Raw genomic sequence first — 57,671 nt, forward strand, 5'->3', positions numbered from 1 at the left:
GCGCCTTCACCCGAGCCTTGTTCTCGGGCTGGATGGCGAAGTAATCCTCCAGCACCGCGGTCTGGCCGTCGAGTACGTAGAACTTGTAGTCAGGGTCGGATTCAAGCCGCGCCAGGATCTCCGCCATGTTGTTGACCAGCAGAATGCGGGACTCCTCGGTGGTGAAGTACCACTCCCGATCCCAGTGCATGTGCGGGGTGATGTGAACTCGTGAAACTGTCATGACAATGATCCTTTGCTGACGCACGGCGGCCTTTGCCTGCCGTGCGGAAAAATAGTCTGTTGAAAAACCGTTTGTGAGGAGGAGCCTTACTCTGCGGCGACCACCTGATAGGTGCCGCGCTGCATGGCGTGACGGCGCCAGCCGATCAGCACCACAGTGGAGATAAGGGTGCCCACCAGTGCCGCACCGAGCCAGACGGCGGCAGCCATCAGGGCGCCATGGCCGCCATCGTGGAGCAGGAAGAGGGAGAAGATGCCGGCTCCCGGGGTGGAGAGACCAATTCCCATGGCACCCACCATGGCGCCGGTGACCACCGATCCTGCGAGGAAGGAGCCGATCACCCGGATCGGATCTTCGATGGCCATCGGAATGGCGCCCTCGGTGATCCCCGCCAGCCCCAGCAGCCAGGTCGATTTGCCGGTCTCGATCTCGAAGGTCTGGAACAGGCGTGGCGCCAGCAGGGTGGAGAAGGTGACGGTAAAGGCCGAGACCATCTTGACCGCGCCGAAGATGGCGTAAGGGCCGTAGACCCCGTTGGCCATGGCGCCGAGGCAGAAGGCGTAGGCCGCCTTGTTGACCGGGCCACCCAGGTCAAACGAGCACATAAAGCCGAGCAGGGCGCCCAGCACCAGCGCATTGGTGCCGGAGAGGCCGTTGAGCCACTCGGTGAGGCTGTTGTTGAGCCAGGCCACCGGCTGACCGATGACAAACAGCATCAGGCTGCCCGCCACCAGGGTGCCGATCACCGGATAGAGGTAAAAGGTGAGAAAGCCGTTGAAGTTGGGGCTAAGGCGCACATGCTGCTTGACCCAGCGCATCAGGTAACCGGCGATAAGGCCACCGACCACGCCGCCGAGGAAGCCGGAGCCAATCATGTTGGCGGCCAGTCCCGCCGCAAAGCCCGGGCCCAGCGCCGGTTTGTCTGCCAGAGAGTAGGCAGTATAGGCCGCCAGCACCGGCACCATCAGGGTGCCCAGCATGCCGCCGCCCAGCTTGCGGTACATCCAGAGCCAGGAGTTCTCGGTATCAAAAAGATGTTGCAGGCCGAAGATCTGGGCCAACAGCACAGAGACGGCGAGCACGGTACCGCCTGCCACGATCAGCGGCACGGCGAAGGAGATACCGCTCAGCAGCGCCTGCTTGAGCTCGGTCTTGAGGCTCACCTTCTTGCCGGTCTGCGCGTCGCTCTGGCTGGGGTTGGGCGTCGGGGCGGTGCGCCCGGCCTTGGCCGCTTCCAGCGCATCATTGAGTATCCGCTCGGCATGGCGGATGGGCTCGGCCACCGGCGTCTCGATACGGGGGATGCCGGCAAAACGCTCCTGCTCCTTGATGGCTACCTCGGCGGCGAAGATGCAGGCTACCGCAGCATCGAGCGCTGCTTGCGGCAGGCGATCCTCGATGCCGTTGGCACCCTGCTTTTCGACCAGTACCCGAATGCCAAGTTTGCGCCCCGCCTTCTCCAGATACTCGGCAGCCATATAGGTGTGGGCGATCCCCGCCGGGCAGGCAGTGACACAGACCACAGTGGGTTTATTTGTATTTAAGTTGTCTTCTTTTTCTGGTTGCTTGTCGCCATCTCCTTCACCATCCCCTTCACCATCAAGCAGCGCCATCAGCTGCTCGGCACTCTGGGCCGCCAGCACCGCCTCGCGGGTATCGTCATCCACCAGGGCAGTGGTGAGGGTGGTGAGTAGCTGCATATGGGTGGAGCCCGCCTGATCGGTCGGGATCGCCAGCATGAAGATCAGGTTGACCGGCTCGGGGCCGTCGATCCCCTCCCAACCCAGCTCCTCGCTCAGGGTAGCGACGGCAAAGGCCGCTTCACGCACCGCATCGCACTTGCCGTGGGGCACTGCCAGCCCTTCGCCAAGGGCGGTGGGGCCCTGCGCCTCGCGGGCCATGACCGCAGCCAGAAAAGCGGCCTTGTCGTGCAGCTTGCCGGCCTGATCGAGCCGATCAGCCAGGGCATGAATGGCCGCATCCCGATCGGCAAACCGGGTTTGCAACGTGATGAGATGGGGGCCGGTAAGACTGGTCAGATTCATGATGATCCTCTGTCAGGTTGGCTTGCCAGCAAGCCGTCATGGTGAAAGTGACAGCGATGCTAACAAACCGGCCGACTGATTTTTGTGAGTGGTATCATACAATTCATTATTTGTATTGTTTTTGTATTGTTGGTTCAAGATGATTTGTTAGGTCAAATGGGGCCGAGCCGTTTTGTCTGCCGGGCAACTGGGGTAGAATGACACCTCTTCCATTTATCATGGCGCAGAGCCGACGAGGTGGCCTTTCGTGTCGAAAAAACCCATGTATCGCCAGATAGCCGACACCATCCAGCAGTGGATTGCGCAAGGGGAGCTGGCCCCCGGCGATGCCCTGCCCACCGAAGCCGAGCTGCGCGAGCAGTTCGGGGTGAGCCGGGTGACGGTGCGCCAGGCCCTCAAGCAGCTGACCGAACTCAATGTCATCGAGAGCATTCAGGGCAGCGGCAGCTACGTGCGGCAGGAGAAGGTGAACTACGACATCTATCAGCTCACCAGCCTCTATGAGAAGGTGACCGATCCGGCGGCCGAGACCCACAGCGACATTCTCGCCTTCGAGGTGATCAAGGCGAGCAGCGAGCTGGCCGAGCGACTCAATCTGCTGGAAGGGGCGCTGGTCTACTACGTCAAGCGGGTGCGTTTTATTCGCCAGATCGCGGTAACACTGGAGGAGACCTGGATGCCGCTCGCCCTCTTCCCCGATCTCAGCTATGCGGTGATGCAGGGCTCCAAGTACCACTACATCGAAGAGGTGAAGCAGCTGGTGATTGACCGCAGCGAGCAGGAGATCATTCCGGTGCTCCCCTCGGCGCAGGTGGTGGAGGCGCTCGGTATCGACCCCGCCAAACCCATTATCGAGAAGGTCTCCCGCGGCTTCTTGCAAGATGGCACAGTGTTCGAGTTCAGTCGCAACTTCTTCAAGAGTGATGATTACAAGTTCACTCTGGTCGCCCGCCGCACCAAGGGGTGAGCAGGCGACAGCACCCGAGATAAAAAAGGCCACCACCGTGTTTGCGGTGGTGGCCTTTGTTTTTGGCTGATTGCCCGGCTGAATGGCAGATTGGCTGGTGGTTTGATGTAGCCGCTCTACTGCGCAGAGTCCTTGACGATCCCCTCGACCCGCACCTGCAGGCTCCCTTGCGCCAGAGTGGTGATGAGCTGATCGCCATTGTTGACCTGATCGGCGCGGCTAATGACCTCACCACGCGCAGTGCGGGTGATGGAGTAGCCGCGCCCCAGAGTGGCAAGCGGGCTTACCCCGTCGAGGCGGGCGGTGAGCATGGCGAGGCGGTGACTAGCAAGGTCTTGCCGCTTGGCAATCAGGGCATGGAGCCGCTCCTCGGCCAGCTGGTGGCGGCGCTTGCCAGCTGCCAAGAGGCGCTCCGGACTCTTGCTCTGCAGGCGCAGCTCAAGGTTGGTGAGGCGCCGCTCTCCCTGATGCAGCCGCTGGCGCAATAGCTGTTGCAAACGGGTGGAGAGTTCGTCGAGTCGCTGGGACTGCTGCTCCAGTCGCCGCTTCGGGTCCTGATGGTCGAGCCGCTTTTGCAGCAGGATGAATTCGTGGCGGGCGGCGGTCTGCTGGCGGTTCATCGCCTGCAGCAGTCGCTGTTTAAGGTGGGCGAGGCGCTGGATGCGGGCCTGATTGTCTGGCGCCACCAGCTCGGCGGCGGCCGACGGGGTTGGGGCGCGCAAGTCGGCGGCAAAGTCGCTGATGGTGACATCCACCTCGTGACCCACTGCGCTCACCACAGGTATGGCTGAGTGGGCAATGGCGCGCGCCACCGCCTCTTCGTTAAAGCACCAGAGATCTTCAAGCGACCCGCCGCCACGGCCAACGATCAGCACATCCACCTCGGCGCGCTGGTTCGCTTTGGCGATTGCTGCGACGATCTGGCTGATGGCGGCGCTGCCTTGTACCTGGGTCGGGTAGATAAAGACCGGCAGATCCGGGGCGCGCCGTTTAAGCACCGTCAGCATATCGTGCAGGGCGGCACCTGTGGCTGAGGTGATAAGGCCCACCGCCCGTGGTTCACGGGGCAGCGGCCGCTTGCGGCTCTCGTCAAACAGCCCCTCGGCACCGAGGCGGCGCTTGAGCTCTTCAAAACGCAGGGCCAATACGCCGTCACCCGCCAGCTCCATCGACTCGATGATCAGCTGGTAGTCGCCGCGCGGCTCATAGAGGGAGACCCGCGCCTGCACCAGTACCTGCATGCCATCCTGCGGGCGGAAGGCCACCCGCCGGTTGTTGCCCTTGAACATGGCGCAGCGCACCTGCGCCGACATGTCCTTGAGGGAGAAGTACCAGTGGCCGGAGCTTGGCATCGCCAGATTGGAGAGCTCGCCGGTCAGCCACACCAGCCCCAGATCCTGCTCCAGGATCATGCGCACGGCGCTGTTGAGGCGGGTGACGGTAAAGACCTGCTGTTGCCTGTTTTGGCCGGATTCGTTGCGATAGTTCAAGGCGGTTCCTGCGCACGGTTCCTCGCCAGCGAAGGCGGAGGAGAGAAACAATGTCGCCATCTTACCCCACTTTACCTCGTCCGCCGAGTCAATGGATCAGGTTGGTCACTCCTCCCTGCAAATCGGTGTTGCATGGAAATGAAAGCGCTATCAATCACATACAGCCAATAGCGAAGTCGATGGTGGTCACATTTTGCGCGCATTCGCCATGAATTGGTTATGGGGAACTCTAGACTGATCGGGCTCATCCGAAGGCGGGACTGTAGCGGATGGGGGAATGCCGGGGCACACCGGCATCACACACAAAACAATGAAAATAAAGGACTATCAATGGCTAGATGGATACTCGCGGCCGGATTGTTGGGAACCCTGATCACGGCGCCGACGTCGGCGGCGGAGTGGTTCTTCCGGGGCACCGCGAATGGATGGGCGGCGACCGCCATGACGTCGACGGACGGCGTCAATTTTGATACCTGCCAGCGCTTCGTGAGCGGGGATGCCAGCGGCGGACCGCGCTTCAAGATAGACAGGTACGGCAACTGGCAGCAGAGCTACCCGGCGGCCGACTACGGGGTCAATGCCAACACGGCGTACCAGATCCGCATCAACGCCAGCACCCAGGCGGTGAGCGCGACGGCGGTGGCCAGTTGCGAGGCCTCGGGGTTTGCCAGCACCTTGCCGCAACTCAACGTACGCGGCACCTTCAACGGCTGGGCCAGCCTACCCATGACTCTGGTAGGGGATCACCTATGGCAGGTGGAAGCCTACATGGATGGCAAGGCGAGCCAGCGCCTCAAGTTTGATCAGGCTGGCGACTGGGCCGTCAACTTTGGCGACAGCAACGGCGACGGCGTGCTGGAGAAAAGTGGCGGCGACATCTTCTGGAGCGCCGTGGGTACGGTGCGCATCCAGGTCAACGACCAGACCCTGGTCTACAGCATCACCCCCCTTGGGGATGACAACCAGCCGCCGCTCGCGGTCATCACCCCGGGGGGCACGGTGAATGTGACCCAGGGGGCGTCACTGACCTTGAGCGGCAGCGACTCTACGGATCCCGACGGCCAGATCACGAGCTATCTGTGGAGCAGCGGCGAGACCACGGAGAGCATCGTCGTCAGTACCACCCAGACCGGCACCTTCACCTATGGCCTCACGGTCACCGACGATCAGGGCGCCAAGGGCAGCAGCAGTGTGAGCGTGGTGGTCGGGGCAGGACAGAGCAGCGACAGCTGGTACTTCCGGGGCACGACCAACAACTGGGGGCTCACCCCAATGACCAGCGAGGATGGTACCACCTTCTGCACCGAGCAGGCCTTTGGCAGCAACAACCCCCGCTTCAAGATTGACCACAAGGGGGACTGGACCGAGGCGTATCCGGCCCAGGATTACCTGGTCAGCGCCAACACCCGCTATCGCATCTGCTTTGACAGCCTGCGCAAGGCCATCGAGGTGGAGACGCTGGCTGGGGCCGATCTGCAGGCCCCCACGGTGACGGTCACCCCGGCCCCGGGGAGTTATCTGGACAACCAGTCCATCACCCTGGGGGTGAGCGACGATCAGGACAGCGCCCCCGCCGTGCATTTCACCACGGACGGCAGCCAGCCCACCACGGCGTCGGCCCGCTATGCAGGCCAGCCCCTGGTGGCGAGCGACAAGGGGAGCGGCACCGATCTGGTGATCCGCACCCTTGCCATTGACGCCAGCGGCAATCAGCGCGAGCAGCGCTTCGAGTACCGTATCGGCGAGCAGGGGGTGGCGAGCGGCGATTTTCGTGCCGAGAGCATCTACTTCCTGCTGACCGCCCGCTTCTATGATGGCGATGCCAGCAACAACTACCATAACCGGGATCGCTACAAGGCGGGGGATCCCCATTGGCGCGGCGACTTCAAGGGCTTGATCGCCAAGATCGACTACATCAAGGATCTCGGCTTCACCGCCATCTGGGTGACGCCACCGGTGGAGAACCGCTCCGGCCTCGACTACCACGGCTACCACGCCTACGACTTCTACCGGGTCGATCCCCGTCTGGAGTCGCCGGGGGCGGGTTACCGGGAGTTCATCCAGGCGGCCCACGCCAAGGGGCTCAAGGTGATCCAGGATGTGGTGCTCAACCACTCGAGCCAGTACGGCCTGCGCGGCAAGACCTGGATCGATCGCCTGCCCGTCAAATACTACGTACCGGCGGGGTCGAGCCAGGGGCTCATCAACAACGGCCCCTATCAGGGCAACCTCGGGGACTACGCCAGCGCCAACCGCTGTGACGACGACAACCCGGTGGCTCCCGACTGGTACAAGGCCCGCTGCCAGTCCGATCCGGCGGGCACCCAGCCTCTGGTGGACCCCAAGACAGGCGCCACCGTGCCGAGTGCTGGCTACAACCCCAACCGCTTCTTCGGCATCGACGCCCAGACCCTGGATCCCGCCTGGTATCACCTAGACGGTTTCATGTCAGGCGGTGACTGGGAGAGCCCGCTCGCCCTGCAGCGCAAACACATGGCGGGGGATTGCATCGATCTCGCCACCGGCAACCAGAACGTCAAGGACTACCTCAACGGCGCCATCCGCCAGTACCTAGACATGGGGGTTGACGCCATTCGCATCGATACCTTGAAGCACATCGAGCGGGACGAGCTGCTGACCTATGTCCACGACTGGCAGGCCCACAAGCCGGGGTTGTTCGTCTTTGGCGAGAACCTGGTCAAGGGCACCGGCTGGGGCTCTGAGCTGGCCAACGACAATGCCTCGGCGGTGATCCGTCCCTGGTGGTATACCCGCACCACGCCGAACCCGGCGGATCCCCGGGCAGGGGGCGATTCCGGCCTCTCTGTGCTGGACTTCTCCCTCTTCTCCACCTTCCGTGACAACGTCACCCGGGGGAGCTTTGGCGGGGTGGGCGGGATCTTTGCCATGGACTGGGTCTATGGGGATGCCACCAAGCTCATCACCTTCTTCCAGAACCATGACGTGGGGCCGGACAACGACTTCAAGTACCGCTACGGCGGGCAAGAGGGCAATGCGGCCATGACCTACAACCTGCTCTGGACGGCGCGGGGTATCCCGACCCTCTACTACGGGGAAGAGGTGATGTTCCAGGCGGGCAAGCCCCAGGATATCGACGGGGCCACCATGACGGTGGATCAGACTGGTCGTGCCTACTACGGGGAGGTGCTGGACAACCCGGCCACCCCGAGCCACCCGCTCTACCAGCACATCAAGCGCCTGAACCAGATCCGCAAGGCGGTGCCCGCCCTGCAGAAGGCGCCCATGAGCCAGGTGAACGAGTGGGGCAGCGGCATCAGCTTCGTGCGTGACCTGAGCGCTCAAGGCAGCTACGCTGCCGTGGGCCTCGCGGCCAATTCGGCCCAGCAAATAAACCTGAGTGGCCTGAAGAACGGCACCTATATGGATGCGGTGACCGGCGCGAGTCAGAACGTCAGCAACGGCAGTCTGAGCTTTGCGGTGCCCGCCTATTCGGCACGGGTCTGGGTACTGAACGGCCCGGGCAAGGTGGGCGTTGACGGTAAATATCTCAAATAAGGAAAGCCTGTCACAGTGTGCAGCGAGTCGGCCTTGGGGCCGACTTTTTTATGCCGCATATCAAGGGATCGAGGGAGAGGGACCAGACGGGGAAGGCAATAAGCAGTAGCGTCGACATCGCTTGGGAGCAAGCGGCATCCGAGGGTGGCTTGCTCTGTTATGGTGCTTTCGCCCCAAAGTGGTGCGCATCATCGACATTGGCAGCAGGAACCCACCTTGGAGAAATATGCCGTATCCACCCTATTCCCCTCCTGTGACGAGCATGATTCATGCTGCCATGTGGCACTATATCAACATGATCCACTTAATAACGGGCTTTAAAAGGGGAGATGGCGAGCTGCCTTCAGTGTGGCTGGTCAAACATGCTGATGCAGCCTGATGTTTGTCCCATGAATGGGTGTGTTGCTCCTGTCATAGGCAGAATGTCGGAATTTAAATTTGATTTTTCAGCCTATCCTGGATGCTTGTGTTGATTGGCGCTTTTTTTGCTGAGTCTTGTGATGTCGGCAGGGGGACCGGCAGGGGAAATGGCCAGGGCGCCCGAGTATGCCCACCCCTTCGGCCCAGTGACTGGTGCCCTGATGTCACAGCAAACATGGAAAGGAGTCATATGGAAGGTGAAATGACCATGTCGCCCGTGCCGGCGACCAAAGCCCTGGCCCACACCCTCAAGGACGATGTTTACGGCATGGTGCTCGGGGTCATGTTTATCGCGGTCGGTCTCAACCTGCTCAAGTGTTCCGGCATGATCACCGGTGGCATCGCGGGCATCGCCCTGCTGCTCGCCCATGTCAGCAGTTTGCCCATCGGGGTTCTGTTCTTCATGGTCAACATGCCCTTCATGGTGTTTTGTTACTTCACCATGGGGCGCGCCTTCACCATCAAGACGCTGATCGTCAACGTTACCCTCTCGGCGGCCACCCAGGCGGTACCGCTGCTGCTGACGGTGAGCTATGTCCACCCACTGTTTGCCGCCCTGGTGGGGGGGACCTTTCTCGGCATGGGGGTGTTGTCTCTGGCGCGCCACAATGCCTCCGTGGGTGGCACCGGGGTGGTGACGCTCTGGCTGCAACGGCGCGTTGGCATCAACGCGGGAAAGAGCCAGATGGTGCTTGATGTGCTGGTGTTTGCACTCTCCCTGCTCACCTTGCCACTGCCCTTGCTGCTCTGGTCCACCCTGAGTGCGCTGGCGATGAACGCCATGCTGATGAATTGGCACAAGCCAGGTCGCTATCAGGGAAACTGAACACCCGGCTGCACATAATTGGATCATTGAAAATGCTGTTCCGGGAGGTTGGAGGGAGAAAGGGGCTCAACGACAAAAAAGATCATCTTGTCGTGAAAAAAGGCATGATTACAGCTGAATTTATTAGTTTTTTGCGCCGTTGGCCGCCTAAAAGAGGGCTATGCCATAAAAAATTCAAAAAACTTCTTTACCAGTGACCAATGGGTGAGTAAACTTCGTCGGCAATATTTTACACCCCCACTTCCTCAACGGTGAGATATTGCCATGCTCAGGATTGCCAAAGAAGCGTTAACCTTCGACGATGTACTGTTGGTTCCCGCCCACTCCGAAGTTCTTCCCAATACTGCCGATCTGCGTACCAAGCTGACCTCCGCTATCAGCTTGAACATCCCGATGATCTCCGCTGCCATGGACACAGTGACCGAAGCCCGTCTGGCTATCGCACTGGCCCAGGAAGGCGGTATCGGCTTTATCCACAAGAACATGTCCATCGAGCAGCAGGCTGCCGAAGTGCGCAAGGTCAAGAAGTACGAGAGCGGCGTGGTCACTGACCCCGTCACCGTGCGCCCTGACATGACCATCGCCCAAATCAAGGAGCTGAGCCACAAGAATGGCTTCGCCGGTTACCCCGTGGTGACTGACGGCAATCAGCTGGTCGGTATCATCACCGGCCGTGACGTGCGCTTCGTGATTGACCTCTCCCAGACCGTTGAACAGATCATGACCCAGAAAGATCGTCTGGTCACCGTGCGTGAAGGGGCCCCTCGTGAAGAGGTGGTTGCCCTGATGCAAAAGCACCGTATCGAAAAAGTGCTGGTGGTGAACGGCGACTTCAAACTCAAGGGCATGATCACCGTTAAAGATTTCCAGAAAGCCGAGCGCAAGCCCCATGCCTGTAAAGATGACAAGGGTCGTCTGCGGGTCGGTGCTGCGGTCGGTGCCGGTGCCGGCAACGAAGAGCGCGTCGCCGCGCTGGTGGAAGCTGGTGTTGACGTGCTGCTGATCGACTCCTCCCACGGCCACTCTCAGGGTGTGCTGGATCGCATCAAAGCTACCCGCGACGCCTATCCTGATCTGCAGATCATCGGTGGCAACGTCGCGACCGCCGCGGGCGCCAAGGCGCTGGTTGCTGCCGGCGTCAACGCCGTCAAGGTCGGTATCGGCCCGGGCTCCATCTGTACTACCCGCATCGTAACCGGCGTGGGCGTGCCCCAGATCACCGCCATCTCCGACGCCGTTGACGCGCTGGAAGGCACCGGTATTCCGGTGATTGCCGACGGCGGTATCCGCTTCTCCGGCGACATCGCCAAGGCCATTGCCGCGGGCGCCAGCTGCGTCATGGTGGGCTCCATGTTCGCCGGTACTGAAGAAGCGCCGGGCGAGATCGAGCTCTATCAGGGTCGCTCCTTCAAATCCTACCGTGGTATGGGCTCTCTGGGCGCCATGTCCAAAGGTTCTAGCGACCGTTACTTCCAGACTGACAACGCCGCCGACAAGCTGGTACCGGAAGGCATCGAAGGTCGCGTGCCGTATAAAGGTCGCCTCAAAGAGATCATCCACCAGCAGATGGGCGGCCTGCGCTCCTCCATGGGCCTGACCGGCAGCGCCACCATCGACGACATGCGCACCAAAGCTGAATTCGTGCGCATCTCCGGCGCCGGGATGAAAGAGTCCCACGTCCACGATGTGACCATTACCAAAGAAGCCCCCAACTATCGGATGGGCTGATAAAACGGGGCCCTGCGCCCCGTTTTTCCACCCTTTTTTTATCCCGTGCCCTTTGTGACAACATCAGCCTGATGCAGGAATAAAATGACTAAAGACATTCACCAGCACCGTATCCTTATCCTCGACTTCGGTTCCCAGTACACCCAGCTGATCGCCCGCCGGGTGCGCGAAATCGGCGTTTACTGCGAACTGTGGGCCTGGGACGTAACCGAAGAGCAGATCCGCGAATTCAATCCGAGCGGCATCATCCTCTCCGGCGGCCCCGAGTCCGTGACCGAAGCGGGTAGCCCGCGCGCCCCCGAGTATGTGTTCAACGCCGGTGTCCCTGTGTTCGGCATCTGCTACGGCATGCAGACCATGGCCGAGCAGCTGGGTGGCAAGGTGCAATCCTCCACCGAGCGTGAATTCGGCTACGCCAAGGTGGAAGTGCTGGGCGAAGCTGGCAAGAGCAGCGCCCTCTTGCGCAACATCGAAGATGCCATCGCCGACAACGGCAATGCCCTGCTGGATGTCTGGATGAGCCACGGTGACAAGGTCACCACCATTCCGGCCGACTTCACCACCATCGCCCAGACCCCGACCTGCCCGCACGCGGCCATGGCGTGTGAGGCCAAGCGCTTCTACGGCGTGCAGTTCCACCCGGAAGTGACCCACACCCGTCAGGGTGCCCGCATGCTGGAGCACTTCGTCAAAGACATCTGCGGCTGCGAATGCCTCTGGACCCCGGCCACCATCATTGACGACGCCGTTGCCCGCATCCGCGAGCAGGTGGGTGACGATGAAGTGATCCTCGGCCTCTCCGGCGGTGTTGACTCCTCCGTGGTTGCCATGCTGGTGCACCGCGCCATCGGCGATCGCCTGACCTGCGTCTTCGTGGACAACGGTCTGCTGCGTCTGAACGAAGGCACCCAGGTGATGGAGATGTTTGGCGATCACTTTGGCCTCAACATCGTCAAGGTCGATGCCGAAGAGCGCTTCCTCTCTGCCCTGGCCGGTGTTGACGAGCCGGAAGCCAAGCGCAAGATCATCGGCCGCGTCTTCGTTGAAGTGTTTGATGATGAAGCGAAAAAGCTGAAAAACGCCAAGTGGCTGGCACAAGGCACCATCTATCCGGACGTTATTGAATCCGCTGCCAGCAAGACCGGCAAGGCCCACGTCATCAAGTCTCACCACAACGTCGGCGGCCTGCCGGAAGAGATGAAGATGGGTCTTGTCGAGCCGCTGCGCGAGCTGTTCAAAGACGAAGTGCGCCGCGTTGGCCTCGAGCTGGGTCTGCCCTACGACATGCTCTACCGTCACCCGTTCCCGGGCCCGGGTCTGGGCGTGCGCGTCCTTGGCGAAGTGAAGAAAGAGTACTGCGATATCTTGCGCCGCGCCGATGCGGTCTTTATCGAAGAGCTGCGCAAAGCCGACCTCTACAACCAGGTCAGCCAGGCGTTCGCCGTGTTCCTGCCGGTGCGCTCCGTTGGCGTGATGGGCGATGGTCGCAAATATGACTGGGTCATTGCGCTTCGCGCTGTCGAAACCATCGATTTTATGACCGCCCACTGGGCTCACCTGCCGTACGACTTCCTCGGTCACGTATCGAACCGCATCATCAACGAGATCAACGGTATCTCCCGCGTGGTGTACGACGTTTCCGGCAAGCCGCCCGCAACTATCGAATGGGAATAAGCGGCTCGCGCCCTTCTACCCTTCGAGCATAAAAATGCAAAAAGACGCCCTTGCGGCGTCTTTTCTTTTCTCAATCGTTTGCGCCACACATCTTCTTTTTTCGAGCAGCTTTTTCTCCACCTTGCCCCTGTCATATGTGACAGGGGCATTTTTGCCATCTCGCACTAGGCTCTCTCATGCCAATTGAGCCCGCAGTCAACAGCGGCTCGTGGCTGGGGGGAGGGCTGATCCAGTTACAGATAGCTGCACAAACAGGCCCATCGTTATCGCGCCAACCGGCAGTGATGACACCCCGGTGGAGACCAGAAACCACTTGAATCAACGGGGCGCAGCCCGAACGGCCAAACGACTCGGGATCATAGAGCACGGAGAGTTTGATATGTCAGAACAAGCAGTGTTGGTGGGTGGATGGACCGCATATCACAAGCTGACCGCTGAGGATCAGGCGGTATTTGATCAGGCGCTGAAAGGATTTGTCGGGGTGCAGTACGTACCCTTTGAAGTCTCCACTCAGGTGGTGGCTGGCACCAACTACCGCTTCAAGTGCAAGAGCACAGTGCCGCTTGCCAAACCGATCCATGGCGAAGCCGTGGTGCAGATCTTCAAATCACTGGACGGGGATGCCCATATCACCTCCATTACACCAATCTGATTGGGTGGTAGGGCAAGGTGGGGAGGGGGAATAACCTCCAATCTGTTTGCTCCTAATCCTGAAAATAAGAAAGACGCCTTAGGGCGTCTTTTCTTTATCTACGATCTGGCACCTAAGATATATGCCCAGCATTGGTGCTTCTTATTTAATTTGTTGATATTTATTAGGAAAATTCCATCTTCCTCTTTTTCTTATCTGCCTTGCTCGCTAGGATAGTTGTTTGGAAATAACCCATTTGGGGTCGCCCATGAGTCAGGCCAGAGAAATGCCATAGGTAACAAGCTGCAGGCTGTTATTCAGGGGTGGTAGCATCGGCAATGGCACGAGTACACCGAGATCCAGTGGAGCCACAGTTGATGTAGGGGATCACAGTCATAGATTGGGTTTGCTGGCATTTTCCATTGCTGATTAGTACCGATTTCTATTTAGGGAGAACAATTTATGTCCGCAGACGAGGAGTTACCACTGCTGGATGCTTTACGAGGCTTGGCAATGCTTCAGCAAGAGTTCTTGCGCCTTGCACTTTTCGTTGCATCCCAAGGCTCCACCACATATGAAGGAGAAATTCTGACTTGTAGCCTCCCGGACGCACAACGACGCACAAGCACATTATTAGCAATGGGAGCAGGACAATCTGTCGAGTCCCTTTTACACATAGCCAAACAGCGCGGAATTCCTGTCCGCGATGCCTATCCAATCGCACGATCAGCTGTTGAGTCTTTCGTAAATGCAAGCTACCTCCTCGTGGAGTCAAATGCAGTTGCAGACCGAGCTGTTAGGTACATCGAATTTGCCGCCTGGCGGCAACACAATCGAAAATTCGGCAGTGGCGAATACTCGATTGAAGTCCACACAGACCCTGACCCAGTATCAACACTTGCATCTAAATTTCCTGAGTTTACGGGCAAAGGAAACGGAGGCTGGACCAACCTAGATATGCCAAGTCGTATTAGGCGGGTCGGTGAACTTGCAGGGCGCAAAGCTGGATCGCGGCTACTCGCGGCATATGGGCTGATCTACTCACTCTCGTCAGAGGTCATTCATGGTTCACCCTTTGGTGCCAGCTTCTTTTATTCCGCTCACCTTAAAGGAGAAGACACTACAGAGGCCTTCATCGCTGGAACGATTCGGCAGTTAGAGGAAATCCTTATTGCAGTTCTTCACGCCGGATGTGGTTACTTAGCTGCATTCTTTGAAAAGCAGAAAATGCAAGTAGGGCTTGATGCCGAAGAAAAGCTATTCAAGCGGCTTATGGAGCTGAGTTCCAAACCGACATCAGTGGCATAGGGTGCAATGAAATTGCACCTCTACTTTTGTTCCTCATACCTTGCACAAAAGCCACTCTGCAAATGGTGCAATGCGCTGCGCTTATTGCACCCTACGTCTCTTCGTCAATTCGCTGGGGTGGTGTTGCTAAGCGCCATGTCTTGCCAAGGCAACAAAAGGGGCGATCTGCGCCCCGAATCTTTTTATGTCCCCGTTTTATATCGCCGCACGTTTGTCTGGCGCTGCCTGATTGTCTGCTGACTCATTACCAAGATTTCTGTTTTCCTCATCAGGCCGTGCAAAAAAAGGCCCCCTTCACTCATACCTCGCCGCTTCCCAAGCGTGTATCGCCTGTTTGCGGGTCTCGCCCCAGTGATAGCCACCGAGTTTGCCGTTTTGTTGGATGACCCGGTGACAGGGGATCATCAAGGCGACGGGGTTGGCGCCCACCGCCAGCCCCACGGCGCGGGCGGCCTTGGGATTGCCGACGGCGCTCGCCACCTGGGTGTAGCTCACCACCTTGGCGGGCGGGATCTGCAGCAGCGCCCGCCAGACGCTGATCTGAAAGTTGGTGCCGCTCACGTGCAAGGAGATGGGGCGATCCGGCGCCTTGCTGCCATCGAACATGGTGTTGATGACGTTCTGGGTGCGTGATGGTGCCTCCCGCAACTCCGCCTTGGGCCAGCTGTGGGCGAGGGCGGCCAGCGGCGTCTCTGGGGTCTGGTCATCGAGAAACGAGAAGTTGCACACCCCCCGCGGGGTCAGGGCGACGAATGCCTGGCCGAAGGGGGTGTCGTGCACCCCGTGATCGATAACCAGCCCGGCCCCGCGCTGCTTGTACTCGCCCGGTGTTACCGCTTCGAGTTGCACAAAGTGATCGTAGAGCCGCGAGCCGCTGCTAAGGCCCAGGGTATCGGCCACCTCAAGCAGCGGGCGCGACTCCTGCAACAGCGCCTTGGCCCGCTCCAGGGTCAGCACCTGCAGATAGCGTTTGGGCGTCACTCCGGCCCAGCGGCTGAACAGCCGCTGGAAGTGAAAGGGACTTAAGTGTACGTGCGCCGCTATCTCGTCCAGAGTGGGCTGGCGCTCCACCTGACTTGCGATAAAACGGATGGCATCGGCGATGCGGGCGTAATCAGACATAAGGCGCTCTCACGATAAGGTTTCGGTCGCAGGATCTTGGGGGCGACAACGTCATGTACGACAAATTGATACCCCACCATCGGCCAGCAGGGCAATGCCGGTGGTAAAGCTGGATGCATCGGACGCGAGATAAAGGGCCGAGCGGGCGATCTCCTCCGGCTGGGCCAGCCGTTTGAGGGCATGCATATTCTGCACAAAGGCGAGGCTCTCTGGCGTATTGGCAAAAGCCCGCCCCATGGGAGTGTCGGTCCCCCCCGGCAGCAGGGCGTTGACCCGAATCCCTTGTGCCCCATACTCGGCAGCCAGCACACGGGTCAGGCCAATGAGGCCTGCCTTGCTCGCCGCATAGGCCGCCATGCCGGGCAGCCCCAGGGTATGGCCGACAAAGGTGGAGGTAAAGATAAGCGAGCCGCCGCCGCGAGCCTGCATGGCGGGGATCTGGTACTTGGCTCCCACAAAGGCGCTGGTGAGGTTGGTATCCAGAATTTCCTGCCACTGCGCCAGTTCAAGGTCCTTTACGCTGCCCGGCGTGCCAGTGGTACCTGCGTTGTTGAAGGCGATATCGAGCCCCCCGAAACGGGTTAGCGCGAGATCAACAAGAGCGCGGGCGTAAGTCTCGCTTTTCACATCCCCCGCCAGACTCACCGCCTGGCCCCCCTCGTGGCGGATCTCCTCCACCAGCAGATCCAGCTCGGGCTGGCGGCGGGCGCCGACGACGACGCTGGCCCCTTCGCGGGCAAACAGGATGGCGCTGGCGCGACCGATACCGGAGCTGGCGCCGGTGATGATGGCGACCTTGTTGGACAGTAATGACATGGCAGTTCCCTCGCTGAGTGTATTGTGCGCCAGCTAAGTGGTACACAGGGTTGACTGTGGGTTGGAACCTCAAGGGGTCGGCCCCACTCGGGTTTGGCCCCCACTATGGCAACCACTCCTTGCCGGAACGACCCGAATCTTGCTCTCTTTGTTCCCAAGTCGTTTTGCGACATGTCGATACAGGCCTTCGTGGCAACAAAAGGGGCGAACTGCGCCCCGAATTCTTTATCATGCCCCCTTTAAAATCGCCGGACCCGGGTTCGGCGCGCCCTGTGTGCTGCAGTGAGGGGCGAGAGCCCCGGCGCCATGGTGGCTGCGTGCATCATCAAGCCTGCCTGGCAGGGCATTGACGGCGATTGCAATCAACAGACACGCTCCTGGATCAATAGCCCGTCATCTCCAGATAGCCGACCCCCTTGGCATCCCCCGAGACAGAGACCGCGCCCTCCCAGTAGTCAAAGCGACCTGTCATGGCCTGATTGGGCTGACGGGCTTTGATGGTGAGGCTCATTCCGGCGGCGTTTAGCTGCCACTCGACGGGGTAATCCTGCCCCTTGGGGCCGCGCCAGGTGTTGCCCGGCGTAAGGCGAATCGCGTCGGGGGCGAGCACCCGGCTGCTGCCATCCCGCTCAATGAGAATGCCGTAGCGGTTTTCTGGCTGGTTTTCGGGATTAGCGCGGCCCGGTTTGGTGCGCAGGCGAAACAGCATCAGCTCGCGGCCATCGTTCAACTGGAGCGAAAACCAGTCCCAGCCCGATTGCCACTCCGCCAATACCGAGCTGCTCCACTCGTGATCAAACCACCCTTGTCCTTTGACGGTGCGGGTCTCGCCATCGCGGGTCAGGGTGCCGTGAAGAGTGAGGCGCGGGTAGGAGTAGTAAAAGGAGGCGTTGCCCGGGCTCTTCTCGCTGTAACCGGCCTTGCCTTGCAGCACCAGCGGCTTGGCGGCAGTGACGGTGAGGTTCAGCTCGCCAATCTTGCTCTGCACCTTGAGGGTGGCGGGGAAGAGCGCTGCCCCTTGGGAGGCAAGTCGCCACTCCCTGAGCCAATATTGGCCGCCGCTGGCCCCCGCCAGTCCCGGCCCCTGCCGACTGGCCCGTTCATCTTGCCGGTGGCTGCCACGGTCGAGATCCGTGATGGCAAACTGGGCCAGCCAGAGCTGGGGGGTGAGCCAGGGGTTGCTGGTGCGAAGATCTTGCTCGATACCCTGCCGAAACAGGGTCCACTGCATGCCATATTCGCGCCCCTGTTCATCCTTGAGGTTGCCGGTGAGATACCACCACTCGGAGCGGTAATCGGGGTGGGCGGCGTGATCCTCCGGCAGTGTGATGGTTTGCCCCGGCAGCACCTTTTTAAAGCTGTCGTTGCCACCGCCGAGCAGGGCGCCCAGATCGCTGGCAGCGATAGCCCCGCTATAGAGCGTCCAGAGCATACCCAGCGCCAGCGGCCACCCTTTGATCTGTTTCATACCACTCTCCTTGCCGCATACCAGGAGGCCAATGCGCCACAGTATCAGGTGTGAGAGCCAGCATGCTGGCGTATCTCGCGGTTGTTGGCTCATACCACTCTCCTTGCTGCATACCAGGAGGCCAATGCGCCACAGACCGGCGCCAGCAACAGGGCGGTGACCGCATGAAGGGGGGCGGCCTCGAAAGCGAGGCGCCAGCCAAAGGCGCGGGGGTTAACCACCTCGATCAGCACCCAGGCGAGGCCATACCCCACCGGCAGTGCCAGCAGGGCGGTGAGCAGCCCCAATCCCGCCCCTTGCCACACCAGCAGCTGGCGGCAGTGGCGGGGGCTCAAGCCCAGACTCTGCAAGGTCTGCAGCTCATCACGGCGTGCCAGCCCCAGCACCATAAAGGCCGAGCCGATCCCGATAAAGGCGATGCCCAAGATCAGCAGTTTCAATAGCTCGGTCACCACAAAGGTCTGGTCAAACACCTTGAGCGCCGCGCTGTGAATAGCAGGGGCGGAGAGCAGATTGAGCTGCTCGCCATAGCGCTCGCGCAGGCGGTCGGCCAGCTGTTCAGGGTCGTTGCTAAAGAGGGCGAGGGATTGCACCGCCCCGGCCTCGAAGGCGTGCAGGATCTGCCCCTTGTCGCTGCCGTAGTCCTGATAGACGCCGGTGACGGTGAACTGCCTTGGCCCCTGCTCGCCGCTCACCTCAAGGGTCTGGCCCACCTTGACCCCGAGGCGCACCGTCAACGGTTCGCTCGCCAGCACCTCGTCAGGGCGGGTTGGCCAGCGTCCGGCCAGCAGCGGATAGGCCGCTTTAAGCTGGGGGATAAAGTCCATCTGCGCCCACTCGATGGGCTGCCCCCGCCAGCGGGCAGGGTGCACCGAGCGGCGCGAGGCGGCGCTTACCAGCGGGTTGGCGAGCAGGGTCTCGAGGGTGGCGTCGCTCAAAGTGCCCTTGTTGCCCGCCACCCCCTTGGGGGCGGTGACATAGAGATCGGCGGCCAGACGCTGGCCGAGCCAGATCTCCACGCTTGAGCGAAAGCTCGACACCATGACTCCGATGCCGATGGCCGCCGCGATGGCCAGCTGCAACGCCATCACCGCGATAGCGGTGCGATCGAGATGATAGAGGGTCTCAGCCACCCCGAGCCGGGCGGTGAGGGGGCCGCCCGCGCGCCGTCGCAACCAGCCAAGCAGGCCGCGCAGGGCATCGGGCAGCCAGAGCGCCATGGCCAGCAGCCAGCCGCCGGCGATAAAGAGGGCGCCACTCAGACCCGTTTTCGGCAGCCACAGGCACAGAGCGCACAGCAGCAAGATGGCGATGGCCAGCCCGCGCCGTCGCCACGGGTGAGCGGGGGGACGGCTGCTCCCGGCTCGCAGTTCGAGGGGGGATTGGCGCAGCAGTTGCCACCAGCCGGGCAGGTTGGCGGCCAGCGTGCCGAGCAGCCCGATCAACAGCGCCTTGAGCAGGCTCACGGGGGAGAGGCGCAACAGGTCGATGGGGTTTGGCCCATAGAGATCGGCCAGCGCCTGGGTGAGCTGCCCCATCAGCGCCAGCGCCAGCAGGCTCCCCAGCAGCACCCCGAGCAGGGTGCCGATGGTGGCGAGAATAAGTAGCTCCAGGATGAGCCAGCGTAGCACCCGACTCGGCCCCATCCCCAGAATGATCAACTGGGCCAGCTGGGGGCGGCGCACGCTCTGGACAAATCGCTGGGCGTTGAACACCAGAAACAATCCCACCGCCATGGCGAGCAATGAGAGCGCCGTCAGATTGAGGGCCAGCGCATCGCCAAGCTGGCTGGCATCGAGCGCCGGGCTGATGGGCTCAAGCCACAAGGGCTGGTTCGGATAATCGGTTTGCAGGGTGGCCTGCAGGGTGCGAGCTTCTGATTCGCTTAGCTTGAAGACGATGCGATCGAGCCGACCCGCTTTATCCAGCAGCGGCTGGGCGAGGCCGATGTCGGTTATCAGCAGCCGCTCCATGGGCACGGCGCCCGGTTCGAACGTGCCCGCCAGTGTCAGGGTCAGGGGGCGGGCGCTGGCGCCATCGCTGCCGCCCAATACAAAGCGTCGGCTCTGGCCCGCTTGCCAGCCAAGGCGATCTGCTTCGGGGGCCGCCAGCCAGATGCTGTCGGCGCGGTTGAGGGAAAAGTCGGGCTCGCTCGCGGGTTGGGCGCCAAACAGCTGGCGCAGGGGGCCGGGGTTGAAGAGATCCATCCCCAACAGCTGAAAGCTGCGCCCCTGCTCATCCTTGAGCCAGCCATGGAGCTGGGGCATGGCATCGAGGGCGGGCTGGCTGGTCACCAGATTCACGTAAAGCTGCTCATCCATCCCGCCAGCAGGGGCCAGCCGGTAGTTAGCTTCCCCTGCCAGCTGGCTGCGGGCGGCGACAAAATTGGTGCGGGCACTGTGATTGAGCAGCTCGATGGCCACCACCAGCGACACTCCCAATACCAGCCCGGCCAGACTCATCAGCAGCAACCAGGGGTGACTGCGATAGAGGCGCAGCAGCGCTTTGAGTGGCAGCATCAGCGTGTCTCCGGCTGGCGCAGTCGTCGTTTAGTCATGAAGGGGCCCCTTGAGCTCGATAAGTTGCCCCCCTTCGAGGCGCAGCACCCTGTCGGCCAGCGCAGCATAGGCGGGGTTGTGGCTCACCAGCAGCAAGCCTGCGCCTGTGTCCCGCACCGCTGCCACCATCAGCGCCATCACCTGTTCGGCATTGTGCTCATCGAGGCTGCCAGTGGGTTCGTCGGCGAGCAGCCAACTGGGTTGATGGATAAGGGCGCGGGCCAGCGCCACCCGCTGTCGCTGGCCGCCGGAGAGCTGCTCCGGCCAGGCATGGCGCTTGTGGCTCATATCGAGCCGGTGCAGCAACTGGTCAATCTTTGTCTCATCCGGTGGCAGAGCGTTGATGGCGAGCGGCAGTGCCAGATTCTCGGCCACGTTGAGGGTCGGCAGTAGGTTGAAATCCTGATAGACGATACCGAAATGGCGACCCCGCAGGCGTGCCCGCTCGTCGGGGGAGCGGGTGTCGATCCGGGTCTCCCCCAGCCAGATCTCCCCTTCATCCGGTGCAATCAGCCCGGCGATGAGATTGAGCAGGGTCGACTTGCCGCAGCCGCTTTGGCCCAGCAGCAGGGTGATCTCGCCAGCGGGGAGGGCGAGATCGAGATGGTGGAACAGCGGCAGTCGTTCACTGCCGTTATCGAAGCTCTTGCAGAGGTTGCGCAGGGTCAGCATGGGATAACCGTTTGATGGTCAATGGCTTTCATCATGCTTGGTACGCTAGCACGGCCAGCATTGATCAACACCCCTTACGGTTGATCAAGAGTGCCAGTTAGTGATCAAGGCGGCAAAAGAGCAGTGGATCCTCGCTGGATCCCGCTTGCCCGAGGTGGTTAGAATAGGGGCTTCCATGGGTCACAGGATGAGCAAGGATGTTACACAAGCAAGTCAGTTTTATCATCGATAGCAAGGGCAACAAGCAGGCTGCCGTCGTCCCCATCGAGATCTACAACGAGCTGATGACCCTGCAAAAGGCACTCTCCGACAACCGGCCGGGGGAGCGCGAGCTCTACCACTTCAACGGCAAGGGGGCCGAGGCCCACGGTTATCCGGTGGGCAAGCGGCAAAATCCCGGCTTTATGGTGCTGGCCGGTTCCACTGCCAATGGCGAGGATGCCGCCTCTTTGCGTGAAGCGGTGATCGAGCTGCGTCACGAACTGCTGGAGAAGGGGGTCATAGTGCCCCGCAGTCAGGGCGGCTTTGTCTTTACCGCCGATCAGCTGTTCAACAGCCCGAGTCTGGCCGCCAGTCTGGTGGCGGGCAATAACCGCAGCGGTCTGGATGCCTGGCAAAACAGCGCAGGCTATACCCTCAAGCAGTCGGGTTTCGGCAAGAAATAATCCCGCGTTTCGACAGCAAACCAATTAAGCGTTAATTGACCTGGATGAATTTTTCTTTTCATCCAGGTGCTAGCATCATTGCCAGATGGTTCTAAAAGGAAGAGACCATGTCTGCGCTCACCCCTGTTATTTTGCTGCTGTCCCTGTTTATCCCTCCCGCCCATGCCAGTAGTGGCCCTGTTCTGTTGACATCCTCCTCAATCGGACTTTTTTGTGTCGGATTATTTGTGTTGGCCTACGCCCTGGTGATGGCCGAAGAGTATCTGCAACTACGCAAGTCCAAACCCGTGCTGGTGGCCGCCGGGGTGATCTGGATCCTGATCGGTATCGCCTATGCACAGCAGGGGATGAGCCATGTCGCCGAGCAGGCCTTCCGCCATACCCTGCTGGAATATGCCGAGTTGATGTTGTTCCTGCTGGTGGCGATGACCTATATCAACGCCATGGAGGATCGGCGGTTGTTCGATGCCCTGCGCGCCTGGCTGGTGCGATCCGGCTTTCACTTGCGCACCCTGTTCTGGTTGACCGGCGGGCTTGCTTTTTGTATTTCGCCGGTGGCAGATAACCTGACCACAGCGCTCTTGATGTGCGCCGTAGTATTGAAGGTGGCCAACGGTGATCGGCGTTTTGTCAATCTTGCCTGCATCAACATAGTGATCGCCGCCAACGCCGGAGGGGCGTTCAGTCCCTTTGGTGATATCACCACCCTGATGGTGTGGCAGGCGGGCAAGGTGCAATTTGGCCAGTTCTTCACCCTGCTGATCCCATCTCTGCTCAATTTTCTGGTCCCGGCCATCCTGATGAGCCTGATGGTGCCGCGTCATGTGCCGGAGGCTGATAACGAGGTGGTCGATCTCAAGCGGGGGGCCCGCCGCATCGTCGCGCTGTTCTTGCTGACCATCATCACGGCGGTGCTATGCCACAGTTTCCTCCATCTGCCACCCGTACTGGGCATGATGCTGGGGCTCGGTTATCTGCAGTTTTTCGGCTTCTATTTGCGCAAGTCGCTGCCGCGATCCCTTGCCCGCAAGCGTGCGCTCTATGAACGCAATGGTGATGAGGTACGGTTGCGCAGTCTGGGTTCTGTGGTGCCATTTGATGTGTTCAACAAGGTGGCCAAGGCGGAGTGGGATACCCTGCTCTTCTTCTACGGGGTGGTGATGTGTGTCGGTGGGCTGGGCTTTATGGGGTATCTGGAGCTGGTGTCACACTGGTTGTATGCCGGTGGGGATCCCACCATGGCCAACATCTTCATCGGGGTCTTGTCCGCCGTCATAGACAACATTCCCGTGATGTTTGCCGTGCTGTCGATGAACCCGGATATGGCGCTGGGGCAGTGGCTGTTGGTGACCCTGACCGCCGGAGTGGGCGGCAGCCTGCTCTCCATCGGCTCTGCTGCCGGGGTCGCCCTGATGGGACAGACCCATGGCATGTATACCTTCTTTGGCCACCTGAAGTGGTTGCCGGCTATCTTGCTCGGCTATCTGGTGAGCATAGGGGCGCACCTCTGGCTCAACAGTGCCCAGTTCTGAACGTCTGGCCGCCAGTACGAAAAGAGGCTTCCGTTGACAGAAGCCTCTTTCGTTTTCCTGACCGGTGGATAGGGGGATTAATCGCCTCGCTTGCCCGCCAGCAGCCAGTAACTCAGGGTGGAACCCACGCCGCAGCAGGCGATGGCGATGGCCATGGGCAGCGGCGATTGGGGCGGATTGAGGTTGACCAGAATCCCGACCAGGGCGCCGATGCCAAAGCGCAGGGTACCCGCCAGTGCTGAGGCGGTGCCTGCAGATTGCGGGAAGTGGCCCATCAGGCCGGTCATGGCATTGGCCCCCACCAGACTGATATGGCCGATAAAGAGTACCACCGGAATGACGATCCCCCACAGGCCACCGGTCTGGCTCCAGGCGTTATAGATCAACAGGGCCCCCGCGCAGGGCAGCACCAGCAGGCCATATTGCAGCATCCGCTCGGCGCCCACTCCTTTCACCAGTCGGCTGTTGACGAAGGTGACCACCATCATCAGCAGAATATTGAGGCCAAACAGCCAGCCGTAGTGCTCGGTCGGCACCTTGAAATACTCGATATAGACGTAAGGGGAGCCGCTTAAGAAAGCGAACATGCCGGAGCTGGAGAGGGAGCCGCACAGCACGTACCCCATGGCGCCGCGATGGGAGAGCACCCCCCAGTAGTTTTTGAGGATCTGGCCGATCTTGAGCGGCTGACGGTGCTCCGGTTTCAGGGTCTCCTGAATTTTCCACTGCATCACCAGACAGATCAGCAGGCTGATCCCCACCAGCAGCCAGAAGATCACCCGCCAGTCGGCGTGGGCACTGATATAGCCGCCCACCACAGGCGCCACCAGCGGCGCCAGGGTCATCACCAGAATGACGAACGACATGGCGCGGGAAAACGCATCCTTCTCGAACAGATCGCGCAGCAGGGCATTGACCACCACAGAGCCCGCCGCGCCGCCCGCTGCCTGCAGCATCCGATAGGCCAGCAATTCGGGCAGGGAGTCCGCCATGGCGCAGCCCACCGAGGCGACGGCAAACATCACCAGCCCCGCCAGGATCACCGGCTTGCGGCCATAGCTGTCGGCCAGCGGGCCGTAGAAGAGTTGGCCGATGGCAAAGCCGCCCAGAAAGGCGCTGATGGTGAGCTGGGCGCCGTCGATGCTGGTGGCCAGATCCCGGGCGATGGCCGGAATGGCGGGCAGATACATATCCACCGCCAGCGGGGTCAGACCCGCCAGAGCACCCAGCAGGATAAACAGGAAACGGGGGGAGAGGGCGGCAGCCTGAGCTGTTGGCGATTGGGGCATAGGGTATCCGCTGGTGAACCTTGGTTGAAAAAGGGAGAAGGGCGAGTCTATCAGGTTTGCCCCCGCTCGGCATGACGTTCCTACCCCCTCAAAAGGGGGAGGTGTCCGATCGCTCAGGCACCTTGGGGATCACGCTTGCGGTCATGTCGGCGCGCTGCGCGGATCACTCCCCCCAGCCAGAGCAGCCAGGCCAGCAACGAGATGGCGTAACCGAGCCGCTCCGGCCAGCGGGCGGTGAGGGTGAAGGTGAGGCTGTGTTGTCCGGCGGGCACCCAGACCTGCACCAGCCCGTTGCGGGTGCTGCTGACGCTCAGCGGCAGGCGCTGGTCGAGCCTTGCCTGCCAGCCCGGGTAATCAAACTGGTGCAGGACCAGCTTGGCGGGTGCCGGGGCATCCACCGTCAATTCGATATGACGAGGCTGCCAGCGCTGGATCTGCCAGTTCACCCCCTGATGGTCGCTGGTGATGGCGGGCTGGAATTCCTCTTTCCAGGCCAGCAGGGTGGGGGCAAACATGCCGCGTGGCACCTGCTTTGGTCGGTATTCGCGGGCGCTGCGCTTGCTGTCGAACTCCCCGTCGAGCTGACTCTTTACGGGAGCCTGGGTGAGCGGCGCCTCGCGTACATAGAGTCCCTGCGAGAGCAGGGTGAGGGCAAGCAGTAACCACCAGACCCACTGCCACGGGCGATAGGTGGGGGTACCCAGCGCCACCACGGCGACGGTAGCGATGACCAGCAGCAGATTGAGGCGCCAGGGAAATTGCACCAGTTGCAACGGAGTGAGCAGGCGCCACAGGGGCTCGCTTGGAGGCAGCATCATCAGAAAGCTCAGGGTGCCAATGACCCCCCAGAGCAGCAACTCGGGATGGCGCGGCTCGCGGGCGGCAGCCCAAGCTACCAGCAGCAGAGCCAGGGTGAGCAGCGTCAGCCAGGCGAGATGGCCGCGAAAGCGCCAGTCATCACGGCTTTGGGGCAAACGATCGAGAAAGTTGCGCTGAAATTCGAACATGCCGGTGCGCATCTGCTCCATGGAGATCCCCCCCTGATCCAGCAGAGCGGGCAGCAGCAACAGGCTGGCCATCGCCAACCCCCAGAGCTGGCCCAGCAGGGTGCCAATGAGCGGGGAGGCGGTGACAGGGACACTGACAAGCGCTGTGCTCCCCTTGTAGCGCCAGACCAGTAGCAGGCTGCGCAGGGTGAGCAAGCCCAGAATGAGCAGGGTGCTTGGTAGATGGGAAAGCGTCAGCATGGAGACGGCCAGTGCGAGCTGCAGTAGTGCAAAGGGGGCGCCGCGGCAGAGGCGATCCTGCGCCAGCAGAGCCAGCGGCGCCCAGACGAAGGCCCAGCTCTCCGCCAGGGCAAAGCGGGCGTAGATATCGATGGCCAGATGATAGGGCAGCGCCATATAGAGCAGACTGGCCGCCAGCGCCCGTCCGTGGCCGGCAAAGGGACGCAACCAGAGATAGGCAAACAGGCCGGAGAGCCAGAGTGCCACGCTGCTGCTCCAGAGCAGCGGCGTCATCGCCTCGTGGGCCAGTGGGGTGGGGCCGGCGAACAGTGCGCTCACATAGTAGGGCAGGGGGGGATAGAAGAAAAAGACCGGGCTGCCGAAGGCGCCGTTCATCTCCATCAACCAGCGCGGATAGAGTTCACCTTGCCACAGTTGCACGGCAAAGAAGTGACCGGAGAGCAGGTGATGAAACAGATCATGGCCCTGACTGCCGCCGCGCAGCCAGAATGGTAGCAACAGGAGGGCACAGGCCCCGGTCAGCACCGACAAAACCCACAGCCACTCTCTGGTTACACGCATAAGGAGACTCGTCTGTTATGGATGCGCTGTGAGTGTACCCGAGTTGTTCCCCTCTTTTTTAGTTGCCTTGGCGGATTTTTGTGCTCTTTATATGTTTCTTGTCACTTTCCCCATGGGTTGTCTGCAGCGAGGGAATGGCGAGCCAGAGTCCGGGCTCGGCGGCAAAGCGCGGGGCAAACCAGTGCTGGCGCACCGCGCTGGGCATTTCGTTCGCGGCGATGGGGCGGCGACTGAGGCGGCAGGCTCCCTGAGAGAGTGCCAGCGCCGCATCCCCCTTGTACCAGCCGTCCGTTACCGGCAGTGCCGTGGTTTCCCGCAGCAATCTTACCCCCCACTGGGTCACCAGCGCAGGGCACGCTTTCTCTGCCAGCCTTGCTGCCTGCACCATGGCGGGTGGACGGGGCAGGGTAAAGGTTACGCCGAGCAGCAGCAATCCGGCCACCGCGACCACCCCCTCGCCACGGCGCGGCAGCCAACCTGCCAGCAGCACGATACCGAGCAGGGTGACGGGGGCCAGATGGCGGGGATTGTCGGGATTCTGGCCAAACAGGGTCCAGAGCAGCAGGGCGAGCCAGTAGAGCGTCCAGAGCACGGAGGGGGTCGCATTGTGATCCTTTGACCGTTGCCAAAGCGGCGGTACCAGCAGCGCCCCAACAGCCAAGGGCCAAAGCGGGGTGAGCTGATCGTTGAAGGTGCGCGCCCAGCTCAGCAGCCGATCGCCGTGGGCCGCCGCCGTGTTGCCCCACAGGGTAAAGTGGCCGTCGGTAAAGCGGCCTCCCTCGCTGAAATAGGCCCAGCCATCGGCCTGCCAGACAAAGAGCAGGCTGATAAGCCCAACCAGTGCGATGGGGAGCACAAATCTGACGCGTGTTCCCTTTTGCGCCATCCCCAGCCACAGAGGTAGCAACGCCAGTACAAAATAGGAGGGGCGCAGGGCCAGCATAAGGCCCAACAATAGGCCTGCCAGTGCGAATCTGCGCTGCTGCAAGGCCAGCAGCGCCCCAAGCCAGGCGGCGAGCGCGGACCCGTCAGAAAGGCCGGAGAGCGCCAGCGTCGGGGTGAGCGGCAGGGCCAGCACCAGCAGCCAGACGGGGGCGAGCAGGCTTGGCCGTTGCCACAATCTGACCGCCAGCAAGGCGGCGAGCGGCGCCAGCAAACTGCTACCGAGCAGACTTGCCCACTGCACCGCACGGGCTGGATCGTCTACCGCCAGATTAATCAGCCGCGCCAGCCAGATAAAGGCGGGGTAGCCCGGAAAGTGGGGGGAGAACTCCAGCACGCTAAAGCGCGTCACCCCGTGGGCGAAATTGAGGGCATCATCGGAATCGAGTGCTACCGGGAAGGCTAGCAGCCAGCCGAGCCAGGCCAGTTGCAGCAGGATCAGCAAGTAGGGTCGATTAGCGAAGCGTAATCGGCCGTGGTGACGCCCCCCTTCTCCCCTTGCGGGAGAAGGGTTGGGGATGAGGGGGGCTGTCATCATCGATGAGAGGCCATCAAAGCGGCGCCAGCACGGCCATCAGCGCTTTTTCCGCTGCGGCAAAGGCGGCGGCGTCGGCGGGCTTGGCGCCCACCCCGAATACCCCCGGGTTGCCGATGGCATCCAGCACCTTGGCCAGCGCCTGTTCGGCCGCCTTGCGATCCCCTTCATCGAGGGAGGGGAGGATCAAGTCGAGGAAGCGCTTGCTCTTGACCACCAGCACCTTGGCGGTCTGGTAGTCGCCAAGATTCTGGCTGGCCCCTTCGAGGCGGCGTTCGATCTCCGCCTTGTAGGCGCGATTGAGCAGGGCGGCGGTGGCGGAAGCGTCTTTCCCCTTGATGGCGGCGGCCAGCGGCCCTTGCAGCTCCACCTTGTGGTGCTGTTCCAGATAGGTCAGCTCGTCGGCAATCTCGCTCAAGGTGGCGCTGGCATCCTTGCCGTCAGTGGCGGCGCCCAGCAGCGCCTCGCGGGCGTCGATCAGTGGCTCCTTGCCGGCGGCGGCGTAGGAGTATGCCTGCGCCTGCCCGCTCAGGGTCAGCAGCAGGGTGAGGGCGAGTAAACCCGGGCGGATGGTCATCCTGTTCTCCTTACTTATGCCAATGGCGCGGCACTCAGGCCACGCTCTGGGTTTCAATCACGGTATTTTCGTTGCGATGGTTAAAGATGGCGTGGCGTCTGTCCACCCCGTCGATCACCATGTCGGCCGCCATCATCCCCATCTCCATGGCGGTGTCGGTGAAGATATAGCGAAATGTCCCCTGACGGCCGGTCATGATGAGGTTGGTGATGGGCATCAGCGCCTTGATGGCTTCGTTGCGGCGCGCCTGATAGCCCAAATCCATCAGCGGATAGGCGTACTCGCTGCGGGCTTCGAAGGTCTCATCGCCAAGCTTGGCGGTATCGACGCCGAGGCTCGCCAGATCGGCGGTGACCCGACCGCGCAGATCAGAGAGCGGCGCCTGCCAGGTGGCATCCCCCGGATTGCAGGGGATCTCCAGCATCACCGAGGTCTGGCCCTGGGGCGCCATAAAGGGGCTGCGGCGGCGCGGCTCCTGCAGACGGGTGGCCAGAATATGGGGGTCGGAGAGGTACTGCCAGGTGTTGTCCGACAGGTTTTCCTGTTTGAGGGGCATATTGACGAAGCGAAGCGACCGGTATTGGAGATCGCACGGCAAGCCCAGATGCTGGCAGGTGAGCGGCAGCGGCAGGGTGGAGATCACCTGATCAAAGCGCTCGCTCTGTTCAACGTCATCTTGTTTCCAATACACCCGTTCAATGCGGCCATCAGCCTGCTCAAGGCGGGTGATGGTGGCGCCGGTTTTGAGCTCGACTCCCTCGGCAACCAGCCGCTCCCCCAGAGTGGTGAAGATCTGGCCGAAGCCATATTTCGGGTAGCGGTATTTGCGGGCATAGGTGCGCACCGAGATACTGCCGTTGCGTCTTGGCAGCAGGCGGCGGGCCACGTCTTTGAGATCGATCAGGCTGATGCGCTGGCCGGCCCAGTCGGCGGAGAGCTTGTCCGGGTTGATGCCCCACAGCTTGCCCGTGTAGCCCTCGAAAAACTGGCGATAGAGGGTGCGGCCGAAGTGGCTCTGGATCCACTCGGCAAAGCTTGCCTTGGCAAAATCATCCGGCTTCTTGGCAAAGGGTAACAGCAGCAAGTCTTTTACCGCACCGGCCATCAGGGCGAGCGGCGCCGTCTTGAGCAGGTTGGGCAGGTTCAATGGGTAGTCATAGGTGCGTCCGCCAAAGCGGATGACGCTCTTGCGCTCGGCGTGGAGCAGATCGTCCCCCATCAGTTCATCGATAAAGGCGAGCAGCTCGGGGTTTTTGGTGATAAAGCGGTGACCGCCGTAGTCGAATCGATACTCCCCATCGCGCCCCTTGAAGGTCTGGGTGGCACACATGCCGCCGACCACCGGCTCCTGCTCGAACAGGGTGACTGCAAAACCGGCGCGGCGCAGGCGCCAGGCCGCCATCAAACCGGCGGGGCCAGCGCCCAGCACTGCAATGCTTTTCTTGTTGTTATCGCTCATGACCTATTCCGAAACTGCTTGATAGATAAGGGAACCGCGCCAAGGCGCGGCTCCCGAATGGTGTTGTTACCCCGTGGCCTTGTTGCCACAGGGCGTGTTGGCTCAGCCCTTGCTGGATGCGGCGCTCACCTGCGGGCGATAGCTGCGCTGCCAGAGGGTAACGAAGATCGCCAGATAGAGGGCCCAGGTCAGCAGCTGCAAGCCAGCGGGTGAGGCATTGTAGCCAAACAGAGCGCGCAGGAAGGTACCAAATACCCCCTGATCGTCGAGAATGTGGCTGATGTCGAATACCGGCGTGGTCCAGAAGGTGATGATATCTGCCGCCTGCAACATGTTGACGGCAGACGAGAGCAAGCCTGCGGCGATGATGATGATAAGCAGGCCGGTCCAGCGGAAGAAGGGGGCCAGCGCCACCTTGCGGGTGGAGCGCAGCAGCCCCCACACCAGCGCGATGGAGACCAGCAGCCCCGCCAGCGCGCCCATCAGGCCCGATTGCAGATCCACCCCTTGGCCCGAGTAGAGCAGGGCGGAGAAGAAGAGCACGGTTTCAAACCCTTCGCGCATCACCGCCAGGAAGGCGAGCAGCACCAGACCAAACAGGTTGCCGCCATCGATGGCTGCATCGATGCGCGCCGTCATGGCCCCCACCTGGGATTTGGCCTGTTTTTGCATCCAGATCGCCATATAGGTGAGCACCAGAGTGGCGAAGATGAGGATCCCCGCCATCAACAGGTGGTTGTAGCGCTCGCTCTCGAACTGGCTCACCACCACCTGGAACAGGAAGGCGACCACAAGGGAGGCGACAAGGCCAAGCCCCACCCCCAGATAGATGAACTTGTTGTAGCGGCTCGCCCCCAGCTTGGCGAGGTAGGAGAGGCAGATGCCGACCAGCAGGAAGGCTTCCAGCCCCTCGCGCAGGGTAATCAGAAAACTTGCAAACATCAGGATTGAGGCTCCGTAGCGGGCGTGATGGAGAGAGGCTGCAGGGTCAGTTGCAGCCGATTGAGTTGCACTATGGGTGGCTCCGGCAAGCTCGGCTCGGCGGCGCGCACCGCATCATTGACCCACTTGGGGTAGGTGCGGAAATTGAGTTTGATATCGGCCTTGAAGGGCCCTTGGGCTTCTGCGGGCAGCGACCAGGCTTCATCGCGCCAGCCATCGGCCGGAATGCGGGTATCTTCCAGCAGTTTGGCGTAGCGCCAGAACTTGAGCCCCACCGGCTTGCCCTCGGCATCACCGAACACTTTGCGAAACAGTCGCGCATCTTCAGGGACGGCACCATCCACCGGCTGGCCGCTGGCAAGCACCACCTTGCCGCTGGCGTCGGTGACGGTCAGCTCCAGCCAGAGTTCACGAAAATCGGCCACTCCGGTGGGCAGGGCATGGCCTGCGCCGGTATTGGTGACCCGCACCACCAGCTGTTGGCTATCGGCAGCCTGTTCGATACGGGCGGAGAGGGTAGCGCTGGAGCGCAAGAGCGCCAGGCTCTCCTGTTCAAGTGCAGGATTACGCAGCCCCACCAGCTGGTGCTGGGCGCCGGTAAAGTTGTGGCGATAGAGCCGCGCTTTCATGGTGCCGTTTTCAGTGGATTGACCCGCGACCGGCGCACCGCCGTTACCCGGCTCCGGGTTCATATGGCAGTCGATGCAGGTGCGCCGTTTGGCGGGATCCTCCGCGTTCGCAAAGCTGGATTTTTCCCACTCGTCCCAGGTGTTGACGATATTGGCGCCGGTGCCCGGGGCAAACTCGTTGTGGCACGACTTGCACAGTGCCGCGTCGCGGTAGAAATCCTTCTGATAGGAGGCTTTGTGGGCTGCCGGGCGGGCGTTGATCTGCCGCTCGGCTAGCCAGTGCTGGAGGCTGCCGCCTGCGGCATCCTCGAACACATAGCTCTCGCGGTCTTTCAAATTCACGGTAAATGCGCTGTTGCCGCCCGCGTCTTCTACCTTGGTGATGCGATGACAGAGCACGCAACCGGTCCCTTCCTCAACCACAGGTTCGCCCGCCTTGTGGGCGGCAATCAGCGAGGCGCCACCCTGCTCGAACATGTGGGAGCCATTGGGCAGATCCAGCAGGCCTGTCATCACCTGCTGGGGCATGTGGCAGCCCTGACACCACTGACCAAACGCTTCCCCTTCGGTTTGGCGGGCCAGCGCCTGCACCACCTTGTAGTAGGGGTGGGAGTTGCCCATCAGCCTGTGGTTGCTCTCGCTCCAATCCTGGAACGCCTGTTGGTGGCAGTTCTGGCAGGAGGCGGAGTTGAGCCACTCCTTCGGATGGGTGGTCGGCGCCTTGGCGGGATCCGTGCGCGGGGCATCGAGCCGCAGCCAGTTGGCAAGATAAGGGAGGTTGCCATCAGCGGTGACGAAGGCGTGCAGATCTTCCATCATCGCTTTCACTTCCGGTTGGGGCCTCGCGGGGTCAACTGTCTCGGCCCCATCGCGGGTGTCATGGCCCATGCCGCCCTGGGTCTGCTGGGTCATGCGCAGATATTCGCCGACAAAATCCCCTGCCACCATGTTGGTGAGGTTGGCGTGGCCGTTGATGGCGTTGTCACCGCTCTTCTGGCGATGGGCCGCCATCAGATAGCGGTTGGTGAAATTGAACCCATCCAGATGGCAGGAGTTGCAGCTCATCCAGTTGTCCCCCGCCATGGGGAAGCGTGAGTTGGACGCTGTGTTACCAAGGTTGAACAGCCGCTCGCCGCGCTGAAGCGGCTCGGGGCGCGGATCCGTCGCTACCAGCTTGGTGAAGTGGGGTACATCCACGGTGACCCGGGCAAACGGGCCGCTGCCGCCGCTATTGAGGCGGGTGAGATCCTGCCCCATGGCGTTGTGCACCAGAATATGGTCGCCATCGATCAGCAGATCTCGCGGATTCTGGCCCGGCAGGTGACGCAAGAGCTGGGTCGCTTTGGCGCCCCCCTGAAACTTCTTGCGGCGGTGGCGGTTGTTGTTGGACTTGCCGCTGCGTGACAGGTCAAACACCAGCAGATCCTCCGAGCCCGCCAGGGTCAGGTAGACCCGCTTGCCATCGGCGGCGAAGCGCGCCGCGAAAGGGTTGGAGACGATCTGGCTGCGGTTGCCGACGCTTGGCAGGTTGATTTGCAAAAAGAGCTGTTTTCTTTCATCGACCCGCTCTTTCTCCTCATCGAGATCGATGATGGAGACCGCCGGAAAGACGGTGCTTTGAAACTGGAAGGGGTGGCTGAAGCTCCAGAGTACATGAGGCAGCCAGGCCTCGCTGCCATCTGGGGAGAGGGCGATGCCATCGAGCAGGCGCGGCAATCCCTGGGAGTCGCTCGGCGTGTCGCTATGGGTCTCGGCCAGGGTAATGAGCTTGGGCTTGGGAAGCGAAGATCCCTTGGCGCCGTGGCCAAGCTTGGCGAGATCATAGATGGCGAGCTGGCCGGTCATGGCGTGGGTGAGCAGCAGGCGATCGTCGTCGGTCAATGCCAGCCCGCGGGGAGTCTCGGCGGTTTCTGCATCCAGCTTGAGGTTGCCCGCGGTGTCATAGGCCTGCAGGCGAGCGGATTCGAACTGCGTGACCCAGAACCACTGCCGCTTGGCATCGAAGATGACCCCGTAGGGGCGATGGCCTGTGGCGATCGCCTTTGCCAGATCGAGATCATCATCCAGCAGCAGCAGGCGATCGCCGCTGTAGTCGGTGACCAGCAGGGTGCCGTCATCGGCGCGGGCAAGCTGGCGCAGATCGCCTCCCAGCTGCACCTCTTTGAGCCGCTTGCCGCTATCGCGCTCAAGCAGGGTGACCGATCCTGTGCTCAGGTTGGCGGTGACGAGGCGCGGGGCGCTCCCTTCCTCATAGGCGATCATCCCGGCACCCATCTGCTGGGCAAACGCGAAGGGGCTGGTCAGCAGCAGGACGAGTGCCAGCAGGGGTGACAAATATGCAGAGAACGATGACTTCAACATGGGATCAGGAGCGCCATTTCAAGATGGTCCAGCGCCAGGCGTGGCGCAGCACCAGAGGAGTTAACGCCAACGCGCTCAGCCAGTGGACCCAGCTGGCGAGGTTGCCCGTGGCATCGCCCGGAGTGCCGTGCAGCACCAGCAGCAGGCCGCTGGCCAGACAGATCAGCAGCAGGGCTTCAATAATCCGCCCCGTGGTGCGTAAAAAGGGTTTGTTGCTGCGGTTCAACAAGCTGCGATGGGAGAGCCAGAAGGCGCCAAACAGCAGGGGGAACAGGGTGAGCGAGAGCATCACATGGAAAAACAGATTCCAGCGTGCCAGCGACCAGAGCGGGGTCAGCGGCTCCCACAGCAGCAGGCCGGAGAAGAACATCAGATAGAGGGTGCCCTCGGCGGCCTGATGGTGGTAGGCCAGCCACTGCCAGAATTGTCGGGGTGAGAGAGAAAGGCTTGTCATAAAGGCTCCAGCACCCGGGCGGGGCCGCCCGGGGGGAGCAAGTTTATAACGCACTAAGAGTAATGAAAAGTGTTATCAATTCCATTGATAATGAATCAAGCCTGAATGAACGGGGTGACCTAACACGACGATTGATAATTCCTTATCCGCTTGGCCGCCACCTATGGGGCGAGAGTGCGGGCGCAGCCGCTCCTCGACAGCGGGGCAGCTTGCGGCTCGGGGTTATGGCCGCGCGTCGGGCGTTCAACTCACCAAGAGGCTTTTTATATCTATTTCAATTGATTGCAGCTAAAACTTGGCTAGATGTTCGACTCCTGATGAGGATCATCAGCAGCATATTCCCGTAGCTGGCGACTGCGCAGCAGATACCAGAGTGACCAGAGGCTGGCGACCAGCACCAGTGCGGTGGGCCAGCTGAACGACCATTTCTGCAGATTGAGGCTGTGCAGTTGCATCAGCAGGCCGCTGACGGCAGAGCAGAGTAGCAGCAGCGGGCTGTGGCGCCGGAGTCTGGCGCGAATGCTTTGGGTCTGCTGATAGGTGCCGCCGCAGGCGAGCAACGCCAGCATGGCGGGCACGTCGGTCAGCAGGCTGATGTAGAGGGTGATCTTGTCCGGATAAAAGAGGGTCAGGATCTCGCTGCCGCTCTCGCGGGTGACCCCTGCCATCAGAAAGAGCCAGACCGAGCGGGTCAGCAACAGGGCGATGGGCCAGAACCAGAGGGGCGGGCGCAACTGGCCGTGATCGTCATATCGGTGTTCGGGGTAGAGGGTCATGGTTGCCCGTTATCCACTTGAATTGAGTGATGAAGGGGATATGGGGCGACGAAGTGCCCTTTGCAAGGCGTTGGGTGTGGCGCAAATTAATCGGGGGGGCCATGCCCCCCAATCCGTTTCTTCAGATATCGCAGCGCGCGTCTGCGGCGTTACAGCCAGCCTTTGCGCTTGAAGAAGAGGCCGGTGCCGAGCGATGACATCACCATCAGCACCAGTGACATGGGATAACCATACTCCCAGGCGAGCTCCGGCATGCGGCCAAAGTTCATGCCGTAGATACTGGCGATCAGGGTCGGCGGCAGGAAGATCACGGCGGCTACCGAGAAGATCTTGATCACCTTGTTCTGCTCCAGATTGGTCACCCCCATGGAGGCCTCCAGCTGGAAGTTGATCTTGTCGAACAGGAACTGGGTGTGGGGCAACAGGGATTCCACGTCGTGCAGCATCTCGTCGATCCACTTGTTCTGCTCAAGGCTCATGCGCTGGCGCAGGCTGCGTTTGAGGAAACGCAGGGCGCGGCGGGTATCGTGCAGAGAGAGACGGATCTGGCCGTTGGCCTCTTCCTGTGCCATCAACTCTTTCAGCATGGGGTTGATCTGATCCGGCTCGAAGATCTGATCGGCGGTGTTTTCCAAGGTCTTGTAACCATCTTCGATAAGGTCGGAGAGGTACTCCACCTTGAGGTTCTGCACCTCCAGCAGGATGTCGAGGGCATCCTCCACCTCCAGCCGATCCTGGCGCATATAGTGGCGCAGCAGGCGCACCAGCCCGATGTCATCTTCACGAATGCTGATCAGCAGGTTGTTGCGCAGGGTAAAGGAGACGTGGACACCCTTGGTGTCACGACCGATCCGCTGGGGAAACAGGGAGTGAATGTGCAGACCATCGGTATCCCAGTAAAAACGGGCGGATGCTTCGATGTCGTCGAGCTCTTCCTTGTCGGGGACCTCTTCCAGGAACAGGCCCGTCAACCATTCTCGCTCTGCCGTGTCCGGCTTGTAGGCATCCAGCCAGACCGTGTTGTCAGGTACTATGTCGTCAGGCCCGAGCGTGACTATATCCAGCACCTTGTTGTTGAGAATGTAGGCGGTGATCATCTGTCCCCCCTTAAAAAGTCATGGGTAATCAGGGATGGTTGCACAGGTCATGCGGCCTTAGATCGCTGCAGAAGGCGATCCCGTGGATAAGCAGATCGGGCCGATGGAAAACCTGAATGCGGCGAACTATACAGGGGCGGGCCGCGCTTGTCAGGGGCTATTCATCAGGGATTCAGCTTGTTTGTTCAAAAAAACAGCGAGGTCGGATCACCTGAGCGGCTATGCGGGGTAGAACCCAGCCTTTGGCTGGAGGAGGGCTAGCTGGGGCTGCTTGTTGCCGCTGCCCCGCCTCATCACATATTCGGATAGTTGGGCCCGGAGCCTCCCTGTGGTGGCGTCCAGATGATATTTTGACTGGGATCTTTAATGTCACAGGTCTTGCAGTGAATACAGTTGGCTGCGTTGATTTGCAGTTTGGCCGCGCCTTCCATTTCCAGTACTTCAAACACCCCTGCCGGGCAGTAGCGTTGGGCGGGTTCGGCCCAGGTGGGCAGATTGACCTCGACCGGAATGCGCTCGTCCTGCAGCTTGAGGTGGCAAGGTTGATCCTCGTCGTGACTGGTGTTGGCCAGATACAGAGATGAGAGCTTGTCAAAGCTCAGCTTGCCATCGGGTTTGGGGTAATGGATGGGCTCGCAGCGGCTGGCCACGCGCAGCTGACGATAATCGTGAGCCTTATCGAGCAGCTTGAATGGCGAGTTTGCGCCAAACAGCCGTTGCTCCAGCCAGTTGAAGGCACCGCCCAACCAGGGACCATAGCGGTGAAGAGCAGCGCCGAAGTTGCGTGCTGCCTTGAGTTCGCGGGCCAGCCAGCTCTGGTGCAGTTCGTCGCCATACTGGGCCAGATCCCGTCCACCCTCATCGCCCCCCCGCAGCGCCATCGCGACGGTTTTTGCCGCCAGCATCCCCGATTTCATGGCGGTGTGGATCCCCTTGATGCGGGAAAAGTCGAGGGTGCCCGCATCACAACCGATCAGCAGGCCGCCCGGGAAGTGCATGCGGGGCAGGGAGTGCCAGCCCCCCTTGGTGATGGCGCGGGCGCCGTAACTGATGCGTTCACCCCCTTGCAACACGCCGGCGATAAGCGGGTGATGCTTGAGGCGCTGGAATTCGTCAAACGGGCTGAGCCAGGGATTCTGGTAGTTGAGATCGACAATCAGCCCGACCGCCACCTGATCCGCCTCCATGTGATAGAGATAGAAGCCACCGTGGCTATTGCCGCCCCCCTGCTTGCCAAGGGGCCAGCCACTGCCGTGCAGCACCTGTCCCGCTTTGCCTTGGCCAGCAGGCAGTTGCCACAGCTCCTTGAAGCCGATGGCATAGTGCTGGGGCTGGGCAGGGCTTGCCAGGTTGAAGTCGGCGATCAGCTGCTTGCCGAGATGACCGCGGGCCCCTTCGGCAAAGAGGGTGTAGCGACCGAGCAGTGCCATGCCGGGCACATGATCTGCTTTCGGATTGCCCACGCGATCCAGCCCCAGATCGCCGGTGATGACCCCCTTGACCCGGCCCGCTTCCATGATAAGTTCGCTGGCGGTAAACCCCGGGTATATTTCGACTCCCAGTTTTTCCGCCTGTTGGCCAAGCCAGCGGCAGAGATTGCCGAGGCTGATGATGTGACAGCCCTCATTGTGCATCCGGGGCGGTACCGCCCAGGCGGGGAGTTGCAGGGAACGTTGCTCGCTTTGCAGCAGATGAACCTGATCGTCGCTGACCGGCACGCCGAGCGGCGCTTGCTGCCAGCCATCCGGCAGCAGCTCTTGCAAGGCGACGGGATCAAACAGGGCGCCGGAGAGCAGATGGGCGCCAATTTCCGCCCCCTTCTCCAGCAGACAGACAGAGAGAGTGGCATCCTGCTGTTTCAGGGCGATGGCTGCACTGAGCCCCGCCGGTCCGCCGCCGACGATGACGACATCAAATTCCATTGCTTCCCGTTCCATCTTGCCTCTGCGCTCTGGTTGGCCTAGGGTAATGCTGGTAGTTTACGTAAACGTAAAGCAGTTGTAAGCAAAGCTGAGCAAGAAAAAGCAAAAAATCAGGGAAGAGCGTACTGCAACAAACGCAGAGGCACACTAATGAATTCAATCCAAAGAGACGAGGCATGACCCCATGAAGCTGCTGGTCGCAATCAAACGGGTAGTCGACTACAACGTCAAGATCCGGGTGAAGGGAGACGGCTCCGACGTGGAGCTGGCCAATGTGAAGATGGGGATCAACCCCTTTTGTGAAATTGCGGTGGAGGAGGGGGTCAGGCTGCGGGAAGCGGGTATCGCCAGCGAGCTGGTGGTGGTGACTTTCGGCCCTGACGCTGCCGCCGAGCAACTGCGCCATGGGCTGGCGCTGGGGGCGGATCGGGCGCTGCATTATGTCACCGATGAGACGCTCACCCCGCTCACTGTCGCCCGTGCCTTGCACAAGGTGTGTGAGCAGGAGCAGCCGGATCTGGTGCTGCTCGGCAAGCAGTCCATCGATTCTGACAACAATCAGGTGGCCCAGATGCTGGCTGCCCTCAATGAGTGGCCGCTGGCGACCTGTGCGTCAGCCCTCAAGGTGGAAGCGGGGGAACTGCTGGTGACCCGCGAAATCGACGGTGGCCTCGAGACCCTGCGCATGCCTTTGCCTGCGGTGGTGAGCGCCGATCTGCGTTTGAATGAACCGCGCTTTGCCTCGCTGCCCAACATCATGAAGGCCAAGCGCAAGCCGCTTGATAGCGCTCCGTTCTCGACACTCGCCGTTGAGGTGGCCAACCAGACCCGTTTGCTCGGGGTGATGGCGCCGCCAGCCCGCAGCGCCGGGATCAAGGTGGGCTCGGTGGACGAGCTGGTGGACAAACTCAAACACGAAGCGAAGGTGCTGCCATGAGCGTGCTGATCATTGCCGAACATCATCAGGGCCATCTGGCCGACAACGTGGCACAACTGGTGACCGCCGCCGTCTCCATCGGCGGTCAGGTTGACCTGCTGTTGCTGGGGCAGTGGCTGACCGAGGCGGGTGAACAGGCGGCTGCCATTGGCGGTGTCGACAAGGTTCTGCTTGCCGAACATCCCCTGCTGGCCGACGGGCTGCTGGATGGGGTCGACAAGCTGCTGGCCTGCTGGTGCGAAGGTTACAGCCACTGCCTGATGGCGGCGAGTACCATGGGCAAGACGCTGCTGCCACAGGTGGCGGCCCGGCTCGGGGTGGAGATGCTCTCCGAGGTGACGGCTATCGAGAGTAGCGACACCTTCCTGCGCCCCATCTATGCGGGCAATGCCATTGCCAGAGTGGCAAGCTCGGCGCCCGTCAAAGTGATGACGGTGCGGGCCACCGCGTTTGCCAAGGCGGCGACGGGCGGGCAGGCTCCCATCGAGCACTTGGCCGTGCCCGAATTCGCTGGTCGTACCCGGCTGGTGGAGCGCCGCGCGGTGCGCTCCAGCAGGCCCGAACTGACCGCCGCCCGGGTGGTGGTCTCCGGTGGCCGGGCACTGGGGTCCAAGGCGCAGTTTGCCCTGATTGAGGCGCTGGCCGACAAGCTGGGCGGCGCCGTGGGGGCATCGCGAGCCGCTGTTGATGCGGGATATGTCGCCAACGATCTGCAGGTGGGACAGACCGGCAAGGTGGTGGCGCCCGAGCTCTATATCGCGGTCGGCATTTCGGGGGCCATCCAGCATCTGGCGGGGATGAAGGAGTCGAAGGTGATCGTGGCCATCAACAAGGACAGCGATGCCCCCATCTTTCAGGTAGCGGACTACGGGCTGGTGGGGGATCTCTTCACTCTGCTGCCGGAGCTCACCGCCAAACTGTAAATTTGTCAGAAATGGCTGGGCTGTGGTCGTTTATGCGCTCTGCCCGCCATTTCTGTGCATGTTCCCTGCAAGCCCTGACCCGTTCAGGGCTTTTTCTACTGCAAGGGGGAGGCAGAGTGACGGTAAAAGGTTGAGCCAGCTCCCAAAAAGCCTTTGATCCGCTGGCTGCTCTTGTGTAAAACCTGACAAGTCATCGATTACTCTCATCCACTCACGGAAAGCGTCATGAGCAAACAGATTTACAACTTCTGCGCCGGCCCCGCCATGCTGCCGGTTGAAGTCATGGAGCGCGCCCAGCGCGAATTTTGTAATTTTCAGGGGCTCGGAGCCTCGGTCATGGAGCTTTCCCATCGCGGCAAGCCCTACATGGCGGTTGCCGAGAAGGCCGAAGCGGATCTGCGCGAGCTGCTGGCGGTGCCGGAGAACTACGAGGTGCTCTTCATGCACGGTGGCGGCCGCGGTCAGTTCTCCGCCGTGCCCATGAACCTGCTGGGCGGGGCCAACAAGAAGGCGGACTTCCTGCTGACCGGTGTCTGGTCCCAGAGTGCTGTGGATGAAGCCAAAAAGTATGGCGATATCCAGACCTTCCAGGGGGTTGCCAAGAACGAGCAGGGGATCTCTCACCTGCTGCCGACCCCGGCGTTTCGCGCCGATGCGGCCTATGTTCACTACTGCCCGAACGAAACCATCGACGGCATAGAGATGTTCGACATCCCGGCCACCGGCGAGGTGCCGCTGGTAGCAGATCTCTCCTCCACCATTCTCTCCCGTCCTCTCGACGTCAGCCGCTTCGGCATCATCTATGCTGGTGCCCAGAAAAATATCGGGCCGTCCGGGCTTGCCATCGCCATCGTGCGCGATGACTTGCTGGATCAGGCCAGAGCCGATGTGCCCTCGATTTTTGACTACAAGCTCACCGCCAAGAACGACTCCATGTTCAACACGCCGCCCACCTACGCCTGGTATCTGGCCGGTCTGGTGTTCGAGTGGCTCAAGGAACAGGGTGGCCTCGAGGCGATGGAAGCGCGCAACAAGGAGAAGGCCGACTTCCTCTACGACTATCTCGATCAGTCGAGCTTCTACGGCAATCAGGTGGATGTCAGCTGCCGTTCGCGGATGAACATCCCGTTCCAGCTGAAAAATGCCGAGCTGGACAAGCAGTTCCTGACAGAATCGGAAGCGGCCGGCCTGCTGGCCCTCAAAGGGCACCGCATCGTCGGTGGCATGCGCGCCAGCATCTACAACGCCATGCCGCTGGAGGGAGTGAAGGCCCTGGTGAGCTTTATGGATGGCTTTGCCAAGCGCCACGGCTGAAAAGAAAGTACATACGTGCTTGCTGGCGGCCTCTCGTGACAACTCGTGAGCCGCTTCCAGCTATTGCAGTGATTCACGACGCCGGGGATACCCCGGCGTCTTTTTTTCAACAGAACCAGCGCGCTGGCGTTTGCCGTGCGATTTCCCCTGAAAGTGCCCTTGCCGAGCGGGACGCAGGCTGTTAACGTCCGGACAGGCGTTTATTTTTGAGATAGCACAGGAAGTCTATGAATTCGTTGCGTTTGGAACCCATTTCTCGTGTGGTCGGTGAGGTCAATTTGCCCGGCTCCAAGAGTGTCTCTAACCGTGCGCTGCTGCTGGCGGCGCTGGCTCGTGGCACCACCCGTCTGACTAACCTGCTCGACAGCGATGACATTCGTCATATGCTGGCTGCGCTGACCCAGCTCGGGGTCAAGTACAAGCTCTCCGCCGACAAGACCGAGTGTACCGTGCAGGGGCTGGGCCGCAGCTTTGCGGTGAAAGAGCCGGTCAATCTGTTCCTCGGCAACGCCGGTACCGCCATGCGACCGCTGTGCGCCGCGCTGTGCTTGGGCTCCGGTGAATATACTCTGGGCGGCGAGCCGCGCATGGAAGAGCGTCCCATCGGCCATCTGGTGGATGCCCTGCGTGAAGCGGGTGCCCATATCCAGTACCTGAAACACGATGGTTATCCGCCGCTGGTGGTGGACGCCAAGGGGCTGTGGGGCGGCGATGTGCACGTCGACGGCTCCGTCTCCAGCCAGTTCCTGACCGCGTTTTTGATGGCGGCGCCGATGGCGGCGGGCGATACCCGGATCCACATCAAGGGGGAGCTGGTTTCCAAGCCCTACATCGACATCACCCTGCACATCATGAAGCAGTTCGGGGTGGTCATCGAGCACGACAACTACAAGCTGTTCTACATCAAGGGCAACCAGACCTACATCAGCCCGGGTGACTTTCTGGTGGAAGGGGATGCCTCCAGCGCCTCCTACTTCCTCGCGGCGGGTGCCATCAAGGGTAAGGTGCGGGTCACCGGTATCGGCAAGCACAGCATTCAGGGTGATATCCACTTCGCCGACGTGCTGGAGAAGATGGGCGCGCGCATCACCTGGGGTGGTGATTTCATCGAGGCGGAGCAGGCGCCGCTGCACGGAGTGGATATGGATATGAACCATATTCCCGATGCGGCCATGACCATCGCCGTAGCGGCGTTGTTTGCCGAGGGGCCGACCTCCATTCGCAATATCTACAACTGGCGGGTGAAGGAGACCGATCGTCTGCACGCCATGGCGACCGAGCTGCGCAAGCTGGGCGTCGAAGTGGAGGAGGGGCATGACTTCATCACCGTGACCCCGCCGACCCAGCTCAAGCATGCCGAGATCGATACCTACAACGATCACCGTATCGCCATGTGCTTCTCGCTGGTGGCGCTGTCGGATACCCCGGTCACCATCAATGATCCCAAGTGCACCTCGAAGACCTTCCCGGATTACTTCGACAAGCTAGCCAGTATCAGCCAGCGTGGCTGATCACTGACAAACCCGTCATCACCGACGCTTCGGGCCCGCGCTGAGCGGGCTTTTTTGCCTTCCTCATCCGCACTTCCATTTCGCGTAGCATCATTTCAATAACTTGCAAGATTGCTCCGCAAAATAGTTTTGTGATTGCTGTAATTTCCTATTTACACATGGGCTGTCGCGGGCTATGTTGAGATTTCCTAATCGCAGTCATCTAGCAGGAAGCCTTGTCATGCAGCATCAAACCGACGACGTTCGTATCAGTGAAATCAAAGAGTTATTACCCCCGGTTGCGGTGCTTGAGAAGTTTCCGGCTACCGAGGTGGCCTCGTCCACCGTTTTTGAATCCCGTCAGGCCATTCACAATATCCTGGCCGGCGAAGATGATCGTCTGCTGGTGGTGATTGGTCCTTGCTCCATCCATGATCCGGTTGCCGCGCTGGAGTATGGCAAGCGCCTCAAGGCGCTGCGCGACGAGCTGAAAGGTCAGCTGGAGATCGTGATGCGGGTCTACTTCGAAAAACCGCGCACCACAGTGGGCTGGAAGGGGCTGATCAACGATCCGTACCTCGATAACAGCTGCAAGATCAACGACGGTCTGCGCATTGGTCGCAAGCTGTTGCTGGATCTCAACGACATGGGGCTGCCGACTGCCTCCGAGTTCCTCGACATGATCACCCCGCAATATGTGGCGGATCTGATGAGCTGGGGCGCGATCGGTGCCCGTACTACCGAATCCCAGGTACACCGCGAGCTGGCCTCCGGTCTCTCCTGTCCGGTGGGCTTCAAGAACGGCACTGACGGCACCATCAAGGTTGCCATCGATGCCATCGGTGCCGCCAGTGCGCCGCACCACTTCCTGTCGGTCACCAAATACGGTCACTCCGCCATCGTGGCGACCCGCGGCAACCCGGACTGTCACATCATTCTGCGTGGTGGTCGTGAGCCGAACTACAGCGCCGCCCACGTGGACGAGGTGGTGAAGGGGCTGGAGAAGGCCGGTCTGCCCCAGAAGGTGATGATCGACTTTAGTCATGCCAACAGCAGCAAGCAGTTCAAGAACCAGATGCTGGTGGCCGAGGATGTGGCCGGCCAACTGCGTGCCGGCAGCAAGGCGGTGTTTGGTGTGATGGTGGAGAGCCATCTGGTGGAAGGCCGTCAGGATCTGGTGGAAGGGTGTGAACTCACCGTCGGCCAGAGCATCACAGATGCCTGCATCGGTTGGGCCGATACCGAAGTGCTGCTACGCAACCTGGCGGATGCCGTTGCAACCCGTAACGCCCGCTAAAGACCGGATTTCGCAGTCGCAGTGACAAAGAGAAAGTGATAACCAGAGGCCGCTATTGCGGCCTCATCTATTCGTGTTGCGGGGCTTAAGGCTCAGGGCAGGGCATCGGGCCGGAAGCTGGCGCGGATCTGCGGCACCAGGCTCGAGGGGTCGAATCCCTTCTCTTCACCCAGCACCGGATGGAGCAGAGGCTTGTCCTCGATGGGGGTGATATCCCCCGCCAGCAGCTGGCGGGTGGCCTGACCCATCTGGTAGAGCTGGCGCACCGGAGCAAATTGTTCCCCGAGGATAAGAGGATCATCGCTGCGGGCAAAGGCCATCATGGGGATCTGGTAGGTGGCATCGCGCGCCGGTTTGTCGCCGTGAATACCCTTGCCGGCGGACATCAAAAACGGCTGGTGATCGCCAAAGGCCACCACCAGATAGCGCTTGCCCGACTGGTCGAGGGTCTTGAGCAGCCGCTCCAGCGAGGCCATGGCATCCACCACCCCTGTGTAATAGGTGTTGAGCAGCTGGGTGTCACTCTCGCTCTGGTTCGGGCAGGCGCCGCTGCGCTCCTGCCCCTGATAGCGGGGGCCATCGAAGGGGCCGTGCCCCTGCATGGTGACCGCATAGGCAAACAGCGGTTTGTCATCCTGTTCGCTGCGCTTGAGCAGGTGGTCGATCAGCGCATCATCTGAGATATAGAGTCCCTTGTGCTCAAGGGTGGTGAAGCGGGTGTCGAACCAGCGCTCCTCATAGCCGAGCGCCGGGATCGCCTTGGCGCGGCCCCAGAATTTTTCCACATAAGGGTGGGCGAACAGGGTCTGGTAGCCGCTCTGTCTGGCGCTCTGGGCCAGCCCCGGCACCTGCTGCGAGAGGTAGTAGTAGGGCACCACCCCTTGCTTGAGCAAGCCCACCGGCAGGCCGGTGTTCATCTCGAACTCCGCCAGCACCGTCATGCCGCCGGTGGTGGGGGAGTGGATGGTTTTTTGCCACTGCTGCACGCTGGCGGGCAGGGAGAGGGTGGGAGCCGGGGCGCAGATCCGCCCCTTCCAGTCGAGCCAGAGCGACTCATATTGCAGCACGATCACCAGATCCCAGCGCGGCGCAATGCCTTGGGGCGGATGGCTCAACTGCGGGGTCAGCTCGTTGATCTGCAAGGGGTAGCGAAACACGCTGCCGCTTTGCAGCATCTCGTCCACCAGATTGAACAGATAGAGGCCGGGGCCGGAGCGGATGATGTCCCTGTGGTAGTTGACTGCGCGATCCACGTAACGAATGTTGGCCCCCAGCAACTTGTTGCCGGTCTGGGTGGCAAAGACACAGAGGGCAAAGAAGGCGACGGTGGCGGCTGCGGTGCGCAGCACCCAGCGTGACAGGGCAAAGCGCCAGCAGAGAAACAGTGCCAGCAAAAGGGTGAAGATGGGGAGGATGGGGTGCTGATCGAGGAGGATCCGCAGCAGCGCCAGCAGGTTGCCAAAATCGTCCCCGCCGAGCGGCACGCCGTAGATGGCGATCTTCATAAAGTTAGCGAGCAGGCCTATTCCCGAAAGTGCGGTAAAGACCAGCCCCATATAGAGGTTGAAGCCCGCCAGCGCACAGAGACTCCAGCCCAGCACCATGCTGCCCCAGGCCAGATAGTAGTGTTCCGGCCGAAAGCCTGACCAGAGCAGAAACTCCCCCAGCTTGAACACCACGAAGCCGTGCAGCAGCACGAAGGTGAGGTTGCCGAGCAGCAGGCTGCCGATGATCCGCCAGCGCAGGCTGCGGCGCAGCGTTGGCAGCACCGTTTTGAGCACGGCGGCGCTCAGAGCCAGTACCAGAGTAAGGCTCACCATCAGATAGGTGAGGTTGAAGCCCTGCTCCGGCAGGGTTTGCAGGATCTGGCTGAAATCGCCGCTCTCGGGGCGATCTTTGAGCAGCAGACCGATGCGTAGCTGATAGCGGCTGGCCAGTGCATCGTCCGGGGCGCGCAAGGTGCTGTTGAGATCCAGCGAGCAGCGGTTATTGCGGCACACCTGACGCTTATCCACCGCCTGACTGAGCTGGTCGATCCGCTCCCCCTTGTCGTTGAGCAGCTCCACTCGCACCTTGTCCCCCGCTTGCAGCGGCCCCCGCAACAGCCACTGGCTGCGCACCACCAGATAGAGGCCGCGGCTGTCGCTTTTATAGAGCAGGGCGTGGCGGGTGAGGGTGGCCAGCGGATTGTCGGCGGGGCCCAGCACCAACGGTTGGGCACGGCCCAGCCAGCTGCCGGGATTGATCAGCGGTAATAACAGCGTCAGCAGCAGCAATCCGCCCAGCAGGGCCAGTAGCCCGGAGGACAGACTCAGGGCACGGGGGCGGCCTGAGGAGGGGCGATTCATATAAGCTCATCCTTTGAGCGAGTAAGGGAGAGATCGTTCATCCGTATAGAGTTTGACCCGATGGTGCGGGCCTTGTTCCAGCTTGTCAATTTAATGACCACTTAATGAATATTTGGTTACAGCTCAACCTTGCAAATTGTGATCCCGATCGAGGGGTTGTTCGGAATATGTGATGAAAGCGTCATCATGGGGTTTTGCCACTGGCTTGGGAGGGGTGTGCTGTTTAGGCTCTCAATAGCGACAGGAGGTACATGTATGAATCCTAAGGTGATGGCGCGTCAGGCCAGATTACTGCGCATGCTGGAGAGCAAGGAAGAGATCCGGATCGGACGCGAGCGCGACTGTCCGCTGCCACTGGCCCAACTGGTCAAGCTGAAGGATACTCATCCCGCGGTGGTCAAGGTCTATCGCCACGGTCTTACCGCCGAGGTGTTTCACCTCAAGGTAGAGGGGCATCACTGGTGCCTCAAGCGGCGGCGTCAGGATTCGCTGGTAGCCAACCTCGATGGCAAGACCGCTTTCCTCACCGAGCTGGAACGGCGGCGTGAAATCGAGGCGCTGCGCGAGCTGCATCCCACCATCCTCTCCCATGTGGTCTGCACCAGCTTTGGCTCGGCGCGGGCTGGAGTGCTGGTTTCCCCCTGGTTGCGGGGTGTGCCGGTCCATCAGCTCAACGAGCGCAATCTGGCCCAGATGCTGGAGGTGCAGGGGGAGCTGGCCCGCTGGGGCTGGTTTGACTGGGACCCGAGCCCTGGCAACCTGCTCGATGATGGCGAGCAGATCTGCGTGTTCGACTTTGGCTATATGTGGACCTTCGATCCCCGCTTTGAATACAACTCCAACGGTCTGGTCGATCCGCAGTTCCATGTACCGGAGCGGTTGGAGACCCGCACCCTCTCTGGACTCTGGCTCGATGAGGCCGATCCTCTGCCGCAATTTCGCTACTGGCGCGAGCTTTGTCTGAAATGGGTCAAACGGGAGATCCACCACCTGATCCGTGAAGGGGCCAGCGCGCCCGTGCTGGCCCGCCTGCACGCCCTGCAAGGGGAGTGGAGCGCTGCGCTGGCGAGCGACGAGGCGCTGGTCGCCAACTGGTGGCGGGACATGTATCGCAGCCACCGGCTCGATGTGGCCGATGATCTGAGCGGCCAGAGCTGCGGCCCGCTCACCCTGCGTCGCCTCGACTGGTTGATGCAGGCGGTGACGGATCACTATCCGCTGCTGGTGGACAATCTCTCGCCCCAGGAGACTGAGTTGGGCCAGACCGGGCTGCTGGCCCGCTTGCAGCAGTTACGCCGGGAAGCAGTGGCCTGTCAGTTGCCTGCTACCAGCCTTGCCTGAGCCGATACCTTTGCGGAATGCAAATAATCAGGGCGCCTTGCGGGCGCCCTGTTGCATGGTCTGGTTTACCTCGCGGTGAGGGTCAGTCCAGCAGCTCCTGATGGAGGCGGTTGACGATATTGCCCGCCTCGCTCTCCTTGACCAGGAAGCAGAGGTTGTGGGCGCTGGCACCGTAGCAGATCATCCGGATGTTGTGCTCGCGCAGGGCGTCAAAGACCTGACTGCCCACCCCGTTCACTTCGCTCATCCGGTTGCCGATGAGCGCCACCAGTGCCAGACCGGTTTCCACCTCCACCTTGCAGAGTTGCCCCAGTTCGGCCAGTACCTTGTCGCTCAGGATCGGCTCGCCGTTACTCTGGCTGCCGGTGTGATCCAGCGTCAATGACACGCTCACTTCCGAGGTAGTGATGAGATCGACCGAGATGCGGTGACGGGCCAGAATCCCGAACACTTCGGCCAAAAAGCCGTAGGCGTGGAACATGTTGAGGCTGTGCAGGGTCACCAGCACCTGCTGGCGGCGCAGGGCGATGGCGCGAAACAGCGGGCTTGAATCTGTGCTGGCGCGGATCCAGGTACCACCGGCGGCAGGATCCCTGGCGGAGCCGACAAACACCGGAATATTCTGGCGCACCGCCGGTTGCAGGGTGGCCGGGTGCAGCACCTTGGCGCCGAAGGTGGCCATCTCGGCCGCTTCGACAAAGCTGATTTCGGGAATGGGGCGGGCGCGGGTGACGAGGCGCGGATCCGTGGTGTAGATGCCGGGCACATCGGTCCAGATCTCGATACTGGCGGCATCGAGTGCTTCGGCGAGCAGGGCCGCGCTGTAGTCAGAGCCGCCGCGCCCCAGCGTGGTGGTGCGGCCATCGCCATCGGCACCGATAAAGCCCTGGGTGATGATAAGGCTGTCGCCAAGCTGCGGGCCCAGCGTCTGCTGGCAGAGGGTTCGGGTGGTGGCCAGATCGACGGTGGCCTTGCCAAAGCGGCTGTCGGTGCGCATCAGCTGGCGCACATCCTGCCAGTGAGCCTTGACGCCGCGCTGGCGCAGCAGCTCGGTAAAGAGGCGGGTAGACATCAGCTCGCCGCAGGCGATGAGGCGATCGGCCAGCTCCGCATCGGTATGCTGGTGGGCTTGCTGGGCCATGAGGCGAATTTCGTCCAGCTGGCCATGAATAAGGGCGCTCACATCAACGGGGTTGCCGAGATCGGTCAGAATGGCCTGCTGGATCCCGGCCAGTTTGGCCAGCTGCTCGTCGCGGCCAGCCTCGTCCAGCTCCCCTTGAGCCAGGGCAACCAGCAGGTTGGTGACACCGGCACTGGCGCTCAGTACCACCACCCGGGTGGCGGGATTGGCCAGCACGATGTCGGCGCAGTGATTCATGGCCGGGAAGTTGGCGACACTGGTTCCGCCAAACTTGGCGACATTGATCGGGCTCATTGCTTACTCCTGTCTTATTTTAAGATTCCGGTTCCATCGGGCAAAAAAGAGAGGAGGAGGCTGAAAATGGCAGGAATGAACGAAGCTATCCCGGCCAGAAGCACTCCACCTGCAGAGCCCATCCCGTACCGCCCCTGACAGGGCGCGGTGGGGGATGATCACTACCGATGACAACCCGGGGGATTCAGCCCCCGCAGCCGACGTTGAGGTCACCAGTCTCCTCACTCGTCTCGGCGCTGCTCCCCCTGACCCAAGTTCACCGGACGCTGGCGTCCTCCCTTGGGCTGCCTGGGCAGCGCTCCTCTTCTGGCTCCACCAGGGCGGTGGAGTGCATTTAGAAATACCCTGCGTTGGATTGCACTGTCAATCGAGTTTGTGAAAAAGTTCAAATTGTCGGCTAACTCAACGCAGGATCAATGACTTAGGCAATGGTCTTTGACAAAACCTTGGAACGGCGCTGCCAGTTGTAGAGACGCTGGCGCGCCACCGGCAGATCTTCCACTTCCAGCGGATCGAAGCCCCGCTCCCGGAACCAGTGGATGGAGCGGGTGGTGAGCACGAACAGACGGCGAATGCCAAGCCGTTTGGCCCGCTCGGCCACCTTGGCCACCAGCTGATCCCCCCGGTTGGAGTTGCGATAGTCGGGGTGGATGGCGACGCAGGCCATCTCCGCCATCGCCTCTTCCATAAAGCAGTAGAGGGCCGCGCAGCCGATGATGAGGCCATCGCGCTCGATGATGGTGAACTTGTCGATCTCCATCTCCAGCTGCTCGCGGGAGCGGCGCACCAGAATGCCTTCCTCCTCCAGCGGGCGAATGAGATCCAGAATGCCGCCGATATCCTCGATGGTGGCGGCGCGGGCCTGCTCGGCACTTTCCCGCACTATCTGGGTGCCGAGGCCGTCGCGGCTGAACAGCTCCTGCAACATGGCGCCATCATCCTGATAGCTCACCAGATGGGAGCGGGGCACGCCGCCACGGCAGGAGGCAATGGCCGCGCGCAGATAACGGGCGGTGCCGGACATCTCTTCGCCCGCCTGCTCCAGCTCAATCAGCAGCTCTTCGGCCTGCTCGGGGAAGAGCTCGGAGATGGCTTCGCCGCGTCTGTCCATCACCCCCTGGGTGCTGCTAAAGCAGATGAGTTTATCCGCCTTGAGGTCGACCGCCACCCGGCGGGCCACCTCTTCGGAGCTCAGGTTAAAGCTCTCGCCGGTGACCGAGCAGCCGATGGGGGAGATGAGCACCAGACTCTTCTGATCGAGCTGGCGGGTGATCCCCTCCACGTCGATGCGGCGCACCCGGCCGCTGTGGCAAAAGTCGATGCCATCATCCACACCGAGCGGCTGGGCGGTGACGAAGTTGCCGCTCACCACGCTGATCCGCGCCCCCTGCATGGGTGTGTTGGCGAGCCCCATGGAGAGCTGGGCGGTGATGTCATATTGCAGGCCACCACACACCTGCTTGATGATGGTGAAACTCTCGTCATCGGTGACCCGGATCCGCTTGTGGTACTGGGCCTCGATACCGGCGCGGGCCAGCGCTTCATCGTTTTGCGGACGTGAACCAAACACCAGCACCAGGCGTATGCCCAGTGTCTGCAGCAGGGCGATATCGCTGACGATATTGGCGAAGTTGGGGTGGCAGATGGCTTCTCCCCCCATCATCAGCACAAAGGTGGCACCCCGATGCACATTGACATAGGGGGTGGATTGCCGGAAGGCATTGACCAGACTGGGTTCGCGTTCACGCACTTGATATTTCTTCCATAAAAAAACAGCGATTGGCTCAATATATGAAAATTAATTCACAAATCAAGACTAAATATTGATTTTGGCCGTTTCTGGTCTACGAGGGGCGGCTTGGCCGTGCGGATCGGGAAAGGGTGACGGATGGTGCAGATAGCCGTCGGAACGAGCGGGGAGGGGCCCGCCGGTTGATCCGGCGCGATAAACTGCTATCTTCGATGCTCCTTTTCGTCAGCTGTGTGATTTCACAGGGTTTTATACAAGGACAGAATTCATGGAACAGATTATTTCACCGGCAGATGCCCTGCCGGGACGACGCGAAGCGATGGTGATTGGTCAGCAGCATGCGGTGAATGGCAACCCGACCCAGGGTCCCTGGCCCGAGAACATGGCGATCGCCTGGTTTGGTATGGGCTGTTTCTGGGGCGTGGAGCGCCTGTTCTGGCAGCAGCCGGGCGTCTACTCCACCGCGGCCGGTTATCAGGGCGGCGTCACCCAGAATCCCACCTACAAAGAGGTGTGCAGCGGGCTGACCGGCCATGCCGAGACGGTGCAGGTGGTGTTTGATCCGGCGGTGATCAGCTACGGCGACCTGCTCAGACTGTTCTGGGAACAGCACGATCCGGCGCAGGGGATGCGTCAGGGCGGGGACATTGGCACCCAGTATCGCTCGGTGATCTTCTATGGCGATGAGAGCCAGCAGATCATTGCCCAGCAGAGCATGGCGGCCTACCAGCAGGCGATGGCGGCAAGCGGCGACAGCCGTGCCATTACTACCCGTATTCTGCCGCTGGCGCCCTTCTACTACGCCGAGGATTACCATCAGCAATATCTGGAGAAAAACCCGGATGGCTACTGCGGATTGGGTGGCATTGGAGTCTGTTTGCCGCCAAGCCTGAACCGCTGAACAGTTTTGTAGTCGATTTCTTAATAAAAGTGAAAATAAATGGTCGGAGGAGGGAACTTATTGCGACCAGTCGGGACTAACTAGGTAGCGTCCAGGGATCGGATGCAAAGTCCAGACACATTTCTTGCCTTGATAACCGCCTGATGAATGAACGCACTGGCGGGTTGAAAATGATAGCAAGCAGGGCTGCCCACCAAGGCGGCCCTTTTCCTTATCTGCTGCTTTGAAATCTTGCGTTGGGCGGAAGAGCCGGACGGCAGATCAGCCGATGGCGCTGTCGAACAGGTTCTTGATGAGATCGATAAACTCGATGAGGAAGGTTTTCTGTTCCGGGGTAGGGGCGCGCAGCCAGACGGCAGAGAGCACCTCTTCCAGATCGGCGACCACGGCGTCGGCCTCCTGCATGATGGCGAAACGCACCTTGGGATCGAGCTGGGGGTTTTGCTCGCAAATGGCCATCAGGTTGCTGGCAACACGGCCACTGACAAGATCTTCGATGGTCTCTTCACCATCGTTCTGCTGCTGGGATTCAAACAATCCCAAACTCTCCACCAGATACTCGATCAGCGAGATATAGCCTTCACTTTCTACCACCATGGTTGCTGCCTCAATACAGTAACAATACGAAAATTAAGCGTATTTTAGTGGCTTGCCCTAGCTTGGCAAGCAGCAGTGCAGGCGATGGCGAGTAAAACTGACTCCGCCCCGCTCCACGCACTCCAGCCCGGTCAACGTAAAGCCATGTCGTAAAAATAGCTCATAACTGAAGGCGCTGGCCTCGGTGGTGATGAGGGTCATACCGAGCCCTCGGGCCCCCGCGAGCGCCGTGGTGAGCAGCAGATTGCCCAGTCCCTGGCGCTGATGGTCGGCGCTCACATAGAGCAGGCTGAGGTGGCCATCGGGGCTCAGGGTGACAAACCCGAGGGGCACATTTGCCTGCTCTGCTACCCAGCCGTGGTGCTCGCGCAGCTGGCTGACAAAGCCCGGATGTTGTGAACCGAGGGCCCACTGCTCCACCTGTTCGGCGCTGTAGTGCTCGGGGCCGCTGCGTCGCACCGCCTGCTCAAACAGGGTCACGAGAGCGGGGATATGTGCCTCGCCAAGGGGGATAATACAAAGTGCTGGACTAAGTGCTGGGGTCATAAGGTTGGGTCGTCAGTGGGGGAGAGGGGGCGCGGCGCCTGTGGCCGTTTGGCTTTGGGCAGACCCGCGACAACCCGCTCATAGGAGTGGTGCACCCAGTCCTGCCACAGATCATCTGGCAAGGTGCTGTTCAGGGTCACTGTGTTCCAGTGTTGCTTGTTCATATGCCAGCCCGGTTTGACCTCGGGGTGGATCTCGCGCAGCAGCAACGCCAGCTCGGGCTCGCATTTGAGGTTGATGGTAAGCGGCTCGGCCTGCCAATCCACCAGCGCGAACATCTTGCCCGCGATGCGGTAGACCAGGATCTCCGGGCCAAACGGGGTATCTTCGGTGGCGCCCGGCAGGGTCAGCAGAAAGTGGCGCAAACGGGTCAAATCCATGGAAAGTTCTCGCGCAAGGGGTGATCCGGGTCATGTCAGGCGCATATCTATCGGCGGGCCTGTTCTGTTAATATGCGCGCAGCCGAGTATACCCCCCATCACCAAGGGAGCCTATTGGATGTTGTATCACAAGACTTTCGAACTGGGTCCCGAGCGGGATTGGGTGGTGTTTGTCCACGGCGCCGGTGGCAGCTCCTCCATCTGGTTCAAGCAGCTGCGCGCCTATCGCGAGCACTTCAACGTGCTGCTGCTGGACTTGCGCGGCCACGGCCAGTCCCACCAACTGCAACAGGTGGTCAAGGGCCACTACAGCTTTCGGGAAGTGACCGAAGATATCGTTCGGTTGCTCGATCATCTCGATATTCGCCGCGCCCACTTTGTCGGCATCTCCCTTGGCACCATCCTTATTCGCCATCTGGCCGAGCTCTGCCCGGAGCGGGTGAAAAGCATGGTGCTGGGGGGCGCCATTTTGCGGCTCGATATCCGCTCGCGGGTGCTGGTGCAACTGGGCCGACTCGGCCAGCACTTCCTGCCCTATATGTGGCTCTACCGGCTGTTTGCCTTCATCATCATGCCGCGCCAGCACCATCAGGAGTCGCGCAACCTCTTTGTGCGCGAGGCCCGCAAGCTCTGCCAGAAGGAGTTCAAACGCTGGTTCCGCCTCGCCACCGAGGTCAACCCGCTGATGCGCTATTTCCGCGAACGCTCCCTGCCCATACCCACCCTCTATGTGATGGGGGAGGAGGATCATATGTTTTTGGCACCGGTGCGCGAACAGGTGGCCCGCGATGCCAGCTCCTCGCTGGCGGTGATCGAACAGTGCGGCCATGTCTGCAATGTGGAGCAGCCGGAGCAGTTTAATCGTCGTACGCTGGCATTTATTCAATCGCTGGGGAGCGGACGGAAATAAGGATTCATTACGCTGTGCATTCAGGTCATGCTACAGCGGCATTGCAAGCTGGCCGCGAGCAAAGCGCTGCCAACGTGCAATAGATGCCGCTGTCTTGGCGATCGTATAAGCCGCATACTTTCAAGCTACAAGGGGTGATCTGCCCCCCTGATTCTTTATAATGCCCCCCTTTAAAACCGCCGGACCCCGGTTCGGCGCGCTCTGATGGCTGGCTACGTCATCAGGCAGATTATCAGGATTGAGAAACGGTTATGCATACTCTGGAACAGCTGCGTGCGGGTGAACTGTGCGGTGCCCGCCATCTGAAGCTTTGTGAAAACCTGACGGAGTTCCCCACCGAGATTTTGAGCCTGAAAGAGACGCTGGAGGTGCTGGATTTGACCGGCAACCAGCTAAGCACGCTCCCCGACGAGCTGGCCGAGTTTGGCAAACTGCGCATCATCTTCTGCTCCGAGAACCGCTTTACCGAGCTGCCCGAGGTGCTGGGGCGCTGTCCGGCGCTCACCATGGTGGGTTTTAAGGCCAACCGGATTGCTACCGTCTCGGCCAAGGCGCTGCCCGCCGGTTTGCGCTGGCTGATCCTGACCGATAACGCAATTGAGCAGCTGCCCGATGAGCTGGGCCAGTGCGACGCCCTGCAAAAGCTGATGCTGGCGGGCAACCGCCTGCGCGAGTTGCCCGCCAGCCTTGCCAATTGCCGCAAGCTGGAGCTGCTGCGCATCGCCGCCAACCGCATCGAACGCTTCCCCGAGTGGCTGCTCTCGCTGCCGCGCCTTTCATGGCTTGCCTACTCCGGCAACCCCTTTAGCGAAGGGGCGGAGGCGCGGGCCATCGATGATACCCATGTCGCTCCCCTTGCCTGGGAGACGCTGGCGCTGGGCGAGTTGCTGGGGCAGGGAGCATCCGGCGTTATCCATCGCGCCACCCTTGTGGGTAATCCTGCTGATGCAGTGACTCAGGCGAGCGATAGAGGCGATGGCAATCAGGTGGCGGTCAAGCTGTTCAAGGGGGCGGTGACCAGCGACGGGCTGCCCCGCTGCGAGATGGCGGCATCGCTGGCGGCGGGCAGCCATCCCAACCTTATCAAGGTGATAGGCAAGGTGGCGGATCACCCCTCCGGCATTCCGGCGCTGGTAATGGAGCTGATCGATCCGGCCTTTGCCAATCTGGCCGGGCCGCCGAGCCTGGACTCCTGCACCCGGGATGTCTATTCCGAGGGGCTGCATCTGAGTGTGCCGGATGCGCTGGCGATGGCCCACGGCATCGCCTCGGTGGCAGGCCATCTGCACCGCGCGGGCATCATGCACGGGGATCTCTACGGCCACAATATTCTGTTTGCCCGTGGGTCTGACGCCCCGGCTCGCGCCTTGCTGGGGGATTTTGGTGCCGCTTCCTTATATGGCCGCAGCGACTGCGAGCGGGCGCTGGGCCTTGAACGACTGGAGGTACGCGCCTTTGGTTGCCTGCTGGAGGAGCTGCTGGCCCATTGCGATACGCAAGACTCACCGCTTGATGGGTTGCATCAGCTCAAAGCGGCCTGTCTCTCGGAACTCCCCGCCGAACGCCCCGATTTTGCTTATATCGAGCGCCAGCTGGCGGCCGCTCGCGCCACACTGTCGTGATCTTTCTGGCGTTGGCGGGCACGAGTTGGCCTGCCAACGTCATTCCTTTTATTCATTCATCGCCATACACCAATGGCGTTTTTGCATGGGTTGGTATACCTCTGCCCGTTATAAACGTACCCAATAGCGCTCATTGCGACTGCGAGGCGCACGGCAAGGGGATGTCCCATCATTCGCTCGATAACACGCAGAGGCTGCGCGGCAAAAAGGGGAGGGCAGAGGGTTGCGCGGTGCCGGTTAAGTTGTGATATTGAGGCATCTTTAGTACAGAAGGGTAATAACGATGGAAGCTGCGTTTTGGCATCAGCGTTGGGAAGAGAACCGGATTGGCTTTCATCAGGCGGACTTCAACCACTGGCTGCAATCCTGGTGGTCAGCCCAGCAAGCGGACGAGCCGGTGCTGGTTCCCCTGTGTGGCAAGTCCCGCGACATGCTCTGGCTGAGCGCTCAGGGCCATCCGGTCGACGGTTTCGAGCTATCGAGCCTTGCCGTCAGCCAGTTCTTCAGTGAAAACCAGCTCGCCGCGACCGTGAGCGAAGTGGGCCCTTATCAGTGCCATCAAGTGGACAGCCTGCGCATTTTTCAGGGAGATTTTTTCGCCGCTCCCAGTCTGGGTCGCCGTTACCGGCTGGTCTATGACCGCGCGGCGCTGATCGCCCTGCCGACCGCGATGCGCCGCCAGTATGCAGCCCTGATCAGTTCGCTGGTCGAGACCGGTGGCCAGATCCTGCTGGTGACCCTTGAATATCAGCCTGAACAGCAGAGTCAGCCCCCCTTCTCGGTGGGGGAGATGGAGGTGCGAGCCCTGTTCGAACGGGACTTTCGCATCGAGGTGCTGGGGCGCGCCGCCGAGGTGGATCACCCGCGGGTGCTGTCGGGTCAGCTCTCCTACTTCGATGAGGTAGCCTACCGGCTGGTTCGCCGGGGCTAACGGGCAGCTAACGGGCGGGCAAAGGGTGAGCTACGCCGACAAATCGTCGGGCTACGCGCTCTTCGCTACCTCCTTTGACGTAGATCAACGTGACTGGCGGGGGGAGTGCCTAATATGAGGCTGTTTCTCAATCACTGTTGGCATTGCAAAGCGAGTATCGGGTCTGTCCCGCTTGCTGATCAGCAACTCAGTGTCTGATTTTCACGCTCATGTTCACTTTTGGCGGCTTTGGTCGCAATTGTTATGGTTTTTCCAGCCGACCCTGATGGGTCGGCTTTTTATTGTCTGCGATTTGCCGTGGGAATGGAAAAACGGGGGGAGTGCGAGGCCAGATCAGGCCTCGAAGGTGGCGGCATTGAGCCGAAATGCCCGTGGATCGTCGATAAATTGGCCGGTGATCCGCTCGTCATGTTCGTGTCCCTGACCATAGCTGCAGAGGATCAGCCGATCGGAGGTGCGCGAACGTAGCTGGGTGA

The 57,671-nt window shown here is 61.0% G+C and carries 45 protein-coding genes and 1 riboswitch (2 of these 46 running past the window's edge); of the genes, 19 read left to right on the forward strand and 26 right to left on the reverse strand.

Features of this window, described 5'->3' with window-relative positions; all coding sequences use genetic code 11:
• Positions 1 to 223: the beginning of a mannosylglycerate hydrolase gene (mngB, locus tag G5332_RS00495; protein WP_421249199.1), read on the reverse strand. The gene continues 2,432 nt to the left of window position 1, outside the view; 223 of the gene's 2,655 nt are visible here — the first part of the coding sequence; it begins with the start codon at positions 221 to 223; its stop codon lies off the left edge, out of view.
• Positions 224 to 309: 86 nt separating this feature from the next.
• A complete protein-coding gene (gene mngA, locus G5332_RS00500; RefSeq protein ID WP_421249200.1) occupies positions 310 to 2,268 on the reverse strand; it encodes a PTS 2-O-a-mannosyl-D-glycerate transporter subunit IIABC in 1,959 nt (652 codons plus the stop codon).
• 247 nt (positions 2,269 to 2,515) lie between these two features.
• Between mngA and G5332_RS00505 the strand changes: the two genes are divergently transcribed.
• The gene (locus tag G5332_RS00505; protein ID WP_005360030.1) at positions 2,516 to 3,235 is read left to right on the forward strand and encodes a GntR family transcriptional regulator; all 720 of its coding nucleotides are present in this window, start codon (positions 2,516 to 2,518) and stop codon (positions 3,233 to 3,235) included.
• Positions 3,236 to 3,351: 116 nt separating this feature from the next.
• On the opposite strand, the gene xseA is transcribed toward G5332_RS00505, so the two are convergent.
• A complete protein-coding gene (gene xseA / locus G5332_RS00510) occupies positions 3,352 to 4,725 on the reverse strand; it encodes an exodeoxyribonuclease VII large subunit (protein WP_421172234.1) in 1,374 nt (457 codons plus the stop codon).
• A gap of 330 nt (positions 4,726 to 5,055) precedes the next feature.
• On the opposite strand from xseA, the gene G5332_RS00515 reads away from it, so the two are divergent.
• The 6 genes from G5332_RS00515 to G5332_RS00540 all read left to right on the forward strand — a co-directional run bounded on the left by G5332_RS00515 (position 5,056) and on the right by G5332_RS00540 (position 14,849).
• Positions 5,056 to 8,262 (forward strand): alpha-amylase family glycosyl hydrolase, encoded by a 3,207-nt coding sequence (locus G5332_RS00515; RefSeq protein ID WP_421172194.1) that lies wholly within the window; start codon positions 5,056 to 5,058, stop codon positions 8,260 to 8,262.
• A gap of 610 nt (positions 8,263 to 8,872) precedes the next feature.
• Positions 8,873 to 9,508, forward strand: coding sequence for a YitT family protein (locus G5332_RS00520; protein WP_201956241.1), 636 nt, complete (start codon positions 8,873 to 8,875; stop codon positions 9,506 to 9,508).
• A 264-nt stretch (positions 9,509 to 9,772) separates the two neighbouring features.
• On the forward strand, positions 9,773 to 11,236 hold the full coding sequence (guaB, locus tag G5332_RS00525; protein ID WP_421249201.1) for an IMP dehydrogenase: 1,464 nt from the start codon (positions 9,773 to 9,775) through the stop codon (positions 11,234 to 11,236).
• 84 nt (positions 11,237 to 11,320) lie between these two features.
• Complete coding sequence (gene guaA / locus G5332_RS00530; protein ID WP_041207518.1) at positions 11,321 to 12,910, forward strand: glutamine-hydrolyzing GMP synthase; 1,590 nt, start codon at positions 11,321 to 11,323, stop codon at positions 12,908 to 12,910.
• A 379-nt stretch (positions 12,911 to 13,289) separates the two neighbouring features.
• The gene (locus G5332_RS00535) at positions 13,290 to 13,562 is read left to right on the forward strand and encodes a hypothetical protein (RefSeq protein WP_005337011.1); all 273 of its coding nucleotides are present in this window, start codon (positions 13,290 to 13,292) and stop codon (positions 13,560 to 13,562) included.
• Positions 13,563 to 14,003: 441 nt separating this feature from the next.
• Positions 14,004 to 14,849: a DUF5677 domain-containing protein gene (locus G5332_RS00540; protein ID WP_350236156.1), complete on the forward strand. Its 846-nt coding sequence runs from the start codon at positions 14,004 to 14,006 to the stop codon at positions 14,847 to 14,849.
• Between the two features lie 294 nt (positions 14,850 to 15,143).
• On the opposite strand, the gene G5332_RS00545 is transcribed toward G5332_RS00540, so the two are convergent.
• The 5 genes from G5332_RS00545 to G5332_RS00565 all read right to left on the reverse strand — a co-directional run bounded on the left by G5332_RS00545 (position 15,144) and on the right by G5332_RS00565 (position 21,485).
• On the reverse strand, positions 15,144 to 15,971 hold the full coding sequence (locus G5332_RS00545; RefSeq protein ID WP_421311025.1) for a bifunctional transcriptional activator/DNA repair enzyme AdaA: 828 nt from the start codon (positions 15,969 to 15,971) through the stop codon (positions 15,144 to 15,146).
• A 51-nt stretch (positions 15,972 to 16,022) separates the two neighbouring features.
• Positions 16,023 to 16,787: an SDR family oxidoreductase gene (locus tag G5332_RS00550; protein WP_421311026.1), complete on the reverse strand. Its 765-nt coding sequence runs from the start codon at positions 16,785 to 16,787 to the stop codon at positions 16,023 to 16,025.
• 382 nt (positions 16,788 to 17,169) lie between these two features.
• On the reverse strand, positions 17,170 to 18,255 hold the full coding sequence (locus tag G5332_RS00555) for a lipocalin-like domain-containing protein (RefSeq protein WP_421311027.1): 1,086 nt from the start codon (positions 18,253 to 18,255) through the stop codon (positions 17,170 to 17,172).
• 89 nt (positions 18,256 to 18,344) lie between these two features.
• Positions 18,345 to 20,774 (reverse strand): FtsX-like permease family protein, encoded by a 2,430-nt coding sequence (locus G5332_RS00560; RefSeq protein ID WP_421259047.1) that lies wholly within the window; start codon positions 20,772 to 20,774, stop codon positions 18,345 to 18,347.
• Positions 20,775 to 20,804: 30 nt separating this feature from the next.
• Entirely contained in the window at positions 20,805 to 21,485 is a 681-nt protein-coding gene (locus tag G5332_RS00565) for an ABC transporter ATP-binding protein (protein WP_421259048.1), read from the reverse strand.
• A 197-nt stretch (positions 21,486 to 21,682) separates the two neighbouring features.
• Between G5332_RS00565 and G5332_RS00570 the strand changes: the two genes are divergently transcribed.
• Together G5332_RS00570 and nhaD are read left to right on the forward strand one after the other, a co-directional pair.
• Entirely contained in the window at positions 21,683 to 22,150 is a 468-nt protein-coding gene (locus tag G5332_RS00570; RefSeq protein ID WP_005333716.1) for a DUF4357 domain-containing protein, read from the forward strand.
• A gap of 107 nt (positions 22,151 to 22,257) precedes the next feature.
• The gene (nhaD, locus tag G5332_RS00575; RefSeq protein WP_421259049.1) at positions 22,258 to 23,682 is read left to right on the forward strand and encodes a sodium:proton antiporter NhaD; all 1,425 of its coding nucleotides are present in this window, start codon (positions 22,258 to 22,260) and stop codon (positions 23,680 to 23,682) included.
• 77 nt (positions 23,683 to 23,759) lie between these two features.
• Here nhaD and G5332_RS00580 read toward each other — a convergent pair whose 3' ends face one another.
• The 11 genes from G5332_RS00580 to G5332_RS00630 form a co-directional block, all read right to left on the reverse strand.
• On the reverse strand, positions 23,760 to 24,971 hold the full coding sequence (locus G5332_RS00580; protein WP_421259050.1) for a Bcr/CflA family multidrug efflux MFS transporter: 1,212 nt from the start codon (positions 24,969 to 24,971) through the stop codon (positions 23,760 to 23,762).
• A gap of 113 nt (positions 24,972 to 25,084) precedes the next feature.
• Positions 25,085 to 26,779, reverse strand: coding sequence for a hypothetical protein (locus G5332_RS00585; RefSeq protein WP_421172185.1), 1,695 nt, complete (start codon positions 26,777 to 26,779; stop codon positions 25,085 to 25,087).
• Positions 26,780 to 26,837: 58 nt separating this feature from the next.
• Entirely contained in the window at positions 26,838 to 28,166 is a 1,329-nt protein-coding gene (locus G5332_RS00590; protein WP_421230851.1) for a hypothetical protein, read from the reverse strand.
• A gap of 106 nt (positions 28,167 to 28,272) precedes the next feature.
• Entirely contained in the window at positions 28,273 to 28,833 is a 561-nt protein-coding gene (locus G5332_RS00595; RefSeq protein WP_421311028.1) for a hypothetical protein, read from the reverse strand.
• Positions 28,834 to 28,867: 34 nt separating this feature from the next.
• Positions 28,868 to 30,292 (reverse strand): NAD(P)/FAD-dependent oxidoreductase, encoded by a 1,425-nt coding sequence (locus G5332_RS00600; protein WP_227340710.1) that lies wholly within the window; start codon positions 30,290 to 30,292, stop codon positions 28,868 to 28,870.
• Positions 30,293 to 30,394: 102 nt separating this feature from the next.
• Positions 30,395 to 31,234, reverse strand: a complete 840-nt coding sequence (locus G5332_RS00605; protein WP_164536636.1) for an FTR1 family iron permease — start codon at positions 31,232 to 31,234, stop codon at positions 30,395 to 30,397.
• Positions 31,234 to 34,224, reverse strand: coding sequence for a YncE family protein (locus G5332_RS00610; protein ID WP_421249210.1), 2,991 nt, complete (start codon positions 34,222 to 34,224; stop codon positions 31,234 to 31,236). The genes G5332_RS00605 and G5332_RS00610 overlap by 1 nt, the downstream gene beginning before the upstream one ends.
• Before the next feature lie 4 nt (positions 34,225 to 34,228).
• Complete coding sequence (locus tag G5332_RS00615) at positions 34,229 to 34,678, reverse strand: hypothetical protein (protein ID WP_421249211.1); 450 nt, start codon at positions 34,676 to 34,678, stop codon at positions 34,229 to 34,231.
• Between the two features lie 299 nt (positions 34,679 to 34,977).
• Positions 34,978 to 35,454 carry a DUF2919 domain-containing protein gene (locus G5332_RS00620; protein WP_216953818.1) on the reverse strand — a complete coding sequence of 159 codons (477 nt, stop codon included), beginning with the start codon at positions 35,452 to 35,454 and terminating at the stop codon, positions 34,978 to 34,980.
• Between the two features lie 149 nt (positions 35,455 to 35,603).
• The gene (gene corA, locus G5332_RS00625) at positions 35,604 to 36,551 is read right to left on the reverse strand and encodes a magnesium/cobalt transporter CorA (protein ID WP_005337059.1); all 948 of its coding nucleotides are present in this window, start codon (positions 36,549 to 36,551) and stop codon (positions 35,604 to 35,606) included.
• 293 nt (positions 36,552 to 36,844) lie between these two features.
• Positions 36,845 to 38,488, reverse strand: coding sequence for an electron transfer flavoprotein-ubiquinone oxidoreductase (locus G5332_RS00630; RefSeq protein WP_421249212.1), 1,644 nt, complete (start codon positions 38,486 to 38,488; stop codon positions 36,845 to 36,847).
• A 169-nt stretch (positions 38,489 to 38,657) separates the two neighbouring features.
• Here G5332_RS00630 and G5332_RS00635 point away from each other — a divergent pair, with 169 nt between their 5' ends.
• The 5 genes from G5332_RS00635 to aroG all read left to right on the forward strand — a co-directional run bounded on the left by G5332_RS00635 (position 38,658) and on the right by aroG (position 44,434).
• The gene (locus G5332_RS00635) at positions 38,658 to 39,410 is read left to right on the forward strand and encodes an electron transfer flavoprotein subunit beta/FixA family protein (protein ID WP_227340706.1); all 753 of its coding nucleotides are present in this window, start codon (positions 38,658 to 38,660) and stop codon (positions 39,408 to 39,410) included.
• Complete coding sequence (locus G5332_RS00640) at positions 39,407 to 40,333, forward strand: electron transfer flavoprotein subunit alpha/FixB family protein (RefSeq protein ID WP_227340705.1); 927 nt, start codon at positions 39,407 to 39,409, stop codon at positions 40,331 to 40,333. Before G5332_RS00635 ends, G5332_RS00640 begins: the two co-directional genes overlap by 4 nt.
• A gap of 225 nt (positions 40,334 to 40,558) precedes the next feature.
• Positions 40,559 to 41,647 carry a 3-phosphoserine/phosphohydroxythreonine transaminase gene (gene serC / locus G5332_RS00645; RefSeq protein WP_421172178.1) on the forward strand — a complete coding sequence of 363 codons (1,089 nt, stop codon included), beginning with the start codon at positions 40,559 to 40,561 and terminating at the stop codon, positions 41,645 to 41,647.
• A 227-nt stretch (positions 41,648 to 41,874) separates the two neighbouring features.
• A complete protein-coding gene (gene aroA, locus G5332_RS00650) occupies positions 41,875 to 43,158 on the forward strand; it encodes a 3-phosphoshikimate 1-carboxyvinyltransferase (protein ID WP_421172177.1) in 1,284 nt (427 codons plus the stop codon).
• A gap of 220 nt (positions 43,159 to 43,378) precedes the next feature.
• A complete protein-coding gene (gene aroG, locus G5332_RS00655) occupies positions 43,379 to 44,434 on the forward strand; it encodes a 3-deoxy-7-phosphoheptulonate synthase AroG (RefSeq protein WP_144713523.1) in 1,056 nt (351 codons plus the stop codon).
• 92 nt (positions 44,435 to 44,526) lie between these two features.
• On the opposite strand, the gene G5332_RS00660 is transcribed toward aroG, so the two are convergent.
• The gene (locus tag G5332_RS00660) at positions 44,527 to 46,782 is read right to left on the reverse strand and encodes an LTA synthase family protein (protein ID WP_227340702.1); all 2,256 of its coding nucleotides are present in this window, start codon (positions 46,780 to 46,782) and stop codon (positions 44,527 to 44,529) included.
• A 255-nt stretch (positions 46,783 to 47,037) separates the two neighbouring features.
• Between G5332_RS00660 and G5332_RS00665 the strand changes: the two genes are divergently transcribed.
• Positions 47,038 to 48,123 carry a hypothetical protein gene (locus G5332_RS00665; RefSeq protein ID WP_421311029.1) on the forward strand — a complete coding sequence of 362 codons (1,086 nt, stop codon included), beginning with the start codon at positions 47,038 to 47,040 and terminating at the stop codon, positions 48,121 to 48,123.
• An 82-nt stretch (positions 48,124 to 48,205) separates the two neighbouring features.
• Here the strand turns inward: G5332_RS00665 and lysC are convergent, their stop codons facing one another.
• Positions 48,206 to 49,558 (reverse strand): lysine-sensitive aspartokinase 3, encoded by a 1,353-nt coding sequence (gene lysC, locus G5332_RS00670; RefSeq protein WP_421249215.1) that lies wholly within the window; start codon positions 49,556 to 49,558, stop codon positions 48,206 to 48,208.
• Positions 49,559 to 49,648: 90 nt separating this feature from the next.
• A riboswitch (Lysine riboswitch) is annotated at positions 49,649 to 49,872 on the reverse strand.
• A 107-nt stretch (positions 49,873 to 49,979) separates the two neighbouring features.
• The gene (argA, locus tag G5332_RS00675) at positions 49,980 to 51,308 is read right to left on the reverse strand and encodes an amino-acid N-acetyltransferase (RefSeq protein ID WP_216953805.1); all 1,329 of its coding nucleotides are present in this window, start codon (positions 51,306 to 51,308) and stop codon (positions 49,980 to 49,982) included.
• A 268-nt stretch (positions 51,309 to 51,576) separates the two neighbouring features.
• On the opposite strand from argA, the gene msrA reads away from it, so the two are divergent.
• Positions 51,577 to 52,209 (forward strand): peptide-methionine (S)-S-oxide reductase MsrA, encoded by a 633-nt coding sequence (msrA, locus tag G5332_RS00680; protein WP_005333739.1) that lies wholly within the window; start codon positions 51,577 to 51,579, stop codon positions 52,207 to 52,209.
• 261 nt (positions 52,210 to 52,470) lie between these two features.
• On the opposite strand, the gene G5332_RS00685 is transcribed toward msrA, so the two are convergent.
• Genes G5332_RS00685 through G5332_RS00695 form a run of 3 tightly spaced genes read right to left on the reverse strand, consistent with a single transcriptional unit; the run spans position 52,471 to position 53,732 of the window.
• Complete coding sequence (locus G5332_RS00685; protein ID WP_005333735.1) at positions 52,471 to 52,806, reverse strand: DUF3802 family protein; 336 nt, start codon at positions 52,804 to 52,806, stop codon at positions 52,471 to 52,473.
• Between the two features lie 57 nt (positions 52,807 to 52,863).
• On the reverse strand, positions 52,864 to 53,352 hold the full coding sequence (locus G5332_RS00690) for a GNAT family N-acetyltransferase (RefSeq protein ID WP_421249216.1): 489 nt from the start codon (positions 53,350 to 53,352) through the stop codon (positions 52,864 to 52,866).
• A complete protein-coding gene (locus tag G5332_RS00695; protein WP_421249217.1) occupies positions 53,349 to 53,732 on the reverse strand; it encodes an MmcQ/YjbR family DNA-binding protein in 384 nt (127 codons plus the stop codon). Before G5332_RS00695 ends, G5332_RS00690 begins: the two co-directional genes overlap by 4 nt.
• Before the next feature lie 118 nt (positions 53,733 to 53,850).
• On the opposite strand from G5332_RS00695, the gene G5332_RS00700 reads away from it, so the two are divergent.
• The 3 genes from G5332_RS00700 to G5332_RS00710 all read left to right on the forward strand — a co-directional run bounded on the left by G5332_RS00700 (position 53,851) and on the right by G5332_RS00710 (position 57,195).
• Positions 53,851 to 54,642, forward strand: a complete 792-nt coding sequence (locus G5332_RS00700) for an alpha/beta fold hydrolase (RefSeq protein ID WP_040066426.1) — start codon at positions 53,851 to 53,853, stop codon at positions 54,640 to 54,642.
• A 251-nt stretch (positions 54,643 to 54,893) separates the two neighbouring features.
• Positions 54,894 to 56,264, forward strand: coding sequence for a leucine-rich repeat-containing protein kinase family protein (locus tag G5332_RS00705; RefSeq protein ID WP_227340696.1), 1,371 nt, complete (start codon positions 54,894 to 54,896; stop codon positions 56,262 to 56,264).
• A 283-nt stretch (positions 56,265 to 56,547) separates the two neighbouring features.
• Positions 56,548 to 57,195: a thiopurine S-methyltransferase gene (locus G5332_RS00710; RefSeq protein WP_005337003.1), complete on the forward strand. Its 648-nt coding sequence runs from the start codon at positions 56,548 to 56,550 to the stop codon at positions 57,193 to 57,195.
• A gap of 333 nt (positions 57,196 to 57,528) precedes the next feature.
• On the opposite strand, the gene G5332_RS00715 is transcribed toward G5332_RS00710, so the two are convergent.
• On the reverse strand, positions 57,529 to 57,671 hold the 3' end of the coding sequence (locus G5332_RS00715) for an insulinase family protein (RefSeq protein ID WP_421311030.1). 2,644 nt of this gene lie beyond the right edge of the window; the window shows 143 of its 2,787 coding nt (coding positions 2,645-2,787); its start codon lies beyond the right edge, outside the window; its stop codon occupies positions 57,529 to 57,531.

Origin of the sequence: Aeromonas sp. 603757 (assembly GCF_049171255.1) — a bacterium.
Taxonomy (GTDB): Bacteria; Pseudomonadota; Gammaproteobacteria; order Enterobacterales; family Aeromonadaceae; genus Aeromonas; species Aeromonas veronii_A.

What these genes read in the sequence shown, in the direction of transcription:
- G5332_RS00520 (WP_201956241.1), top strand. Translation starts at nt 8,873, where the DNA reads ATGGAAGGTGAAATGACCATGTCGCCCGTGCCGGCGACCAAAGCCCTG.
- G5332_RS00615 (WP_421249211.1), bottom strand. Translation starts at nt 34,678, where the DNA reads ATGACAAGCCTTTCTCTCTCACCCCGACAATTCTGGCAGTGGCTGGCC.
- G5332_RS00570 (WP_005333716.1), top strand. Translation starts at nt 21,683, where the DNA reads ATGTTACACAAGCAAGTCAGTTTTATCATCGATAGCAAGGGCAACAAG.
- G5332_RS00555 (WP_421311027.1), bottom strand. Translation starts at nt 18,255, where the DNA reads ATGAAACAGATCAAAGGGTGGCCGCTGGCGCTGGGTATGCTCTGGACG.
- G5332_RS00545 (WP_421311025.1), bottom strand. Translation starts at nt 15,971, where the DNA reads ATGTCTGATTACGCCCGCATCGCCGATGCCATCCGTTTTATCGCAAGT.
- nhaD (WP_421259049.1), top strand. Translation starts at nt 22,258, where the DNA reads ATGTCTGCGCTCACCCCTGTTATTTTGCTGCTGTCCCTGTTTATCCCT.
- aroG (WP_144713523.1), top strand. Translation starts at nt 43,379, where the DNA reads ATGCAGCATCAAACCGACGACGTTCGTATCAGTGAAATCAAAGAGTTA.
- G5332_RS00595 (WP_421311028.1), bottom strand. Translation starts at nt 28,833, where the DNA reads ATGACCATCCGCCCGGGTTTACTCGCCCTCACCCTGCTGCTGACCCTG.
- G5332_RS00610 (WP_421249210.1), bottom strand. Translation starts at nt 34,224, where the DNA reads ATGTTGAAGTCATCGTTCTCTGCATATTTGTCACCCCTGCTGGCACTC.
- G5332_RS00515 (WP_421172194.1), top strand. Translation starts at nt 5,056, where the DNA reads ATGGCTAGATGGATACTCGCGGCCGGATTGTTGGGAACCCTGATCACG.
- G5332_RS00665 (WP_421311029.1), top strand. Translation starts at nt 47,038, where the DNA reads ATGAATCCTAAGGTGATGGCGCGTCAGGCCAGATTACTGCGCATGCTG.
- G5332_RS00600 (WP_227340710.1), bottom strand. Translation starts at nt 30,292, where the DNA reads ATGAGCGATAACAACAAGAAAAGCATTGCAGTGCTGGGCGCTGGCCCC.
- aroA (WP_421172177.1), top strand. Translation starts at nt 41,875, where the DNA reads ATGAATTCGTTGCGTTTGGAACCCATTTCTCGTGTGGTCGGTGAGGTC.
- G5332_RS00540 (WP_350236156.1), top strand. Translation starts at nt 14,004, where the DNA reads ATGTCCGCAGACGAGGAGTTACCACTGCTGGATGCTTTACGAGGCTTG.
- G5332_RS00640 (WP_227340705.1), top strand. Translation starts at nt 39,407, where the DNA reads ATGAGCGTGCTGATCATTGCCGAACATCATCAGGGCCATCTGGCCGAC.
- mngA (WP_421249200.1), bottom strand. Translation starts at nt 2,268, where the DNA reads ATGAATCTGACCAGTCTTACCGGCCCCCATCTCATCACGTTGCAAACC.
- G5332_RS00710 (WP_005337003.1), top strand. Translation starts at nt 56,548, where the DNA reads ATGGAAGCTGCGTTTTGGCATCAGCGTTGGGAAGAGAACCGGATTGGC.
- msrA (WP_005333739.1), top strand. Translation starts at nt 51,577, where the DNA reads ATGGAACAGATTATTTCACCGGCAGATGCCCTGCCGGGACGACGCGAA.
- G5332_RS00700 (WP_040066426.1), top strand. Translation starts at nt 53,851, where the DNA reads ATGTTGTATCACAAGACTTTCGAACTGGGTCCCGAGCGGGATTGGGTG.
- guaA (WP_041207518.1), top strand. Translation starts at nt 11,321, where the DNA reads ATGACTAAAGACATTCACCAGCACCGTATCCTTATCCTCGACTTCGGT.
- G5332_RS00620 (WP_216953818.1), bottom strand. Translation starts at nt 35,454, where the DNA reads ATGACCCTCTACCCCGAACACCGATATGACGATCACGGCCAGTTGCGC.
- G5332_RS00635 (WP_227340706.1), top strand. Translation starts at nt 38,658, where the DNA reads ATGAAGCTGCTGGTCGCAATCAAACGGGTAGTCGACTACAACGTCAAG.
- G5332_RS00695 (WP_421249217.1), bottom strand. Translation starts at nt 53,732, where the DNA reads ATGGATTTGACCCGTTTGCGCCACTTTCTGCTGACCCTGCCGGGCGCC.
- G5332_RS00565 (WP_421259048.1), bottom strand. Translation starts at nt 21,485, where the DNA reads ATGCTGACCCTGCGCAACCTCTGCAAGAGCTTCGATAACGGCAGTGAA.
- G5332_RS00705 (WP_227340696.1), top strand. Translation starts at nt 54,894, where the DNA reads ATGCATACTCTGGAACAGCTGCGTGCGGGTGAACTGTGCGGTGCCCGC.
- serC (WP_421172178.1), top strand. Translation starts at nt 40,559, where the DNA reads ATGAGCAAACAGATTTACAACTTCTGCGCCGGCCCCGCCATGCTGCCG.
- G5332_RS00685 (WP_005333735.1), bottom strand. Translation starts at nt 52,806, where the DNA reads ATGGTGGTAGAAAGTGAAGGCTATATCTCGCTGATCGAGTATCTGGTG.
- G5332_RS00690 (WP_421249216.1), bottom strand. Translation starts at nt 53,352, where the DNA reads ATGACCCCAGCACTTAGTCCAGCACTTTGTATTATCCCCCTTGGCGAG.
- G5332_RS00560 (WP_421259047.1), bottom strand. Translation starts at nt 20,774, where the DNA reads ATGCTGCCACTCAAAGCGCTGCTGCGCCTCTATCGCAGTCACCCCTGG.
- corA (WP_005337059.1), bottom strand. Translation starts at nt 36,551, where the DNA reads ATGATCACCGCCTACATTCTCAACAACAAGGTGCTGGATATAGTCACG.
- G5332_RS00580 (WP_421259050.1), bottom strand. Translation starts at nt 24,971, where the DNA reads ATGCCCCAATCGCCAACAGCTCAGGCTGCCGCCCTCTCCCCCCGTTTC.
- G5332_RS00660 (WP_227340702.1), bottom strand. Translation starts at nt 46,782, where the DNA reads ATGAATCGCCCCTCCTCAGGCCGCCCCCGTGCCCTGAGTCTGTCCTCC.
- G5332_RS00535 (WP_005337011.1), top strand. Translation starts at nt 13,290, where the DNA reads ATGTCAGAACAAGCAGTGTTGGTGGGTGGATGGACCGCATATCACAAG.
- G5332_RS00550 (WP_421311026.1), bottom strand. Translation starts at nt 16,787, where the DNA reads ATGTCATTACTGTCCAACAAGGTCGCCATCATCACCGGCGCCAGCTCC.
- guaB (WP_421249201.1), top strand. Translation starts at nt 9,773, where the DNA reads ATGCTCAGGATTGCCAAAGAAGCGTTAACCTTCGACGATGTACTGTTG.
- lysC (WP_421249215.1), bottom strand. Translation starts at nt 49,558, where the DNA reads ATGAGCCCGATCAATGTCGCCAAGTTTGGCGGAACCAGTGTCGCCAAC.
- G5332_RS00605 (WP_164536636.1), bottom strand. Translation starts at nt 31,234, where the DNA reads ATGTTTGCAAGTTTTCTGATTACCCTGCGCGAGGGGCTGGAAGCCTTC.
- G5332_RS00630 (WP_421249212.1), bottom strand. Translation starts at nt 38,488, where the DNA reads ATGGAACGGGAAGCAATGGAATTTGATGTCGTCATCGTCGGCGGCGGA.
- G5332_RS00585 (WP_421172185.1), bottom strand. Translation starts at nt 26,779, where the DNA reads ATGCGTGTAACCAGAGAGTGGCTGTGGGTTTTGTCGGTGCTGACCGGG.